Below are 57,671 nucleotides of genomic sequence, written 5' to 3'. Positions count from 1 at the left end.
GACCGAGGTGCCGCGCGCATCCGACGTCGCCGGATACGGGCCACCGTGAACCATGGCATCGCTGACTTCGACGCCGGTGGGATAGCCGTTGAACAGCACGCGTCCGACTTTCTGTTCCAGCAGCGCCAGAACCTCGTTCAAGGTGTTGAGCTCCGAGTTCTCGACGATCAGCGTCGCCGTTAACTGGCCACGCAAACCGTGCAATGCCTGGAGCAACTCGGCCTGGTCAGCGACTTCCACGACGATGGTGGTAGGGCCGAAGACTTCTTCCTGAAGTAGCTCGTCACCGCTGATCAACAGGCGGACATCGGCCTTGAACAATTGCGGCCGCGCCTGGTTGCCCTGTTGCTCGGCACCGGCCAAATGAGTCATGCCGCTGTGAGCACGAAGGTTTTCCAGGCCATGGCAATAGCTTTTCAGCGCGCCTGCGTTGAGCATCGTTTGCGAAGGTTGCTCGCCCATCAGTGCCGCGAATCGTTCGAGGAAGGCCGTGAACTCTGGCGAGCGAATGCCCAGCACCAGACCGGGATTGGTGCAGAACTGACCGGCGCCGAGCACCACGGATGCAGCCAGCTCGGTGGCGATCTTGTCGCCGCGTGCCTTCAAGGCTTCGGGCATCAACAACACCGGGTTGATGCTGCTCATCTCGGCGAACACCGGGATCGGTTGCGGCCGCGCCGCTGCCATGTCGCATAACGCCCGACCGCCGCGCAACGAGCCGGTAAACCCTACCGCCTGAATGGCGGGGTGCTTAACCAGCGCCTCACCGACGCTGCCGTAGAGCATGCTGAACACGCCGTCAGGCATGTCGGTTTTTTTCGCCGCACGCGTGATCGCATCGGCGACGTAATCGGCGGTTGCCATGTGCCCGCTGTGGGCCTTGAACACCACCGGGCAGCCGGCCGCGAGTGCCGCAGCGGTATCGCCGCCAGCGGTCGAGAAGGCCAGGGGAAAGTTGCTGGCCCCGAACACGGCGACCGGGCCCAGGCCGGTGCGGTACTGGCGCAGGTCGGGGCGGGGCAGCGGTTGGCGATCCGGCAGCGCACGGTCGATACGTGCGCCATAGAAATCGCCGCGTCGTAGCGTCGTGGCAAACAGGCGCATCTGGCCGCTGGTACGCGCCCGTTCACCTTGAATGCGCCCGGCGGGCAGGGCGGTTTCACGGCACACCAGGGCGATGAACGATTCATCCAGCGCATCGAGTTCAGTGGCGATGGCATCGAGAAATTCGGCGCGGCGCGCGGCCGAGAGATTACGGAACGTCGGGAACGCAGTGGCCGCTGCTTCCGCCGCTGCATTCACTTCATCGACGGTGGCCTGATGGAAACGATAGGGCAGAGCTTCGCCGGTGCTGGCGTCGTGGCTTTGCAGGGTGCTCGAACCGTTTGCCGAGCGAGTGCCAGCGATGTAGTTGTGGCCTGAAACTTCAAACATGGGAACTCCTGATGAGCTGTTCAAATGAGGGTCAAGTCAGCCGGTAGATACGCCGGGCGTTGTCATGAAACAGGGCCAGCCGATCGGCGCGGGAGCGGTCTCGGACGATGGTTTTGAAGCCGTCGAGAATTTCGCTCATGCCGTTCACGACGCCATCGACCGGGTAATTGGTGGCAAACGCACAGCGGCTGGCATCGAAAATCGAAATCGCGTCGTTCACCACCACGCGGTTCGATTCGACGGGCCACGCCTCGCCGGGGATGCAAATGCCGGAAATTTTCAAGGCAACATTCGGCTCGCGGGCCAACAGGGCAAGGTTCTCGCGCCATCCGGCCAGGCCCTCGTCGGAACGATCGGACGGCAGCGCGGTGTGATTGACCACGATGGTCACGTCGGGAAAATCCCTGGCCAGTTCGGCGGCCTCCGGCAGATGCCACCACGGCGCCTGCAACTCGAAGTGCAGGCCGTTTTCGGCCAGTTGTGCGTAACCTTCGCGCCAACGGCGATCGCGCATCGAGCCTGGCGCCGCATAATCTTCACGCCACGCCTCGCGGCTGGTCACCGCCGGTTTGTGCCGCACACCGCGAACCAAAGGGTGCTCGCCGTACTGACGCAACAGCGCCGAGGCATCTTCACGATCCAGCCACGCCTGACCGACCATGGCGGCCAGGGTCGGCTCGGTGTTCGCCAGTGACGCTACAAAATTGACCTCGGCGGCCGGCGTCGCAGGGTCCCATTCGCCCTCGATCACCACCGTCTGCACGATGCGATGGCGGCCCGTGAGTTGGCGATAGTCCTCGGGCAGGAAGTTGCGACAGATCGACGAGTAATCGCCATAACGAAACGGCCGCAACGGCCGATCGTTCAGCCATGGGTAGTAATGTGCCTCGATGTCGAAATAGTGTTGATGAGCATCGACGATGGGCAAGTCGGCGTCCTCGCCACTGGCGAGAAAACGCGCGCGCCAGTCGATGGCCGAGTCGTTATCCATGCTGTTCCTCCAGTCGATAAAAGCGTCGGGCATTGCCGGCGAACACCGCTTCCTGCACAGCCCGGCCCATGGGCGCGAGCATCGCGGCCATGCCATCGGCAATCGTGTCGTAGGACGCACGCAATCCGGCAACCGGGAAATTGCTGGCGAACATGCAGCGCTCGGGGCCGAAGATTTCCAGTGCGGTCAGCACCACAACGCGGTTGTCGTCGTATTTCCAGGGCGAATCTTTCAGGCCGAACTCCGAAAGCTTGATATGCACGTTGGGCTGCAAGGCCAGCGCCTCCAGGCCCTTGCGCCAACGAGCCATGCCCTCCGGGCTGCGATCCCAGGCGAAACCGGTGTGGTTCAGGGCGATCCGGATCTGCGGGAACATCGCCGCCACTTCAGCGGCCTCGGCCAGGTGCCACGGTGGTACCCGCAGGTCCCAAGAGAGTCCGTGATGAGCCAGTCGCGAAAACCCTTCCAGCCATGTCGGGTCCTGCATGGTGCCGCTGGCCCCGGCAATGCAGACATCCGGTGACGCCGAAGTCACCGGTTTGGAGCGAATGCCCCGCACCAGTGGCCGGGCAGCCTGGGCCGCGAGAATCTCGGCGCTGTCTTCGCGATCGAACCAGGCGTGGGCGACGATGGCATTCGGGAAGCCGTAGCGTGCATTCACCTGTTCCAGCCAGCGGGTCTCGGCAACCTGCTCATCGCGAGCACGCTCTGCCTCGACGTGCACCGTGCCGACCAACCGTTGCTTTTCGGTCAGGGCGAGGAAGTGTTCCGGCAAGAAATCACGGCACAGGCTGTGGTAGTCACCGAGAAAAAACTCCTCGTGATACTCATCCTGCAGCCAGGGATAGCGCCCGTTGCCGAGGTCCCACAGGTGATGGTGAGCGTCGACAATCGGTAGCGCATCCTCGGCGGCGAGGTTCGGTAAGCCGTTGCGTTCATGGAGGGTGATCATGACGTCGTCCCTTGACTCAGCGCGACGCGAATTGGGAGGGGCTGAGCACGCCGTCTTCGACTTCTCCGGCGGCGACCGCTTCGGCCTTGGCCTGGACGCGACTGCGCAGTTTGGCGACGTTCACCACTACCCGGGTATGCGCCGCCGTGGCGACCAGTTCGACGTCATCGCGCACCTCGACGTTGAACGTGACGCTGCGACCCTCGATGCGGGTGACGGTGGCGACGATGCTCACCGACATGCCCAGCAGCGTGGCGCCGACATGACGGATATCGACCGCCGCGCCGACCGTGTTCTCGCCCTCGCCGAGGAAGCCGAGCAGGTAGTCGAGACAGGTTTGTTCGATATCGTCCACCAGCCGGGGCGTGGCGTAGATGCGCAGGTCCTCGCCGAGAAACGAGATGGTGCGTTCGCTGTCGACGATCAGTCGGCGCTCGGTGGCAGTACCTGCTTGAAGCGTGGAGAAATTCATCAGCAAAACCTCGAGTTTGAGTGCCGGCAGTCGGGGCTGCGACCATCGGCGGGATGTCAAAGGGTGATCATTTGGTCGGCAGGAAACCGATAGAAATCCAAGGCACGGCGATCAACACGCCCAGAGCCACCACGAGCGCTCCGAGGTACGGCCAGACCCGGCGCATGGCGCCACTCGGATCGACCTTGGCGATGGCGCAAGCGGCATAGAAGCCCACGCCAAAAGGAGGGGCGAACAAGCCCAGGCCCATGGCGAAGATCGCGACCATCGCGTAATGCACGTCGTTGATGCCCATCGCTTTGGCAATCGGAAACAGCAGCGGCCCGAACAGCACGATGGCCGGGATGCCTTCGAGAAAACTGCCCAGAAGGATGAACGCCACGGCGGAGATGATCAGGAAGCCCATCGCACCACCCGGCACCGTCGACATCACCTGTGCCAACTGGTGCGAGAAGCCCGACTGGGTCAACGCCCAGGCCATGGCGGTCGCGCTGCCAATGATGATCAGAATCGCGCCGGACAACGAAGCGGTGCTGACCAGGATCGGGTACAGGCGGCGCCAATCGAAACAGCGGTAGCACAGCAGACCGACGATGAAGGTGTAGGCCACGCCGATGGCCGCGACTTCCGTGGCCGTGGCAACGCCTTCGACCACCGCGGTGCGGATCACGAAGGGCAGGGCCAGCGCCGGTAACGCGACTAGCAGCGAGTGGCCGATTTCCTTGCCCGAGGCACGTTTGCCGGTGGAGGCCTCGCCTTTGCGGTTCTTCCACCAGATCACCGCCGCCATGGCAATCGCACCGACCACGGCCGGCATGAAGCCGCCGGTGAACAGCGCGGAAATCGATACCCCAGTCACCGAGCCGATGGTGATCAGCACCAGGCTTGGCGGAATGGTTTCCGACATCGCCCCGGAGGCATTGAGCATCGCCACCAGTTCGTTTTCATCCTCACCGCGTTTCTTCATTTCCGGAAACAGCGCCGGCGCGATGGCGGCCATGTCGGCAGCTTTCGAGCCGGAGATGCCGGAGATCAGGTAAATGGCGCCGATCAGCACATAAGACAGGCCGCCACGTACATGGCCAATCAACGAGCAGAGAAAGCGGATCATCGCCCGCGCCATGCCCATGGCTTCGATCAGTGCACCCAAAAACACAAACAACGGGATGGCCAGCAGAATCAGGCTCGCCATGCCTTCATCCATGCGACCGACCACCAGGGTCAGCGGCGTGCTGGTCATGGTCGACAGGTACGCCACCGTTGCCAGACCGAACGCGACCATGATCGGCACGCCGATGACGATCATCGCCATCACGCCGATCATGAAGAAAATCACCAGATTCCAGTTGCCCATCAGCAGCAGGGTGCCTTCAGCCGCCCACAGCAACCCGGCCAGGGAGGCCAGCATCGCCACGGACACGGAGAAGTCGATCAGCCGCGCACTGGTCAGCAGCCGCGCGACACAGGTCATCAGCATCAAGCTCAGGCCGACCGCGATGGCAGACACGCGAAAGGCGTTGGGGATTTCCAGGGCGGCGGTGGTGATGATCCACTCGTCGCTGACGTACTCCCAGGCCGGTGTGAACAGCAGCCCAATGAAGGTGATGACGATCACCGCGCCCAAGGTGTCGACAAAGGCGCGTTTTTCCACGGGCAAGCGGCCGATGAACGAGGTGAGGCGCATGTGTTCGCCCCGACGCATCGCTACCACCGAGCCGAGCATCGCCAGCCACAGAAACAGCAGCGAGGCCAGTTCGTCGCCCCAGACGATGGGCTGGTTGAGCACGTAGCGGGAGAACACATTGCAGAACAGCAGTGTGACTTCGATCACCACCAGCAACGCCGCGCTACCCTCGGTCAGCCAGCGTAGCCCGGTGTCCAGTGCGCGACCGAGACGAAACGTGGTGGCGCGTGGGCTGAGTCCTTCAGCGGGAGAAACATCCGTCATTGGCAGTTCGTTTTTCATGACTTTGTCTCCGGCTTAGGACAGTTGACCCGCGTACTGCTCGAGCAAGCTCCAGGCCTCAGGGCCGTACTTGTCTTTCCACTGGGTGTAGAAGCCTTTCGACTGCAGATCGGTCCTGAACAGGGCACGGTCGACTTTATTGAACGTGATGCCGTGGGCGGTCAGGGACGGCTCCAGGCTGGCGTTGAGGTCGATCACCTGCTGACGCTGGACCAGCGCGGCGGCGTTGATCTGCCGGGAGACGATTTCCTGCACATCGGCGGGCAGTTTTGGGAAGGTCTTGCCCGAGGCAACGATCCAGAACCCGCCCCAGATGTGGTCGGTCATCGAGCAGTATTTCTGCACTTCGTAGAAGCGCGCGGATTCGACCACCACCAGCGGGTTTTCCTGGCCGTCGACGACTTTGGTCTGCAGTGCCGAGTAGGTTTCGTTGATGCTGATGCCGGTCGGGGAGGCGCCCAGAGCGCTGAACATCGACGTCCACAGCGGGCTGACCAGCACGCGCAGTTTGAAACCGGCGAGGTCTTGCGGCGTGTAGATCGGCCGCGTCGAGCTGGTGATCTGGCGGAAGCCGTTGTTCCAGACTTTTTCCATCGGGATCAGGCCAACCTTCTCGGTCTTGGCGCGCACGTGCTCGCCCAGCTTGCCGTCCAACGCGGCCCAGACACTGTCGTAGTCTTTGAAGGCGAACGGCATGCTTTCGATCGACATGGCCGGCACCAGCGTGGAGAGAATCGCGCCTGGTAATGGAATGAAATCGATGGCCCCGGCGCGCACCTGGGACAGCATGTCGGTGTCGCCGCCCATGGCGCCGTTGGCGTACACCTGCAGGTCCACGGCACCGTTGGTTTCGGCCTTGATGGCCTCGGAAGCCGCCTTCATCTGTTTGTTCAACGGATGGGTGTCGGGCAGGCTGCTGGTGTAGCGCAACACAATCGGTTTAGTGGCGGCGAAGACACTGGAAGGCAGCAGGTTGGCGGCAAATGCACCGCCGACGGTGATGCCGGCAGATACGAGAAATGATCGGCGGCTGACGGCCTCGGTCAAGATACGGCTCATGATGTTCACCTTATTGTTTTTGTTGTTGTTCAAAAAAACAGCGGATCGATTAAGCGACACTGCCCCTTGTGGGAGCGAGCTTGCTCGCGATGGCGGCGTATCAGTCACTATTTATGTCGCCTGACACGGCCACATCGCGAGCAAGCTCGCTCCGACAAGGGTTTTTGCGTTACGCCAGTGCCACCACTGCCTGGCTTCGAATCAGTTCATCGATTTCATTTTCCGAGTAACCGCTTTCTTTCAGCACTTCGCGGGTGTGCTCGCCGAGCAGCGGGGCATGTCGACTGGTCGGCGGTGCCGCGTTGTCCATGTCGGAAAAGTGAATCGGCAGGCCCATGCCGCGCACCCGGCCTTCGGTCGGGTGTTCGGTTTCGACGACCATGCCGCGCGCCTTGGTTTGCGGGTGGGCCAGCGCGGCGGCGATGTCGAGGACCGGACCGGCAGGCAGGCCGAGACCGTCGAACAACACCATCCACTCATCGGTGGTGCGCGCGACCAGGACTTCGTTAAGGATGTCCACCAGGGCCAGGCGGTGCTCCATGCGCAACGCATTGCTGGCGAAGCGTGGATCGGCTTTCAGTTGCGGCAGTGCCAGGGCCTCGACCAGTCGCTCGTAGTTGGCCTGGTTGGCGGCGCCGATGTTGATCCAGCCGTCGGCGGTGCGGAACACCTGATACGGCGCGCTGGTGGAGTTGGCCGAACCCATTTTTGGCAGGATGGTGCCATCGGCGAAGTACGCCGCCGCTGGCCAGTACATCTGTTGCAGGCCGGCCTCGAACAACGAGGTGTCGACCATCTGCCCGAGGCCGGTTTTCTGTTTGGCGGCATAGGCGGCGCAGATACCGAGGGCGGCAAGAATGCCGGAGTTGATGTCGGCCACCGGCGAACCGGCCTTGACCGGCTCGCGTCCGGCCTCACCAGTCATGCTCATCATGCCGCTCATGCCCTGGGCGATCAGGTCGAAGCCACCTTTTTCGCCGAACGGCCCGCTGCGCCCGTAACCGGAGATCGCGCAGTAAATCAGCCCTGGGTTAATGACTTTCAGTGCTTCATAACCCAGGCCGAATTTTTCCATGGTGCCGGCACGGTAGTTTTCCGTGACCACATCGGCGTCCATCAACAGGCGGCGCAACACGTCGCGCCCGCCCTCGGTTTTCAGGTTCAGGCCAATGCCGCGCTTGTTGCGGTTGACCACCATGAACGAGGCGGATTCGCCGCTGGCCATGATCGGCGAGAAGCGGCGGGAGTCATCACCGTCCGGGACTTTCTCGACCTTCACCACGTCGGCACCCATGTCGGCCAACATCATTCCGCACACCGGGCCGGACATGATGTGAGCCAGTTCTACCACGCGCATTCCTGTCAGCGGTCCCATGTTATTTCCCCTTGAATTGTGGTTTGGCTTTCGCGATGAAAGCGTTCAGACCGATCTGAAAATCTTCGGTGTCGTAGCAGGAATAACTCGCGTCGATCTGCTCGACAGTGGGTGCAACGCCGGCTTCCAGTTGAAGGGCGGCCTGGCGATGCCAGCGGGCGACGAGGGGCGCGCCGTTGACGATGCGTTTGGCGGTGGCGAGGGTTTCCGACTCGACCTCGGCATCAGCTACGACGCGGGTCACGAGGTTTTTCACGTAGGCGTCTTGGGCGTCGAGGATGCGACCTTCGAGAAGAATCTCCAGGGTCGTCGAGCGTCCGGCCAGCGCCACCAGACCGGCCATTTCGTCATAGGACATGACCAGGCCGAGTTTGCCGACCGGGGCGCCGAAGCGGCTGGAAGTGCCGCAGATGCGCAGGTCGCAGAGCGCGGCGATTTCCAGGCCACCGCCGACGCACACGCCGTGGATCATGGCGATGACCGGGTGCGGGCATTCCACCACCGCACGCATGGCAGCCGAAGTGACTTCGGCATACACCCGGGCCTGAGCCTGGTTGGCGCGTACGGTGGGGAATTCGCCGACATCGGCGCCGGCGGCAAAGGCTTGCTCGCCCGCACCGCGCAACACCACGCAGCGCACGCTGGCGTCGGCGGACAGTTCAGTCATGACATCCCCCAGGTCCTGCCACATGGACAGGGTCAGGGCGTTCATTTTGCCTGGGTGACTGAGGGTGACGATGGCAATGGATTCTTGCCGTTCGATAAGGACGGTGGGCTTCATGATTGTTCCGCTGGCATCGAATCACGTTCGACACTGCGGCTGCCTCCTGATTTATTGTTGTTGGATAGCGGCTGTTTACAAAGACTGTTCGAGCATCGACAGATAGTCCGCGGACGATGCTTCACGGGGGTTGGTCTTGTGGCTGTGATCGTGCAATGCGCCTTCGACGATGCCGGCAAACAGACTCTCGTCGACACCGATCTCGCTCAGGCGAGTCGGCAGGCCCAGGCGGCGGGTCATGTCCTCGATGGCGGTGCCGATGTTCGCCCCAGCCTCAAGGCCCATGGCGTGGCGCAGGCGCTCAAGCTTGCGTTCGTCTCGGACGGTGGGGGCGTTAGCGTTGAAGTCGACGACCGCCGGCAGGAAGATGGCGTTCAAAGTGCCGTGGTGCAGTTTCGGATTGATGCCGCCCAGGGCGTGGGACAAGCTGTGCACGCAGCCCAGTCCTTTCTGGAAGGCCAGCGCGCCCTGCATCGACGCGCTCATCATGTTCATCCGCGCTTCGCGATCACCGGGTTCGGCGGTGGCACGCTCGATGTGTTCCCAGGCGCGCCACAGGCCGTCGAGGGCGATGCCATCGGCCGCAGGGTTGAAGGCCGGGGCCATGAACGTTTCGATGCAGTGAGCGATCGCGTCCATGCCGGTGGCAGCGGTGAGCATCGGTGGCAGACCCAGGGTCAATTCCGGATCGCAGATAGCCACGCGAGGCACCACATAAGGTGAGATGACGCCCACCTTGCGACCATCGTCGAGAATCAGGATCGCGCCGCGGCCGACTTCGCTGCCGGTGCCTGCGGTGGTCGGAATTGCTATCAACGGTGCCGTAGCAGAGGTGATGCGATCCAGTCCGCCTTCGATCACCGCAAAGCTTTGCAGCGGGCCGTTATGGGTCGCGCAGACCGCGACGCCCTTGGCCAGATCGATTGAAGAACCACCCCCGACGGCGATGATGCCGTCGCACTCGCCGCTGCGGTATTGCGCGACGGCTTCACGGACCGCGTGTTCGTTGGGATTGGACGGGGTGGCGTCGAAAATCACCGGTGGGCGGCTACCACCGAGGGCGGCGATGACTTTGTCGACGATGCCGGCATTGCGCACGCCGATGTCGGTGACGATCAGCGGACGAGTAATGCCCGCGCGCTCGGCCTCGGCGGCCAGATGCTCAAGGCTGTCGTAGCCGAACTGGATCTTGGTGACGTAATTGATGATGGACATGATTCACCACAAGTTATACAGGATTGTTATTGTTGCAATCGGTCTGCGGCAGGAGGGCATTCGCTCTCTGGTCAAACCCGTTGCATTGCCTGGTTGTGGGGTGGACTATAGGGCCGTCGTGGCGAGCCTCGATACTGACAACTTTCGATACCTCTATAACTTTTAGTTAACCCTGATGACGCCCTCACTCAATTCGATCATGTCCCGCCTGCACATCAAGCAACTGCGATTGTTGATAGCCCTTGATGAGCACGGCTCCTTGCTGGGCGCGGCCAAACAGGTCGCGCTGACACAGCCGGGCGCCAGTAAAGCCCTGCAAGAAATTGAAACCACCTTCGGCACCTCGCTGTTCACCCGCACTAACCGCGGGCTTGAGCCAAACGATGCCGGACGCTCGGCCATCCGCTATGCCAGGCTGATCCAGACCGACCTTGCGCACCTGCGCGAAGAGATCATCGGCATCATGAGCGGAGAGGGTGGGCGCGTGTCCGTCGGCACGATCATGGGTGCGGTTCCGCTACTGACCACCGCGATCAGCCGGGTGATTGCCGACCACCCGAAGTTGTCCATCGAGATCGTCGAAGACACCAGCGCCGCGCTGCTCAGCCAGCTTGACGCCGGGCGCCTGGACCTTGCGATCTGCCGAACGACCATCAGCACCACGCCCTACTTGTATGAGAGCTCGACCTTCGTCGAAGAAACCCTGGCGGTGATCGCCAGCACTCAGCATCCGTTCGCCTATGCCCGACAGCTGTCGTTGAAGGACCTCGTGGATTACCGCTGGGTGGTCTATCGCGCCAACATGCCGATGCGTTTGCTGCTGGAGCGCGAGTTTCACGAGGCCGACCTGCGTTTCCCGGTACACCTGCTGGAAACCACGTCGGCGTTTGCCACCTTGTCGTTGCTTCAGGAAAACCCGACCCTCGTCGCGCTGGTGTCGACCGATGTGGCGAAGTTCTGCTCCGGCTACGGTTTCACCACCACGCTGCCGCTGCCCATCACCTCGCGCAGCGAACCGTATGAGCTGGTTTCGCGCAAAGGCGTGCCGGATTCGCCGGCAGCCAGGCTGTTACGGGAGGCGTTGTTGAACCCCGTTTGAGCTCGGGACCGGTTGAAACAGGCGCTTGCAGTTCTCAGAACTAAACAATTGAATTTATCTAAATAAAAATCACTAAAATTCAATGGTATTTCTTCACATTCTTGCATTTTTTCAATTTATTTGTTCGTGGCAATTCATGCCTGTACAGATCATTTTTTTATCCGCAACTAAAGATTTATGAATGATTGAATTCGGAAGTGATGCTCGAACGCATTTTAATGTCAAAAGATTCTAAACGGACAGGTAAAGATTTTTTTCGATTATGGAGTTTATCTCCGCCATGTCATCGGCGCAGATTTCGTGGTGAGCTCCACCTATGGCGATGTCTCGCGTGGTTTTACCTATACGAATCTTGGATGCGCTTTTGCTATAAAATGACACATCTTTCAATATTTTCTGGCGAGACCATCCATTGTCCACTAGAAAAAAATATAGGCTGTAGCGAAGCGATCTCATGCTGAATGCCGCTCCAATGTTTTTTATTATTTTAAGGAAGCTATCTTGCACGGTTCGAGAACTGACCGGGCCCGACAGCGCTTTTCGTGTGCTGCAGGGGAAGACATAGTTGTTGGAACTACCTGCATAAGCCAACCAGACCTCAAGTGCCGCCAAAGGGCAGAGTAAAGGAAGGCGACCTAGCTGAAAGGAGTATTTCGTTCTGCGTCTGTTCGCTTCGGTACGATCAATGATGATTTTGAGAAAACCGTCAGCCATCGTCACCTCGTTCCACCTAAGTTTACAAACCTCTGGGGTGGTCAACCCGAACCAGAAACCTATAAGCAAAATTGCTCTGTTACGGCGGGCAACCAGTCCGGAGAAACGAATTGATTTCACCACTTCGTCGCATTCGGCGTTGGGCGGCGTCTCCCGGCAGAAGCGACGTTCATGCGCATCGGCAAGGCACATTACATCAGCTATAGAGGGGGGCATTTGAAGAAGCGCTTTTGGACGCAATCTGCGTCTGATTTGGCCTGCCAGAGCGATCACTGACGGGCACGCAGTAGGGTCGGGAAAATCATTCTCCTGATGCCAGCGACCGAGCGCCGCAAGCGCGTAATTTATCCGTCCTCCTCCATCACAGGCATAGCAGTCTGCCAGATAAACGCAGACTTCGTAGGCAAGCGCCGGCAGATCCCGACTTTGCGACTGAATGTAATGTAGCAAGGTCCTGCCGTACTGAGTTTTTAGGTCGACGGCGAAACCATCGTGTGGTTCACATTTTTCCCTGTTCATAACGCCCCGCCCCTCCGAACGTAGCATTGCTTTTAGTCGAGTTTAGTGTGTGCCTATACCGGAGCACATCGACACTGAGTTTTGTTTTTTTCTAATAGCTTTCTATACCGTCGTCTATACTCATTGTTCGGTGCTGCCACCCCAATTAAAGGGAATTCACGCGAGGGAAAGGCTTGACACCCTACGACTCTAATCAGTCTTGGGGATGGCTATGCCTAATAAAACACCGGAAAATGCGTTTCTCTCACGGCTCCGTAGCAGGCGATCGACTCGAAGCTACTTGTGGTTGGTCTACAGCCATAAGATCCGTTCTGACCTTATTCTGGAAAGCAACCAGGAACTCGCTCACTGGCTTTTAAACCTTGAGTTTGATGCCCATGTTGTTGATTTTTGGATTCCCACGGCAAATGAACTGTATGGCGAACAGCGAGGGGGGCGTCGGACTCGGCCAGATGTAGTAGTGAGAAATGCCGACGGCGTGCAGGAGTGGCATGAGGTCAAGGCCGGACATGTTGATGAAGTAAATTCCAGCGAGCAGATCACGATGCAGCGGGAAATTTGCGCGAACAGCGGCGCTGTATATCGCTTGTTTGATGAGTCTACGCGCATCCCCCGCCAGTATGAACTAGTACCACGTCTTCGCCTCATGCACTTCATTGCGGTTGTGCGCAATCAACCCATCGTTGATCACGTGCAGATGACTATTCTCGATTACGTGAATCAGGTGAAGGCCGGGACGCTTGGTAGTTTGCTGCAAACCTACCCCGAGCTGGCTCCCACACACCTGATTGGCGCGATGGTACGCCTCACGATTGAAGGGGTTGTGGCGCTGGAAATCGAGGATACCACCCCCACGCGACAGACGGCCTGGTCATTGAAGGGGGCATTATGAAACGTGTCGCGATTCCGCAGGCATTCAGGAACGGCGATTGGCCGCGTGTCGAGCCAGCATCAGTGTCACAGGCAGAATGGCCGCTTTTCGCTTGCAAACGGCTCGCCGTATCGATGTATATCGACGGTACCTCATTGAAGGAAATCAAACTGCGGACCGGAATACCTTCCAATGAGGTTCTCCGGAATGCACAGCGTTTCTGCTCCATGGATGAGGAGGGGCACTACTACGGTGAGCGGGCTTTGCTGGCGCAGGCGCGGGTTGTTTCCTATACAAGACGCAAGCCCATTGGTCCGAAACGAACCGAGCAGCAAGGGGGGCTGAGCGGCGCGCTCAACATGCTGTTGTCTGAGCACGGCGAAATTGAAGCTGCCATGATCGACATTCTCTGTACCCCGGGTGCGGTATGGAGTGATGCCCGAGGGGGCATGAGCACCTTGGTAACGAAATTTTATCAAACCCTGGATAAAGCCGGTATTGCTTCCCCGTCCTGGCCGTTCAACACCAAGCACAAAGGGCGTACGTCAATACGTAAGTACTTGAAAGCACTACGGGCTCGGTTCGCCGTGCAGTACGTCCACGCTCATGGAGACGAGACTGCCGTAGCTCACTTGGCGACCGGGACAAGCCATCGTCGCTACATCCAAGCGAAACGGCCGTTCGATTGCGCCCAACTTGATGGCCATTGCATCGACGCCATCTTCGCGCTGAGAGTAGAAGAAGCTCCGGGAGTCTATCAATGGGTGGCGGTAGATCGGATCTGGTTACTTTCGATAATTGATTCATTCTCCAATGCCGTACTGGCCTACAAACTGGTACTGAGAAGTGAAGTCTCAGCGTCCGATGTGCGTGAAGTCATTGCCCAGGCTTGTCTCGGACAATGGCGTCCAAGGGTGTTGGCCAATGAAGAGTATCGGTATAAACCGGGCGCAGGACTGCCCTCCGGCGTCATCGCAGACTGCCTGGGCATCAGCTTTGGTGTGTTTTTTGCCGACAGCCATCTGTCCAACCTCGCCCAAAAAATCACTACCGTGGCCCGCTGTGATTTCGGTTTTCAGGTGTGTATTGGGCCGGTGGGGCATTTTGAAACGCGGGCGGAGATTGAGCGCTCCTTTTTGGAGGTGGCTCGAAAGGTTCACCTGTTGGTGTCCTCGACAGGAAGTCATCCTTATGCCGGCCGAGCTAAGGACGCCGAACAAAAGGCTGTGGACTACCAAATAGATCTCACACTGATGGAAGATGCGATGGACGTGATGTTGGCCAACTACAATGCCAGCCCCAGCGAAGGGCTGGGATGTTTTTCCCCGCTGGGTTATCTGGAACAGTTCTTCCGTCAGGGCATGCTCATTCCGAAGTACGGAGACGATCAAGTTGAGCGATTGCAAGCGGACATGACCACGCGCAAGGCCACTGTGCGTGGCAGCTGCGACGATGGTAGGCGTCCCTATATCCAGTTAGACCGGGTGCACTACACCAACGAGGTTCTCGCCGGTGATTTCGGCTTCGTCGGCATGGAGTTACTAATCGAAGTCGACAATTTCGATTACCGGGCAGTCAAAGCGTACCTGCCAACTGGTGGCTGTCTCGGTTTTCTTCGAGCAGAGGGGTTTTGGGGCGAGTTCAAGCATTCTCCTTCCGTGCGGCGTAAGGTGAACAGCTTAATCCGCTCGGGGGATCTGCTGATTGATGCGGATAAAAGCCCAGTTCAACAGCTCAGTGATTATTTCACCCAACGTGGGCAAGCCGGCGTTGCGTTGTCCATCACCCGGGAAGCTGCCACCCCGGAGGCGGATAACCCCCAACCCAAAAAAAGCCGGTCTGTGCGACCAGACTATTTTATCCAGGCGGATGCCGATTACGGTGACCTGCCTACGCCCGGCCGTGTGCTGAACCGAGGTGAGCGATGAGCTCCTCCGCTCATCCTCTAGCCACCAACACCGCGCAGATAATCACGCATCAGATGGTGCGCGTACTCCGGTTAAGCCTCGATCGGGTGAGCGCCAGACGATCAGCGGTGCTGTTCGCAGGCTCGCCGCGGGTCGGTAAATCCTGTTGCGCCGAATTTGTCGCCGACCAGTTGAAGGTCCAGTTACCGGGCGTGCACGTAATGCTGCACATCGCCCGTTACCGCGCAATTGGCAGGCGGCAATCCGTGCTGACTGAGCTATGTGTTTCGGCAAACACGAAGCCTGCATCGCACGGAGTGGATTACCTCCAGCACCTATTGGCTTACATCGAAGGGCATGTGACCGGTCAACCCGCACCGCAATGTGTATTGGTTGTCGATGAAATTCATCATTGGGGTCATAACGACTTCCACGTATTGTCGGATCTGCACAATTACCTCAAGTTGCAACGTATTACCCTGACGGTGATTGGTTTCGCGCAATTGGAAATCCATGAGCGGTTAACGGGGCTTCAAGCGGTAGAACACCATTCGATAGTAGGGCGCTTTTTCGCGGAAATCATCCCGTTCCAAGGGTGTCGCAACGTCGAGGAATTGACGACAATTCTGGAGGGCTGCGATGAAAACTCCGAATTCCCCGTCGGATCGGGCATCAGTTATACAGCCTACTTCGCGCCCGAAGCATTTGCCGCTGGATTCAGGCTGGTTCCACTGGCGGGCTTAATGTGGAAGGCGTTCGATGGTAACGTGAAAGGGAAGTACGTTAACAATCTTCCCATGCAACATGTGCGGGAGGCTATTGTCGACCTGTTACTGCTGATTGCGCCGCATGACAGCGCTCTGTTCGAAGCCGACGAAAAGCTGGTTAATGAGGCCGTACGCCGCTCCGGTGTCCAGGTCTTTTGCGATGCACTATAAACACGGTCTATTTTTCCCAGATTATTTTCCTTGGCCGTTCGACCATGCCGTTGCCATCGTGCACAAGGCGGCCGTGGTCAATGGCGTCAGCGGAAGGGTGGTACTGGACACCTTTCCCCTGAAGAAGGCATCGCGAACCTCGAAAAAGGGCAAGGATGCTCATATCGAAAAGGCGTTAGGCGAGATTTACCGTGACTCTCGGTATGCGGTGTCGCTGACCAATTCCGCCAAACGCGCCGCCGCTTATTTTCCAAAGCAGGCGAATGGCACCGCCAAGTACTGCGCACAATGCCTGACAGAAGCAGGATTCGTTGCGGCGGTCTTTTCACTGCGCTTTGTTGTCTGCTGTCCTTGGCATCAGCAACCGTTGAAAACTCTCTGTGAGCGTTGCCTGGACGTTCGGAAATTCGCACCTGCGCCGTTCGGAAGTCCGGTTGGTTACAGCTGCCCAGACTGCGGCTACTGGGTGCCGAACCGGGCAGCGATTTTTGCAACCTGTCGTTCTCGTGGCGCCAGTCCCTTCATTTTTGCTTGCCGCGATTTTCTTGCCAATACCGCCCGGCTGCAACGACTGGGGGTATTGGATGTGCTCCATTTTACCGAGCTAAGCGATGAAGGCTTGCATGCCCTTGCCGCCGGGGCCGTCATGCCAGAGGTACTTCCTGACCGCACTACAAATATATGGCTGAAGGAATTCGAACTGGGTAGTCCGCGTCCAGCGTGCAACGCGCCAGATGAAGACTACCGGCGCTTTGTCAGCTTTCATCAGGTGCGTCTGCTTAAGGCCCATCGCGACTGTCCATGCCGTGGAGTTCTTTCGCTACCTGATTTTGGTGATTCGCCGTGCTGCGTCTGTGTGTATAACGCGGCGTTGTCTCTGTTTCGGCAAAAATTTGAATACTTGAGGAGTGATCAAGCGGTGCCGCGCCTTTCCGAACGGGCCTCGCTGGAGTTGGCCAAGCTCAACATGGTACCTAAGGTGGCGAGATCGTTTTTTCAGAGTGTGTTCTACCAGCTTGTCGCCCGCTTATGGTTCTGGAGTCGTTCGGCGTCGCGGTTTGTCGCTCATGTTGATCTTCAGCATTTTTTTGCGGTATTGGAGGTCGGCAGAAGCCAGACCATGCTGGACCGTCTGCTTGGGGAGCGACTAGAAGGACGCTACCGGTGCATGTTTGACCTTCCCGCTGATCGTAGGTCCTTGCGCCGGCTTATGGGGCCTGTCCAGATCAGGCAAGCGCTCGTGATCCGTAATTTCGGTTCCTATGCCGAGGTCAGCACCCCGACAACTACCCCCTTGCTGTTCTACGGTTGCCTAAGGGCGACCCCGATGTTCTATTTCTAGCCTATATGGCCTGGGGTGGGCGCAACATGGCCGCAACGTTTCAGGGGGAGCGCCGACAACAGTCCGCGACCTGACAATGCCTCTCTGCGGTACCCAGAGCATCCGGGTATTAGGTAACGACAACCTTCAAGCTTTGCGCGCGAGGCGTTATGCAACGTGTTCCTTGCTATCACGCTCGGCAGGATGCACGGCGAGATCAGTCTGCTGATCGTGCGCTGGAACGCCCAACTGCGTTGCAGGCGCGAGTAACTGACTGGCGCGGCTGCCCAGCAACGATCCGGCCTGAAAGTAGCCCATGACGGTGGTGACACTGCGGTGTTCGGTCATGGCCATCACTTCGCCGAGAGGCACGCCCTGGCGTCCCGCCTCGGTGATAAACCCCGAACGTAAACTGTGCGCCGCCCAGTCTCCCTCCAGCCCGGCCAGCTGAGCACGACGCTGAACAATGCGCGCCACTTGGTCGCTCGACAGACCGTCAGTGCCGACTTTTCCGCCTTTATACATCCGGCGAAATAGTGGGCCACTGTCGGCAGGGGCAGCCGCCAACCAGTCCGACAATGCTTTTGCCGCCGGGCCGCATAGCGGCTTTTCGCGGCGCATACCCCCAATGTCGGTCTTGGTCGTGCCCAGGGTGTAGAGCCAGGTCTCGGCGTCCAGCGGCCGAACATCGCCGACTTGCAGGCCGACCACTTCCGAACGCCGGCGACCGCCACCGCTCCAAGCCAGCAGGAGCAGGGCGCGGTCACGCACGCCGCGCACACCGTCGTCGCAAGTGGCCAGCAGCGCCTGTAACGGTTCGAGCACGATCGCGGTTTTCTTGCGCACCGTCACGCCCTGACGTGACTGCGCTTTATGTGCATCGCGCAGCAAGGTCTTCACCGCTGATGCGTCGGTAGGATTGTCCCACTCATTGATCCGATGCCATTTACCCAATACCGCCAGACGGTGACTGACCGTGTTGAACGCCAGTGGCCCCGATCTGGATTTGATCCGGGCGGCCACCAGCGCGGCGTCGATCGACGGTGGCAGCAGGTGGGCCCAGGTGCCGTCGGCCAATGGGCGGGCCAGATGATCGAGGACAAACTGAATCGCCACCGCCGACGACAGCGGGGCATCGCCGAGCGCTTGCCCGAAACGCAACTGCAGCCACGCCGACCAATAGGCGAGGGCGCTGCGGTAACTGCGCACCGTATTCACCGCGGTTCCGGCAGCGATGAACGCCGCCGCGGCTTCTTGCGCGTTGAGTGCAAGGACATAAGGGTCGAGTGGTGCTTCGTCGACTACGGGCAACTGAGTTGTAATATTTAATACGTTCAACGTATATTAATTCCAGTATCAAAAAAATTACATCGGATAACATTCTATTATCAGACCTAATATAGCCGGAGGTGACCTGTGGCGGTAGGAGTTCCAGAAAACGAGGTGTTTGCCGCCGCGGATGCGGTCTTGGGCCGTGGCGAACGGCCGACGGTGGAGCGCGTGCGCCTGGAGTTAGGCCGCGGCAGTCCGGCGCGGGTTGGAGGTCTGCTCGATCAATGGTGGGCGCGTCTGGCCGAACGCTTGAGCGGTGAGACCCGCCTGCCAGCGTTGCCGGGAGAGGTATCACAAGCTTTTGTTTCGGTGTGGCAACAAGCGATCCACTTGGCGCAGTGTGTCGCCGAACAGGCGCTGGACCAACAACGAGAAGTAGTCGCCGCTGAGCGTGAGCGGGTCGCCGCAGTCGAGGAGCAGGCGCGTCAGGATGCTGCGCAATTTCGCCAGCAGGCGACGGAGGCCGTGGCGGGACGCCAAACCGTGGAGACGCGACTGGCTGACCTCGAGTTGTTACTGGCGCAGCGTCAGACGCAGATCGAGGACCTGCAGCAACAGCGTGAAGATCTGTTGCGCGAGCGGGGCGAGGCTCAGCAGCAAAATCGGATACTCCAGGAGGAATTGCAGGCGCTGCGGCTCAAGGCAGAGCAAGAGCGTATCGAGCAGGAAAGCTACGTCCGCGGCGTCGAAGATCGCGCCCACCGCGAGGTCGATCATGCTAGGGAGGACGGCAAAGCGATGATGATCCAACTCAAAGCCACCGGGCGGCAGGTCGAGCAGTTACAACGGCGGCTCGAGTCAATCCAAGGTGAGCTCAGTCAATCTCGGCAATTGGCTGCAGCGCAGCAGGCCCGCGCCGAAACTCTGGAGCAGCAACTGACTCAAGCGAATAAGTCTACCGGAGCGAAACGTAAGCCAAGCATCAGAAAGCCAAAGCCGAGGATCGATCTCTAACAGATGGTCGTCACTGCAATCAAATCGTATGTTGGAAGCGTCCTATACAGCGACCAGCGCTTCCCCCGTTCGAATTCCGAGCGTCCGCGGGGGGGGGCAAGTTTTCCAAGCTCTATGTCGGTTGTGAAGGGCTCAAATCGGCCAGAAGCAGACGTTGATCCAGGAGCCCTATTGGCCAAACGCGTCCAGCCAACGCCCCGCGGTGATCCGAGCTTAGGTGAGCTAGCTTCTCCGGATCGGAATTTTTGATTTCGTGACCCCGATATCAAACCCCGCCTCTTTTAGGACCAACTCGATCAGTTCATGAAACCACTCACTGGACGCCGGGGAAACAAGTATTGATATGATCAGTTTCTTGGGGTCTACCGCTATCTTGCGGCCCGGCTCAGCGCGCGGGGTGCGGGGGTCCATATGGATAGAGGGATGCATAACAATTCTGAGTTCCTTTTCAAAGTCATAGAACCGGCTTTTCTGAAAATAGATACTCAGCGGATCATCAGGGCCCACGTAGTCGTTTTGGTAATCCAAATAGCTGACGACACCTGCGTGCATAGCCACATTGTCGGGTAGCGTCATGGCTCCGATCACTGCCTGAAGAGTTGATTCAATACAGACGGCAGCGGTACCCGCCCCATAGATCTTCCACATAGCCATACTTTCGACGTTGCTCACGTCCGTATGCCAGCAACTGACATCCACCCAGTTTGACACAGCCGCAAAGATGGCCGAATGACTCGGATAATCCTCCGCGCGCACAGGCCCAAGGATCGTACTCACCGCGCGGTCTTCAAACTGTACTTTAGCAACCACCATAGCGGCTTGCTTTTCCAGCGCAGCCTGATCTTTATCTCTATTCGGGACAACATCCGGCCAGATGCCATTGATAACGTGGTCGAGCATTTCCGCCATCCCAGCGCCCATGAAACTGTCGAGATCGGTGGGCATACCCTCCAGGCTGTCCTCGTAAGAACTCGCTTTTGCAAAGAACAGATATTTTTGATGGATTAACGATAGGAACTTGGACAAGTCCATGTAGCGGAAGATCTTTACGTCTTGACGCACGTCTGGGTCTGGAAAATATGGCATAGCGACTCCATTAGGTGGGGTGGTGGCACGGCTATGAATCTGCGAATTTTAGAGATAACTGTCGAACACTCCGCGTTTGGGTCGAGCCCGCCCTACTAGGTGTCTGCACATGGAAGATTGGAGCATGGCAGACAATGCAATACCTAATACAGCTTGGAACTTATTGTGCATTGGTTACGATTGGTCGTCTTTTGTAGACCCGTTGAATCTAAAGTCGTAAGCGGACGTAGTTGAACATCCACTCTGGCCGAGTACAGCCCGTTGTGATCGGGAGAAGCCGGTCGACTCTGTTGACAAAGCCAGTCTGCAAAAACAGCCTGATCATTGACAGGTGAAAACGGTTTTTTCGTGCTGTACGTAAAATCCGAATCGATCATTCAGCAGTTTTCCTATCTCGAACTTTCGCGCGAACTCTATGACCACGCCCACCTTTAGCTGTGTAGAGGATAAAAAACAGATATCCGTCCCTCGCCTTCGTCACGATGTCATCAGTCTGATCGGCTAAGCCGATCCATTGATCTCCGACCTCAAAGCGATATGGGATGCGTTGGGATTGCGATGGTTGATTGATGATGAAAGTCTCGGAGGGTTTCCGCCGAATTACGTATGCCAGCCACCAAGTTTCAAAGTACATACCTCCCAAATTTGTGATGGTGGTAGGTTGGTCTCCGACATTCCATGCTGTTATGGAGATGTAGGTTTTTAAATCTGTATTTGGACCACCAATGATCTTCATTCCAGCGGACGCGGTTAAATCGATTTTCGCTCCAGAAGCCAGCCACTTGTATGCGTCCCAACCTAGAACGAAAGTGGAAACCACGGCTGCATAGGCAGCAATTCCTAGAGTTAATAGTTCGTTAGGATTGAAGGTATAAGGTGCAACGGAAGTCAAAGCCATTGCGATTTTTCCTTTATTGGTGGGAATAAGGTTCAGACGACGATCTCCCGACGCACCGCCACGCGTACACAGTACATTCACCGTCGGCTTTTGGCCGATTTCTGCCTGTCACGATGGGCAGAAATCGACCCATAGCAGCCGATCAGCAACTGGTGTGTGAGGCCTACACTTGAAACCTAGAAAAACACGGTTTTTTCGTATTTTCTCAATCAGATCAGATCGAGAGGGTGAATTACTGTGATGATCTTGACCCAGAGAAAAAGCTACAGCCCAAGAAATACTTAGGCTATAGGCAATCCCCCTACCTTGTGCATTTTCGACTCTATTTCACAGTGAATTGCTTCGAGACAGACCGAGGCTCAACCCCTTGGGAAGATTTTCGATCGCAATAAGTGCGAGATTATCAGTGATGATCCGATCATCATTCAGTAAAACAAACGACGGTGCCCATAGAAGCGCTTCTTTCTCGAATTCATAGACCATTTGCCGGCTTATCTTTCCTTGGGCCTTCAGCCTCGAAATTAACCGAGCTGCCTGAGCCGCCGCACCAGCCAATGCGTCCATGGCTTCATGAAGCTTTTTCTCATCCTTACCTCTGAACAGAAATGAGATCTGACAGCCGTCCTGATATGAATGAAAATCGAGTATAGGGTTACGTCTGTCGGCCACTCGACTAAGCAATTTCCGAAACCACGCATGTATTCCCGCATAGGAAGCCTTACCCGCCTCAGTAGCTATCGCAGTCACGAAGGGGTTCCAAACAAGGAGGACGTAGGGGAGGCCGACTCTAATCAGTTCTTGTAAAGAATCTGCGGCGTTGTGCGACAGCTCAGAACGCTCGATTCTAACGGGTGAGTCATTCGTAACCTGATCCAACCAATCTTCATCCACCTCCCTTTCATCCGTCGCGATCTCGATCCACACATCATCCAACAATCTTGGAAGCTGCTGAGGTGGCGGAACGGATGCGTCAACATCTATGCCCAAGCCAAGAAAACTCAGAACGTCTCCACCTGCGTAATACCCCAGGACTGCGGCAACAAATTTTCGACCGTCAGGACTTTCAAACGATGCACTTTCCAGCAGTTGTCCCTTTGGACGTCCGGGATCGTGATTCTCAAGAAGGGTGAAAGGATCGCTGTTTATCTTGGCAACCAATCTGTCTGGATCGACAGCAACTAATAGTTGGCCATCTGAACCACGCGCATCCGTCCAGATCACCGCGCGCACAACTTCGCCGAATTTCCCCGCTTGGTGTCGCTGCTCAGCCTCTTCTGCCCATTTGAGGGCGGCAGGCGTTTCTTGAAAAAAATCAGACATGGATTCCCTACCTTCCGATGTAGCGTGTCAAAAGAACAAGATAGACCCTACCGTCATTGATTTTGGAAACTTTTCTACCAGCGAATCCAACAACTGTTCCACAGGTCAGCTGCTAACGCACGTACCTGCAATTTCAGTACAGGATTCGTCCAATTCAAATTTTGGACTAACGTTTATGCCACCTCTTCAACGGTAGAAGGTGGAGCACCCGAAGCTCCCCAGCGCGTACTTTTCGGTCTGCCCGGCCACAGGGATGGGGATAGCATGCGTATTTTTATCGATGAGTCAGGAACATTTACCTACACGCCTAACCACAATGCTTGGAGCGCCCTGGGTGCGGTCGTTATTTTGGAAGAGGCGATGGGCGCGGCCGAAAGCGTTCTTCAACAATTCAAAGTAGAGAACGGAGTTTCACCGGACGACGAGTTGAAGCTTGGCAAGGTTGGCGATGAGATGAGCTACTTTCGCCTTTTGAACCGGCTCGCTGAGTTGAATTGCACGCTATATGCAATGGCCACGGATGCCCACCTCAACACGCCAGAAGCTGTAGGTGCTCACAAGGGAACGGCCGCCCAAAGGCTTGTAGAGCACATAGATAAGCTGGTTCACCAATCCTTACGAGACGATGTCCAGAACATCTCTAATCAGGTGCTCAGACTCTCGGACCAGCTCTACATCCAATTCACTTGTCAAATCAAGCTGATGCATTATGTGGTTAAGCAAACCATGACTTACTACGCCCAATACGCCCCAGAATCTCTTGGGTCGTTCGTATGGAGGGTGGATCAGAAAGAACCGGAAAGAAAAACTGAATTCGAAGACGTGTTCGAAAACCTTAGCCCACCCTATCTACAAAGCATGTCCATCACTGACCCGCTGCCAATTGTCGAAGGCTTCGATTACAGCCACATGGCAAGGTACGATTTTTCAGAGGCGGAGAAACCTACCTACCTCAAGGATCACTACAACATTGATGTCAATATGAGCAACGTTTTGGACATTAAGAAACTGATCAGGGAAGACCTCCAGTTCGTTGACTCAAAAACCGATTTTGGAATTCAGTTGGCTGACCTTTTGACATCGGGATTAAGGCGTTGCCTAAGACAGGAGTTCAAAGACAATCTCAGGGCCGCTGCGTTTCTCGGGCGCCTAATGGTAAATCGTGGGCGAAGCCAGTACCCTGTTTTGCTGTTATCGCTGGGCAAAGAAAAGGCACTCGACAAGGCTACGGAAAAGCTCATCAAGATGATGAAGAGACAACAACGTCCTATGATCAGAAAGTGAATTCTTCGATGGGAACTCAGGTCAACTTTCGGTCAGCGGCAACAAGATGAGAGATATACGGTTGATGGTTGGCTGAAATAACCCTCACCCTTCACAGCTGCCTGCCTTCGAGTCGCAGCGGTGGTCGATAGCAGAACGAAACGAAGGGTCCGCTTTTGGCCGATTGCTGCTGGTTGCGAAGGGGTGTAATCGACCCGAAGCTGACGGTCAGCAGGACATCTGGGCATCTTTATTGCGAAGTACCAACATTGCATCTGCTGGCTTCTACACTCACTTTCGCCACCCTGCCATGCGCTCATCGGCGAAATGCTGAATATCAAACGTTTGGTGGAATGATCTGATTTGAGAGATCGTGCAATATACCTATGATTTCGAGGCCTACACGAACGGCTTCCAACCGGCGAACGCCCATTTTGAGAGAACGATCCTCGTGGAGTCCTTTCCAGCCGAATCGCGTGAATCAAACACCACCCATTATGTTTTCGGCCCATTCCGCGTCGTGCCCGCGAAAAGGTTGCTTGAAAAAAATGGAGCGCCAGTCGAGATCGGTGGGCGAGCACTGGATTTATTGATCGCCTTGCTGGTGCGACCGGGCAGGGTGCTGACCAAGAGCGACCTGATCAAGCAGGTATGGCCCGATATCATCGTCGAAGAAGGCAGTCTGCGCTTTCACATGACGGCCCTGCGGCGGATTCTCGGTGATGGTGACGAGCACGCGCGCTACATCGCCACTCAGGTCGGTGTTGGATATGCGTTTGTGGCACCGCTGGAAAAACAACACCTCGCGGGCCAACCACCCGTACTCAATGCAGAAGCTGCCGACAGCGAGCGTGTGGAGACCCAATGCAATTTACCACCGCGTGCGAAGCTGTTCGGACGCGAAACCGATCTTCAATTAGTTGTCGATCACATGCTGCAGCCCAAACTGTTTACCATCGTCGGCCCCGGTGGCGTTGGCAAGACCAGCCTTGCCATCGAGGTGGCGCACCGCATTTGCGCACAGGGTTACCAGACTGCCCGTTTCGTCGATCTGGCTCAGGTCGAAGATCAATCGCTTGTGCTGTCGGCGCTGGCCAGGTCACTGGAAATCCCGGTTCAGGCCGAAGATTCCATGTTTGTACTGCTCGCGCACTTGCGCACGCAAAGGCTGTTGCTGGTCATCGACAACTGCGAACACCTGATCGATGCGGTTTCAGCGATCGTTGAACAAATCAGCGACGCGGCCCCGAATGTCGGGGTTCTGGCCACCAGTCGCGAACCGCTGCGGGCCCGTGGCGAATACGTTCACTGGCTCAATCCACTCGAATTCCCCCGCGATCCTAAGCACCTTTCTATCGATGAGTTGCTGGGATTTGCTGCAATCAGACTGTTTGTCGAGCGTGCATCATCGGGTAACACAGCGCTGGTGCTTGACGATGATGATGCGCAGTTGATTGCCGACATATGCCAGCGTCTGGAGGGCATGGCGCTGCCGATCGAGCTGGCGGCAATGCGCGCTGCCAGCCATGGACTGAAATCCACGCACGCATTGCTGGGCGAACGTTTTTCCCTGGGCTGGTCAGGACGCAGGACGGCCTTGCCACGGCATCAAACCCTGCGCGCGATGCTCGATTGGAGCTACGACCTGCTGTCGCCGCTGGAGCGTCTGGCGCTGGAGCGGCTTTCGGTTTTCGTCGGACCGTTTTCTCAGGAGGCGGCGTCCCAAGTCATCGCCGATGCACAGATCGACACTGCCGCTGCAGCGGCCATCCTCGATGAGTTGGTCTGCAAAGGCCTGGTCACAATTGATCACAGCGACTTGAGGTGGACCTACCGGCTGTTGGAGATGACCCGCGCCTACACCCGGGAGAAGCTGGCCGCCAGAGGCGATGTCGAGGTCAACGCTCTGGCGTTCAGGCATGCGGCTTTCTATATGGATCTGCTGGGGCGCCTGGGCACCTCGCCCAAGGAGATTTTCGAAAACTCGGCGCGCCTTGCCAGTCAGTTGGGCAACGTCAGAAGTTCGCTGGAGTGGAGCTTTGGGCCGCAGGGTGATCCAGGGCTCGCGTTACCACTGGCAGCGGCCAGCGCCCCGTTGTTTCTGCATTTTTCTTTGTTGGTCGAGTGCCGGACCTGGTGCACGCGGGCGGCGGAGTTACTGGAGCTGGGTTACTTCGGCACGCCTACCGAAATGGAATTGCAAGCCGCACTCGGGTTGGTGCTGATGTTCACCCGTGGCAATAGCGAGGCGGCGCAGAAGGCTCTGCTCAGGGCGCTCGACATCGCCATCGCGTTGTCGGATTACTGGTCGCAACTCAGGCTGCTCGGACGGCTACAAATTTTCTATGAGCGCATCGGCGACTTCGCTTCCTCACTGGCATGGGCCGAACAGGCCAGCGAGGTGGGCAACATATTGAGCAAGCCCGAAGCGATTGCGATTGCCACTTCGCTTGCCGGTATTTCCCACCATCTGCTTGGCAACCAGCCGCTTGCTCGTCAGCAACTGGAAAGTTCATTGCGTAACAGCTTGCCGTCAAAACGCAGCGGTACGATCTACTACGGTTTCGATCATCGTAACCGGACCGGATTGGCGTTGGCTCGCACCCTCTGGTTGCAGGGTTTCCCTGACCAGGCCCGACGCTGGGCAGAGCAGATAGAGGCCGAGGCATCTGCGCTGCAGCATTCGGTCACATACTGCATTGCGATGGTCTGGATCCTGTGCATTTACATCTGGACGGGAGATTTGCAGAAGGCGGCGGTGAGTCTTGAACGCTTCGCCATGATCGCCGAATCGAACGCACTCGGTCCCTACATTGCCGCTGCCCATGGCTTCCGTGCGGCGATTGCCATACGCGCCGGGCAGCCCGGCAATTCTGTCGCACTGCTTGAAGAAAGTCTGGCGCAGCTGCACGGCATGCGCTACGAACTGCTCACGACCTCATTCGAAATCTCGCTGGCCGAAGGTTTGATTCTGAATCACCAATATGAAAAGGGCATGGTATTGGTTGACAGTACGATCAGTCATTGCCGCGTCAGCGGTGATGCTTTTGCGCTGCCCGAACTGCTGCGAATCAAGGCCAGCCTTATCAACGCTATAAACGGCGATGACGAGCACGCCGCATCGGTCATGCTCGAAGAGTCGCGAACCTTGAGTAGGGAGCAGGGTGCCTGGGCCTGGGAGTTAAGGGCGTCGATGGACCTGGCCAGGTCATGGCTGGAACAGGGTAGTCGACTGCAGGCGCTGGAGTTGCTCAAGACATGCCGTGAGAGGGTATCGGAAGGCTTCGACACACTTGATGTGCGCCGACTGGAAGCACTATGGCAGAAAGCCCAGGGCCATACACAGCCGTCTTGATGAGGTTGCCTGGAGCGAATCGCTTGCTTGGCGTGCGGCAATCTCAAGTCACGGGGGTAAGCAGTGCGGCCATTTTTACCAGGTCGGCCAGCGAGCGGGCTTTCATTTTGCGCATGACTTTACCTCGATGAGCCTTGACCGTGATCTCGCTGATGTTGAGGTCGGCGGCAATGATTTTGTTCATTCGTCCGCTGACCACCGATGCCATGATTTCCTGTTCGCGGGGTGTCAAGGTTCGGTAGGCCTCCAACAATGTGCGCAGGTTTTTTTCCCCGTCGAGTGCAGCATGGCTGCTTTGAAGCGCATCGGCCATGGCCTTGAGCAACACATCGTCGTTGAATGGCTTGGTCAGAAACTCCACCGCGCCGGCTTTCAAGGCCCTGACCGTTAACGGGATATCACCATAGCCAGTAATGAATATGATGGGCATGTTGCGCCTGTCGCCGGCGATGGAGGCTTGCAGATCCAGGCCGTTGAGGTCAGGCAGATTGATGTCCAGCACCAGGCAACTGGGTACAAACGGCCGAGGCGCGTTGAGAAAATCCTGAGCCGACTCGAAAAGTATTGGCTGCCACCCCGCGAAGCGAATCAACAGCTCCAGCGATTCCCGCACAGAGATATCGTCATCTACGACGAATACGACGGGCATGTCATCACGCATCGGTAATGCTCCGTATCCAGGGGCCAAGGCGTTTTTCGGGTGCAAGATGTCAGCTCCTTGTGTATTCGTCTGCTGGTTCAATCAAGTGGCAGCGCGGCGCTCAATGCCTTGAGCAATTGCGCCTCGCTGAAAGGCTTGATCAGGCATTCCACCGCGTCACAGTGCCGAAGCTGCGCTCGTTCGCTGGCGTCTCCCAGAGCGGTGATGAAAATGACCGGAATGCGGTACCCGCGACGCAACAGTTCTTTAAGCAGGTCCGGCCCCGACATTCCCGGCATGGCCACGTCCAGAATCAGGCAGTGCGTGCGGTCGAGATAGTCGGACGCCAGGTATTCCTGCGCCGAAGCGAACGCCTGGACCGCGAAGCCGAACTCCTTGATCAGGTCAGGCAACGACTCACGAACCGACTCGTCGTCGTCGACGACTGAAACGAGTAGAGGCATGCCCATCAGTTGCCCTCCATAGCTTGATTGCAGATGTCATTGGCGTCCGGCTGGACGGTGGGTTCGCTATCTGCTGCGACGTATTCGGCCCGATGCGGGATCGAAAACTGGAAGGTTGCCCCCGGCCCGTCATTGGCACAGGCCCAAAGGTTGCCATCGTGGCGCTCGATAATGGAGCGGCTGATGGACAGGCCAACCCCCATCCCCGCACTTTTGGTGGTGTAGAAAGCGTTGAAAATACGCTCCATGTCCTGTGGATCAACACCGTTTCCGCTGTCCTTCACCGCAAGAAATACACTGTGATCCTCGTTCAGACCGGTGCTGACAATCATCTGCCGCGAGCGACCGGTGAGGGTGCTCATGGCCTCTGCTGCATTCATGATCAGGTTGAGGATTACCTGTTGAAGTTGCACCCTGTCACCCTTGACCAGCGGCAGTGCATCGGCAAATTGCGGATTGAGCACGACGCGGCTGCGTTGTAGTTCACCCAGCAGCAAGGCGATGACTTCCCGGGCCGCGTCGTTAAGGTCCACGTTTTCGATGGTGATGCTTTTTTTCGAGAACAACGCACGCAATCGGTTGATCACATCGGCGGCGCGATTGCCATCGCGAATGGTGCGCCGCGCGGTTTCCCGGGCACCATCGACGTTCGGTGGATCTGCCCCGAGCATGCGCAGGCAAGTACTGGCGTTGGTGATGATCCCGGCAAGAGGTTGGTTGACCTCGTGGGCGATCGACGCGGTGACCGCGCCGAGGCTCGCTAACCTGGCCAGATGCGTCAACTCGGAGCGGGCCTTGCTCAGTACTTCCTCGGCAAGCCGACATTGAGTGATGTCCTGCAGCGCGGCAATGTATTCCAGTCCTTCTTTCGGCTCCTTGATCGAGTGCGCAACCAGACGCACATATTTGACCGTGCCATCGGGCATCAGCAGTCGATGCTCATGCTCGAAGTCACGTCCCCTGCGGCGTTGGCGTCTGATCATTTCCCGATGGCTCGATATGTCGTCCGGATGAATTCGCCGGTAAATGGCGTCGAAGCCCGGCGTGGTTGCCGAATCCAGTTCGAGGATACGGTAGACCTCATCGGACCAGGTGATCTCGTCGGTGCTGACTCGCCAGGAAAACGTACCTGTGGCGCTCAGACGTTGGGCTTTGGCAAGAAAGGCCTCACTTTGCTTGAGTGCAGCTTCGGCGCGCACACGATCAATGGCGATACTGGCCAGATGAGTGAACTGCGCGATGAGATTCTGCTGCTCCGGCGAAAGCGCTTCAGGTTCCCGGAGCAATACCGAAAGAACGCCGGTGATCCCGCCGCTGTTAGAGGTAATCGGCATTGAACAGTGTCCCCGGAAACCGTGGGAGAGGGCCGTCGTGCACCAGCCATTCCAACGCGATTCGTGAGACAGGTTATTGGAGATGATCGGCGTGTTGAAGGTGGCCGCCATGACGATAGGGCAGCGCTCGGCGCGAAGCGGCTTGTCGTCCGCACCCGGCAGCAAGTCGGCTGGCATGTTTGTCGGCGCGCCCTGATGCAGTCGCAGCGCTGGCTCCTGTGCACCTTCGGAGCGCTTCAGATCGACCAGCATCACACTGGCTACGCATCGATCGAGAAAGACTTCTACCCGTTCGCAAAGTGTCTGCAGGATCACGGGCAAGGACGAGCCTCCGGCCATCAAGCCAAGCAGGCGTTTTTCGCCATCGAGCAACAGCTCCGCCCGTTTGCGGTCCTCGATGTCGGTGTTCTCGCCATACCAGCGCAGCACTCGGCCAGCTTCGTCCCGCTGTGGCACGGCCCGGATCAGGAACCAGCGGTAGGTACCGTCGAAGCGTCGCAGGCGAGCCTCGTGTTCACCGGCGTCACCCGATTGCAGAAGCCCTCGCCAATAGACCTCCAAGGCACCCGCATCGTCGGGATGGATTGAGGCCGTCCAGCCGCTGCCGCACGCTTCGCTGAGAGACATGCCGGTGTAATCACACCAGCGTTGATTGACGAAACCCACGCTGCCTTCAGGCGAAGCGCTCCAGACAAACCCGGGAACGGCATCGATGATATTGCGCAGGCGATCCTCTGAGGCGCTGACCTCCGCGAAGGCCCTGGCGATTAGTGCCTTGTCATGCCGGCGTTCGTCAATATCGACCTGCAACACGCACCAGCGGGTGATGTTGCCTTCAGTGTCCTTGAGCGGCAGGCCTCGCACATGGAACCAGTGATAAACACCGTCGAAACGGCGAATGCGGTGCTCGATCATGTACGGTTCACCAGTGGTGACCGAATGCATCCAGGCGGCGATGACCGATGGCAGATCATCCGGGTGCACGGTATCGCCGGCGGCCCAGTTTTTCAGGACTTCGAGGGGGGAGCCGATGTAATCCTCGATCTGGCGATTGACCCGTTCCAGCTCCCCGCACGGTTTCATGAACGCAACCATGGCCGGAATGCTGTCGATGATCGAGTTGACGTCGAACAGGTTGGCCGCATCGCGGGTGTCCGGGGCTTGGCTGGCCTCGATATCCGTGCCAAGTGCACACCACTTGCGCGGACTGTCGGGATGATCGTCCAGTGACGAAAAGCGCCAGGCAAAGCGGCGGTAGGTGCCGTCGAAGCGTAATAGACGGGCGTGAATCGGCTGAGGTGCATCGTTGCCCGCAATAGCTTGCAAGCGTTCCAGCAGGTTCGCGCGATCATCGGGGTGTATTGCCGACTGCCAGTCGGCCCCCATCGCATCACTGGCATCGCGCCCTGTATAGGCGTGCCATTGCAGATTGACGTAATCGACACAACCATCAGGCCGTGCGGTAAATACCACACCCGGCAGCGCGTCCATGACGCGCATGAGGTCATTCGCCATACCGATTCTCATTGTGCTGTCGCCGTTGAACTAAGATGCGCCTTTGTGCTGGCGCTCGCCCATCATACTTTGGTGTCGCTTTTGCCGAATATCCGCGCCATTGCACTGCGACGCAACGCACGGCCTCTCCTGCAGACGATCGGAAAGGGCTGTTGTAAGCGACTGTATCTCCGGCAGTCCCGGTTACATCAGCATGCAAACATTGCCGTTTTCGACATTCCATGGATACACGTCCCGGGCAGCATTGCCCCAGGTTTCATCGTCGCTCGACGATTGAATGAACTCGACGTGACGCACCCGTTCCCGCTTTGGTTCGAATCCATCCATCCATCCATCCTCAGACAGATCATGGTTTGCCGAGGTCGCACGGGTAGGGGACATGCTTCATTGGCGAGACAGCAAACGCCGTCTCATCTATCTGACAACGCGGGAGATATCGTCATGAACTGGTAAAGCTCAGCCATCCTCACAATCAGCTGCATGCTTTGGTGCCTCTGCAGCTACACCAGACCAAAAGGGCCGCCACTATCTGGCTACCCGCAAAAAACATGAACAGGTCTTGCGCGGTCCACCGGGCGTCAAGGAGCACCCCGGCGACGACAGGCGAGATAATCGCGCCCAGCCGCCCGGTTGCCAGCACCACGCCGACTCCAGTCGTGCGGATGGCAGTGTCAAATGCCTGGGGCGCCAGGGTGAAGAGCGCCGCGATGGCGCCATTGAGCAACAGGCCAGTGGTGACGCAAGCGGGAACGCTCAGACCCGATACACCGGCGGCAGGCACCATCAGGGTCATCAACACGGTATTGAGCAACAGGAAGCCCAGCAGCAATTGCCGGCTGCCGAAACGATTGGCTGCCAGCCCCATCAGCAGCGCCCCTGACATGCCGCCGACACAGAGCAACACGCCACTGACTGCGCCTTCTTTTTCAGAAAAGCCGTTAAGGGTCACGAGTGTCGGCGTCCAGCTCATCACAAAGTAAAAGCAGGCCATGAGCAGCAACAGTGCCAGCGCCAGCGACGTGGTGTGCTGCCACTGCCCAGCAGTGAACAATGCTCGATACTTCGATTGTGGCGTCGATGGTGCTGCGGCCGGATGGATCGACCCTGAATGATGACGCTGCTGATCGAGTGCCAGAAAGGGTGCCGACTCGCGCACGAAAAATGCGCCCGCCACGGCAGCCGCAAGCGTAATCAGACCACCAACGAGAAACACATAGCGCCAGCCCTCGCTTGTATTGAGTGCATGGGCCAGCACGCCGCCCAGGCTTGCGCCCAATGCAAAGGCCATCGATTGCAAGGCGATGGCCAAGTTGCGCCGATGCTCACTGGCACTTTCGTAAGTCAGCACATTCGCGGCCACGAGAACCGCTCCGGTGCCGATGCCTGTCAGTAAGCGCAAGACCATCAGCAGATATGGGTTCGGGCTCCAGAAGGACAGCAGCATGCTCAAGCCACTCAGCGAAAGCCCCGCCAGTAATAGCGGCCGACGTCCGTAATGATCCGCCCGGGGTCCGGCAAGCAAAGAACCGACTGCCATGCCGACCAGGCTCGCACTCAGCAGCATGCCGAGTTGTGCGCCGCTCAATCCCCACTCTGCCGATACGCTGCTTCCGGTAAATGCCATGGCCATGACATCCATGCCGTCGATCACGTTGAAGAGCATGCACAGGCCGATGACCCGCCACTGGGAAGAGGCCATTGCACTGTCATCCGCTTCCTTGAGCATTGTTTCCCCGCGCATCCGTGTTCCTCGAGCCGTGTTGTTGTTCGAAGGGGCTTCAATGCTGGCTATCCGCAGCGGTGCCGTCGAGCTTTTTTTCCGGGCAATTCGTGCCGACTGCAGAGGGCCGCGCTCATTCCGACTGCCAGGCACCTCATACCTAAGTATCGACCGACACCATCGTGTAATCGCCCGCCAGGCATCCGGATGATTTGATCCGTTTATGTCAGCTGCACAGTCGCAGGTGACATGGCTCAGACCAGTGCCCAGGACCGTGAAGGCTACCCCGTCCCCACGGGTATTGGGTACCCACCTAAAAGGAGATTCATCATGCGTATGGTTTTGTCCGCTTTTACATGGCGCCATCACGTCAGGGCCGGCGTGTTCGGTTTCGCGGCGCTGGCGGCCAGCTGTGTCGCATGGGCGGCCAGCACGGCTGCCGACGTTGTATCGGATCAGTCGCAAGCCATTCGTCCGTACCGGATTCATGTCGATGAAGCGCAATTGGTTGACCTGCGCAAACGCATCGCGGACACCCGCTGGCCCGACAAGGAAACGGTCAACGACGTATCTCAGGGTGTGCAGTTGGCTCAGGTCAAGGAGTTGGTGAAGTACTGGGGCAACGGTTATGACTGGCGCAAGGCCGAGGCGAAACTCAACGCATTGCCGGAGTTCGTGACCACCATTGATGGTGTCGACATCCAGTTTATCCATGTCCGCTCGCGCAACCCCAATGCCATGCCGCTGATCCTTACCCATGGCTGGCCAGGTTCGCAGTTCGAATTCCTCAATACCATCGGCCCGCTGACCGACCCGACGGCTTACGGTGGGCGTGCGGAGGATTCTTTCGATGTCGTGATTCCATCGATTCCCGGCCATGGTTTTTCCGGCAAGCCGACCGAACTTGGGTGGGGGCCTGATCGGGTAGCGAAGGCTTGGGATGTGCTGATGAATCGCCTAGGATACACCCATTACGTGTCGCAGGGTGGCGACCACGGTTCGGTTATCTCTGATGCATTGGGTCGCCTGGGCCCACCCGGTTTACTGGGCATTCACTTGAACATGCCGGCCACCGTGCCGCCGGAACTGGTCAAGCCGATCAACAGCGGCGATCCAGCGCCCGCCGGACTGACCGATCCGGAGCGTAACGCTTACAACTCGCTCAGCACCTTTTTCGGGCGCAATGCCGCCTATGGCGCAATGATGGTGACCCGGCCCCAGACCATCGGCTACCTGCTGGCCGACTCGCCCGCCGGCACAGCGGCCTGGATGTACGAAAAGTTTGCCGCATGGACGGACAGTGACGGTCATCCCGAACGCGTGCTCAGTCGCGATGAAATGCTTGATGACATCAGTCTTTATTGGCTGACCGACAGTGGTGCGTCGTCCTCCCGTTTCTACTGGGAGAACAACAACAATAACTTCAGCGCAGCAGCGCAGAAGACCGCCGACATCAAGGTGCCCGTCGCTATCACCGTGTTCCCGCACGAAATCTACCGCGCACCAAAAGTGTGGTCGCAGCGTGCCTACCCATCGCTGTCCTACTTCAACGAGGTCAGCAAGGGCGGCCACTTCGCGGCGTGGGAACAACCTCAATTGTTCAGCGAAGAATTGCGCGCGGCATTCCGTCCACTGCGCACGGCTGCGCAAAAAACCGCTACCCGTTAAACCGTTTGACACCCAACCCGACAACCCGGATCCGCCAACCTGCCGTTCCCAAGGGAGACTCACCATGAAGAAGCCTGCGTTGAACCACCGAGCCGTATCACCGCATCGGAGCCTGCTCGCTCGATCCATTCTGGCGATCGCATTGCTGCAAGCGGGTGTCCTGAGCGTTGCCTCATCGCCGATCTACGCCGCTGATGTGCCAGCCGGAAAAATCGACGTGATTACGCCGGGTAGCAACGTTTCCTTCGGGCCGTTGAAACACGTCAAGGCCGGATTGCTGGATGTCGCCTATGCCGAAGTCGGCCCGGCTGACGGTCCTGTGGTGATCCTGTTACACGGCTGGCCATACGATATTCACAGCTTCACCGACGTCGCGCCGGCATTGGCGCAGAAGGGTTATCGCGTACTGATTCCCTATGCGCGCGGTTATGGCGATACGCGTTTTCTTTCCGCCACGACAATCCGCAATGGTCAGCCCGCCGCGTTGGCGAGCGACCTGATCGCCTTCATGGATGCATTGCAGATCAAACAAGCCGTCCTCGGTGGCTATGACTGGGGCGCACGCACGGCTGACATTGTCGCGGCCCTCTGGCCTGAACGGGTCAAAGCACTGGTCGCGGTGAGCGGTTACCTGATCGGCAGCCAGGACGCCGGAAAGGCACCGTTGCCGCCCGCCGCCGAATTGCAGTGGTGGTATCAGTTCTACTTCGCGACAGAGCGCGGCCGTCTGGGCTACGAGAAAAACACCCACGACTTCGCCAAATTGATCTGGAAGCTGGCCTCGCCACAGTGGAATTTCGACGACGCCACTTACGACCGCAGCGCCGCCGCTTTGCAGAATCCGGATCACGTTGCTGTGTCCATCTTCAACTATCGCTGGCGCCTGGGGCTGGTCAAGGGCGAGGCCAAATACGACGCGCTGGAGAAGAAGCTCGCGGCCTCTCCATCCATCAGTGTTCCAACCATCACCATGGAGGGTGACGCCAACGGCGCACCGCATCCACCTGCCGAGGCGTACGCCAAGCGTTTCACTGGCAAGTATGAGTACCGATTGATCAACGGTGGTGTCGGCCACAACTTGCCGCAAGAAGCGCCGCAAGCCTTCGCCCAGGCCGTGATCGATGCCGATCACCTTTGAGAACCGGCTGAAAGGATGGCAACGATGAAGCTCAAATATCTGGCAGTGATGTCGGCTGCCATTGCAACCGCAGCAGTGACCGCCACCGGTGTCGCCCTGGGCGACGCCGGTAATGGCGACGCGTCACCGATCTATGGCGTGAAGCTGCCTGAGAACTATCGCTTGTGGCCGATGATTGCCCCGGCGCAGGAAGCGGCACCTTTGGACGAGCTGCGAGCCGTGTTGGGCAATGATCTGGCCATCAAGGCTTATCAGGATTCAACGCTGCCATTCCCTGACGGCACGGTGCTGGTAAAGCTTGCCTGGAAACATGTTCAGTCCCCGGAATTCGAGCCGGCGTCCATCCCGGGTGCGGCCACGACCGTGCAGGTCATGGTCAAGGACTCGAAAAAATATGCAGCAACCGGAGGGTGGGGATTCGGTCGATTTATCAACGGTAAACCGGCCGATGAAGCCCAGCACCAAACCTGCTTCGCCTGTCATCAGGCACGAGTGAGCAACCACGATTTTGTGTTCACACGATTCGCTCCATAAATCCCCTTGAACCCGGAGTTTGCAATGAAAAAAATATTGGCCGCATTGTCCGTCGCCGTCAGTCTGAGCATGGGCGCCCACGCCTGGGCGCAAACTGAAAAGCCCACGATCGTGCTCGTCCATGGCGCCTTTGCCGATGCGTCGAGTTGGAATGGGGTGGTGAAGATTCTCGAGAAAGATGGTTACCCGGTGGTTGCCGCCGCCAACCCATTGCGCGGCGTAAAGAGTGATGGCGCGGCAATCTCGGCATTGCTGACGAGCATTCATTCGCCGGTCGTCTTGGTCGGCCATTCCTATGGCGGCAACGTTATCAGTGATGCGGCCAACGATCATGCCAACGTCAAAGCGCTGGTTTACGTCAGTGCGTTTGCACCTGAGGCCGGAGAAACCGTCGCCGGGCTGGCTGGCAAATTCCCGGGCAGCACACTGGGCCCAACACTGGCTGCGCCTGTACCGCTGGCCGATGGTGGCAAGGACTTGTACATCCAGCAGGACAAATTCCACGACCAGTTCGCCGCTGACGTCCCTGCAGCAGAGGCGGCATTGATGGCCGCGACCCAGCGCCCGTTGACGGAAGCGGCACTCAACGAGCCGTCCGGCACACCCGCCTGGAAGCACATTCCGTCCTGGTACATCTATGGCGACAAGGACAAGAACATCCCGCCGCAAGCCATGGACTTCATGGCCAGGCGTGCCGCGGCCAAAGCCGTGGAGGTCGTCAAGGGTGCGTCCCATGTCGTGATGGTTTCGAACCCGGGACCGGTTGCCCGCCTGATCGAAAAAGCCGCCACGGCGAATTAATGCCCATCGGCGTGTGGACGCGCGTTTCTAATGAACCTCAGTGGAAGGTAAGAAAATGAACAGCAACTCACAACGTTTTATCGGCAGGATTGCCTTGATCACCGGTGGCTCGCGCGGCATCGGCGCTGCAATTGTGCGTCGACTGGCCCTGGATTTCGCCGCGCGCGGCATCACCGTCAACAACATTCAACCCGGTCCGACGGCGACCGACATGAACCCGGCCGATGCGCCTTATCTGGATCATTTGATCAAACTGGTGCCGCTGGGCCGGCTCGGCACCGCTGACGAGATCGCTGGAATGGCCGCGTACCTTGCCAATGACGATGCTTCGTTTGTCACTGGCGCGAGCCTGACGGTCGACGGCGGATATCTGGCCTGAACCCGGCGGTCTTTCGGTATTGCCCTGGTCAGGCGTTGGACACCTGTAGCTATTGCCGTGCAACGTGTTGAGCATTGGCGTGATGCCGGGCATCAGGAGCAATACCGCGAACAATAGCTCCCCGAGTGCCTCGATCAGGTAACCGATGAACAGTGTGAATACGGCAGTAATTCCCGTCGGTCATGCAGGAGGGTTGAGAATGTTAATTTCAGCAATTAATACCGTCGAAGTCGATGCCGCACCCGGGCGAGTGGGTGAAGTCTGCTCGATACTCCCTCACATTGTTCGCGCGCTCCTTAGCAACTCAGGGTGTATGGGATACGCGATTACCGATAATCGTCGGGCAAAAAACTCCTGGATCGTCAGCGGTTACTGGGAATCGGAAAGTCTGATGCGTGCACATTTTGATCATCCGGAACTGGCTGGGTTTATGGATATGTTGAGGGCTGGCATGGCAAGCCGGATTAAATTCAATACCTTTATTATCAATCCCGCTGAAGATCAACGTCGCGTTCCTCATGGGTGATCAGGATTGCCGGAAGCGAACATCGGCAAGCGCTGCAGCATCCAGTTCAGCAGTTCTTGAGCGGGTGCCGCCAGCGGGCGTCCGGATTTCACCAACAGTTTCGCCTCGACCCCCTGGAACAGCGGATGGTCGACGGCTACGGCCGCGAGACTGCCTTTCGCGATTTCCCGATAGGCCGCCACCTCGCCCAGCAGCGAGGCAAACTCGCCGGATGCAACAAGGCGCTTGAGGGCGGCCAATGAGTTGCTGACCAGCGCCGGACGGATTTCTATCTTCTCGGCGTACTCGAGCATTTTCAGCGCATGACCGATACCGAAAGTGGTTGGAGTCAGCACTAGTTGGCAGTGGAGCAAATCGGCGACGGTTGCCATTGCCCCTTTCAAGGCCAATGGATGGTCCGAGCGAACCAGCAGCATCACCGGTTGCCGGGACGTCGCTCGATAGTCGATGTGAGGGTGGGGAGGAGGGTTGTAGGCCAGGCCGATATGCGCGCGATTTTCCGCGATCTCGTTGAGGACGTCGTCAACGGGCAGGATGTCCAGCCTGATATCGAGCTTGGGATACTGTTTGCAGAACGGCGCGAGTACGTGGTCGACCAATGTATCGACGTAGCCCTCGCTTATGACGACCCGTACGTGTCCCAATTGTAGGCCTTTGATCGCCTGGAGCTGGTCTTCAAGCTTTTCCTGGTGCGATCGATAGCCCCGCCAGAACTCCAGCAGGTGCGCGGCAGCCTCGGTGGGCTGAACGCCACGGGCCTGGCGTTCAAACAGCCGGGTGCCCAGTTCCTCTTCCAGCAGTTTGATCTGACGCGTGATCACTGACGGGGAAGTGTTGATGCTGTCCGCCGCGCCCCGGATCGATCCGTGGGTCAGCACCTCATGAAAATACCGCAAGCGTTGCTGATTGATTTCGCGCATGAGTTGTCCTTCAGGATCCTGCGTTGCTCACAGGACAACAGTATACGAACATAGTTGCTCTTGCTGCTGTTTACGCCGTCGGCGCAACATCTTCCACACGTCAGACCAAACAAGAAAAACTGGAGACTCGCATGTCGACCATCGTGACGCCCGCAGACAGTGCCGCCCTCGCAACGTTGTACCGCAAACTCAATTGGCGCCTGTTGCCACTCCTGTTCGTTTGCTACGTCTTCGCCTATCTGGATCGCATCAACGTCGGCTTTGCCAAACTGCAGATGCAAAACGACCTGGGGCTGTCCGACGCCGCTTATGGTGTCGGCGCAGGTGTGTTTTTTCTGGGGTATGTGCTGTTCGAGCTACCCAGCAACCTGATGCTGCCTCGAGTGGGGGCGCGAAAAACCTTCAGTCGCATTCTGGTGTTATGGGGCATCACATCGGCCTGCATGCTATTCGTGCGCGACGTGCCGATGTTCTACGCCATGCGGTTTCTGCTCGGTGTTTTTGAAGCCGGTTTCGCACCGGGGATGATCTATTACCTGTCGTGCTGGTACGGCCCCAAACGAATGGCTCGGGCCATTGCGATCGTGTTCATCGCAGGTCCGGCAGGCGGAATTATTGGCGGTCCGCTTTCGGCGTGGCTGATTTCCACGTTTGAGGGTGTGGGTGGCCTCGCAGGTTGGCAATGGATGTTCCTGATTGAAGGGTTTCCCTGCGTCTTGCTCGGTGTGTTTGCTTATTTTTACCTTTGCAACCATCCCGCCGAAGCTCGCTGGCTGAGCGTCGAGGAAAAGCAAATGCTGCAGCGTGAGCTGGGGGCGTCCCTGGGAGGGGCACACTCGTTCAGAGCGGTGTTGCGCGATCGCAGGATCTATTTACTGGCGTGCGCCTATTTCTGCATCATTTTTTCGATCTACGCCATGAGTTTCTGGCTCCCGGCGATCCTTAAAGCGCAAGGCATCCACGACATGATGCAGCTGGGTTGGTACGCCGCGATTCCCTATGTGGCAGCGGCAGCCGGCATGTACTGGATCGGGCGCCGCTCCGACCGTTTCAACGAGCGCCGCTTCCACTGCGCGGTCCCGGCAGGCGTCGGGGCACTACTGATACTTTTGTATCCTGTTGCCGATGGGAACCTGATGTTATCAATGGTTCTGCTGACGCTGGCGATCGCCATGATGTTCATGGCCTACACGGTCTTGTGGGCAATGCCCTCTGAACTCATCAAGGGCGAAGCGGCAGCGGGCGGCATCGCTCTGATCAATACCATCGGTCTGTGCGGCGGCTTCTGGGGCCCGGCCGTGATCGGTTGGGCAAAGACATCAACAGCAAGCATGAACCCTGGCATCGTCGCTGTCGGCTGCGTGTTTCTGTGCGCCGCGTTCGTGATCATCGCGAGCAAACCGCTGGCGCATCGCGACCGGGTCTTGGATGCACCGCAGATTGATCGGGCGCTTTGAACTTCACACCCATCCTGTTCCGCAAGGAACTTCCAAAGAGAGAACGCAGATGCTTTTACATCTATCGACCTGGGCCGAAATCGCAAAATTTCTCGAGCGTAGCCGTACCATCGTCATCCCGATCGGTTCCAACGAGCAGCACGGGCCTACCGGGCTGCTGGGGACGGACTGGATGTGCCCCGAAATCATCGCCCATCAGGCGCAGGAGGCAGCGGATATCCTGATTGCCCCGACCTTCAATATCGGCATGGCGCAGCATCATCTTGGTTTCCCTGGAACGATCACGCTCAGGCCTTCGACGTTCATCGCCGCCATCGGTGACTGGACTCGCTCGCTGGCTGCCCACGGCTTTGAAAAAATCTTTTTCCTCAATGGCCATGGCGGCAACATCGCGTCGATCGAAGCAGCGTTTTCGGAGCTTTACGCCGAAGCGAGTTTCGCACGTCGCCCGGCGGGTTTTGCCTTGAAGCTGTGCAACTGGTGGGATCTGGAGGGTATCAATGACCTGGCGAAGGACCAGTTCCCGACAGGACATGGCATTCACGCAACGCCTTCGGAAATTGCCGTGACCCAATGGGCCTATCCACACGCCATCAAATCGGCTGACTACTCACCACAGATCGCCAATTGGGGGCCCATTCGAGAGGCTGCCGATTTCCGCGCCCGTCATCCGGATGGCCGCATGGGATCGGATCCCGCGCAAGCGTCACCGGAAAAAGGCCGTCAACTGGTGATGAAGGCAGCACAAGGCCTGGTGCAGGAGGTGCAAGCCTTCAGCCGTGAGCCGATGCTGGGTTGAAAAGGGATTATTAATGGACCTGGTCAACGCCTGGGCATACCGGGTGTTGGTGCTCATCGCTGTAAAGCGCAATCGATTAGGTACGCCACAATGTGGAAGATCAATCATAGTTACATTGATGGAGCATTCGTTCCCGTTCAGGGAAATGAAACGGTGCAATGCATCAACCCCGCGACCGAGGCAGTCATCGGTACAGTCACCTTGGCTGATCGTGAAGATGCCAGGCGCGCCATCGCGGCGGCTTCGCGTGCTCAAGTCGCGATGGGCCGCACCTCCAAGGCCGAGCGTATCGAGATGCTTGAGCAGTTGCAGGTTGCCGTGCTGGCGAGCACGGATGAAATTCGCGATACCGCCATCGAGGAGTACGGTGCGCCGTTCGCCCGAGCGCAATGGGTCAGTCGCTACGCTTCGCAGTCATTTGCCAATGCGGCGCAGGTGTTGAAAAACTACGACTTGATTCGTTCGGTCGGCGACGCGACCGTGGTGATGGAGCCGGTCGGCGTAGCGGCGCTGATTGCGCCCTGGAACAGCACCGCCGGGACGATATGCAGCAAACTGGCATCGGCCATTGCGGCCGGCTGTGCCTCGGTCATCAAACCGAGCGAGTTGAGTCCCTTGCAAACCGATGTGCTCGCCCAGGCGTTGCATCGCGCAGATTTGCCAAAAGGGGTTTTCAATATTCTATTGGGGCGAGGCGGTGATGTCGGTGACGAAATCAGCACCAGCCCACACGTCGCGAAAGTTTCATTCACGGGGTCCACCGCCACCGGGAAACTCATTGCTCGCGCCGGTATAGAAACCATGAAGCGAGTGAGCTTGTCGCTCACGGGGAAGTCGGCCTCCATCGTCCTTGATGACGCCGATCTAGACGCTGCCATTCCTCTTGCACTGAATGCTGCCTTCATGAATAACGGTCAGGCGTGTGTCGCCGGCACGCGCCTGTTGGTGCCGCGCAAGCACGCCGAGGACATCATCGACCGTGTAAAAAGTCTGGTCGGAGCGATGGTCGTCGGCAATCCGCAGGATCCTGCCACCGTTATCGGGCCGCTGGTCAGTCAGGCGCAATTCGACCGCGTACAAGGTTTCATCCGCCGCGGGCAGGCACAAGGCGCGACGCTGATTACCGGCGGGGAGGGCAGGCCGGTCGGCCTGGATAAGGGCTATTTCGTAAGGCCCACGGTCTTTGCCGACGTCAGCAGTGACATGGACATTGCTCAAGAGGAGATTTTCGGCCCGGTGCTGTCGATCATTGCATATGACTCGCAGGAACAGGCGATCGATATTGCCAACGCCAGTGTCTACGGCTTGCAGGCCTATGTATTTTCCCGACAACCGGAACGTGCCCGAAGCCTGGCGGCCCGGCTGCAGGCCGGCTCGGTGTTAATCAACAGAATCGCGCCAGAGCTGCTTGCGCCGTTCGGCGGGGTCAAACAGTCCGGTGTCGGCCGGGAGTTCGGCGTCTTTGGGCTGGAATCGTTTCTTGAGGCCAAAAGTATTGTGTCGGATTAGCCTGGGTTTGGCGGGATATTGTGTTCGCCTCTGGTGTTTCGAATAGCCAATGATTGAGAGGCAGAAGCAGGCAGTTTGCTTCTGCTTCTGCTGAAGGTGTTGAGCATAGAGCGGAAAATCAGGCGAGTGTGATGCTCACAGGGATGTTGGCGCGTGTGGCTTTTGAGTAGGGGCAGTTCTGGTTTGCTGCTTCAATAAGTTGCAAAGCGGTGTCCGACTCGATGTCAGGCAACGATACGACCAGTCGGGCCTGCAGAGTAAAACCCTGTTCGCCATGGATCAGGTCGACTTGGGCATCGACACCGGCCATCACTGGAAAGGCGATCCTGCGAGCATTGCAGGCATGGCGCAGAGAACCGAGAAAGCAGGCTGACCAGCAGACTGCGAACAATTGCTCCGGGTTGGTGCCTATTCCGGGCGCGCCGGGTGGAGAAAGCTTGAGGTCAAGTCGTCCATCATGGCTGCGGCCGGTGCCCTCTCGACCTCCTGTTGTGTAGGTATGACCGGTGTAGAGGGTTTTTTCGATATTGATCATGAGTATTTCCTGGCGTTGATAACGCGGCGTCGAAAGATCGAATCACGTGACTTGCATGGCTTGCTGGCAGTTGCGCACCGCCACACCTGCAAGATCGTCGAAAACGGCTTCTGAGCCCGAGTTGCCCAGTAGAGTTGATCGTGCGATATCGAGAACCCACGCCCGGAACGGTAGGTTCGGGTCATAACCTGGCTGTCCAAGGTAGAGCGCCTTCAAAGCTTCCTGAACCAGGCCCGCTGTGGCTCCACGCTTGATCCGCCCGGCCTGCACTTGGCCTTCATAGAAGGCGATAAGTAAGGGTGTCACTGCCGCAAAGAGTTGTTGTGACTCACGCCTGTCACGCCTGACGACACCCGCCATTAAGGTGTGCAATTCGTCGTTCCCAAGCCGCTCAGCTTTGCTAAGGCAACTCACGCGATAACCTTCGGCCATGATCGGATTCCTCTACGTCATCTGTTCAACTGATCAAGCAACCGGAGAATAGGAGGTTGCCAAAGTTTGAGTGCTGCAGCTCGAGCATGACGTCACAGGATGAGACTTACCAGTTATGCGGTGTTAGCGCTTAATAGTAGACGCGTTGGGTGGCCATAGTTGTGAGGGTGGGGGACAACAACATCGTATCTGCTATGTCCACTCATCATCCGAACGAACTCTTCACAAAAGCGTCAACGCTTTTTCCGCTTATAGATAATCGGACACGATTTAGACAATGCGACGTTAGGAGTGCGCACCTTTTTGTATGTAGACGTCATGAGGCTGAACGGCAAAAAAGTCAGATGCAGCAGCAACATATTGCCGCCTTAATTAACGATTTGTATCGGCGCCTGCGCTGTTCTTGGAAAAAACGAGGTGGAAGTATTTGATACTGAGGTTTAACGAAACTTGCGTCCGCATGGCGCATTTTTTGCTCTTTTCGAAATGCAATATTAATATAATTTTTCTATATAAGGAGCTCCTCATGATAATCGGAAGCCGCGACCTCACCGTGGCGTTCGTTTGCGCATGCCAATCCTGGTGGTAAGGACGATGGTGTCTCAACGTATTTTTATGTGGACACCATCGCCCTTGTGGCAGGGGTCGAGAAAGTGGCCTCGCCGGATGCTTACAATACTTTGGCGTCGCATGGCGCGATTACGGACGCAACAAGCAGGCTGGGGGGGCGATACCATCGTGCAATCGATAGGTTGCCAAGAGTCTGCTCTGATTCACAAACGCATCTGGCATGCGTCTTCCCATAAAATAAGGAGCTTCAATATGACATCCAAGAGAATCCTCTATACCGCTAAAGTACACACCACAGGTGCTCGCGATGGGGGCACATCACGAAGCGACGACGGCCAGTTGGATATTAGCCATTCGCTACCGGGTATCATAGGCAATGGTACAAACCCCGAACAACTCTTCGCGGCTGGATGGTCGGCATGCTTTGATGGAGCGTTGGGGCTCGCGGCGCGCAAGTTTAAAGTCGAGCTTCCGGCCGACGTCGCCATTGATGCCGAAGTCGATCTTTGCCTGGAGGGTGATGCCTATTTTCTGCGTGCTCGTCTCAACGTTAGCCTGCCGGGTGTTGAGCGTGATATAGCTCGGCGCCTGATCGATACCGCGCATCAGACTTGTCCTTATTCGAAAGCTGTTCGCGGAAATATAGACGTCGTCCTCAATCTCGTCTAAGAGCAGGCCTGACGAAATCCAAAGTATGCGCATGACTGCCTATGGTCTAGCGATTTTGATTGCTGCTGATATCTGCGGCCTTCAGGTAGTTGTGTGTTTGTCACTAAATTTTTGAGCCAAGGGGGACTGTTAGGGGTCAGTAATTCGCATGTTTTATTACATGCTGCGTAACATTTAGCCGGCGTAGCCTTCGGTCATGCACTTTGCGTATCCGTGATGCTCTGTCAGAGCGATAAAGCTAGCAATCACATAGTTCTGTGTGGATAAACTGAAATCGTAATTCAGGAATTTTTAGTTGGATTTGCAAATGAGCTATGTCGCGGTATCGAGTCGCGTAGGACGATTAGGACTCTGATTATTTACCGCAGACGAATGCAGGGATTGTAGTTCAACAACCGTTTGGTCACTCGCAGTCTCGTGTAAACAATGGCTTAGACAAATTTATACAGCTCTCTCATGCCTTGGCGACCGTTGACCATGTACGACGCGCCTTTAGGAGCAAAGTGTTTATTCGGGACGAGATCGTTCAGGCGCTAAAGGTGTGTCGAGCGTCACCGCGTCTTGCCAAAAATTTCGCTCCCAAAAGGAGCGATGTTTCAGTGTGATCGCTCTAGGCGAAATTCCTATGCCGACACACTTGTATGTCTATGTATCTGAGGCCCTCCCGATACGAACTGTTTAATGTGCGGAAGTTGGTGACACATACGGGATACCTTAGCGGCGTTAAATGGGTCACCACCGGAGCAGCACAAGCTGTCTTGCAGGACCACTCATTCAATAACTGGAGATATCGTCATGAACTGGAAGAACCTCAGCATCGCTTCACTGTTTGCCATCGTTAGCCTCGGCGCCGTCGCAGCAAATGCCCAAGAGAATGTGACTCCGCACGCCTACATGTACGGCGACCACTTGGACATTGCCAAAGTCATTTCGGTCAGCGAAACACCTTCATCCGGTTGTGGTGTCGTTAACGCGCGACTGGCTTATATAGACTCGGCTGGTAAGCCTGAGGTGCTAGATTATCTAACCGTCGGTCAAGGGTGCGGCCAGGACAACTGATGTACATGTCGCCCGCAGATATTGCTTTTAGGAGAGCCGCTGAGACATTCGGACTCTTTTCAGGCTCGTCTGCGGCCACGCCAGACCCATAGAGCAATCGCATTGCCGACCCCCCGCAGCCTGACAAGGAGACCGTCAATGAGATTTCCCAAAGTGCGCAGCTGGCACAGTATCAAGAGCGGGTTGCGTAGGCTGATGGGTTGATACTCTGTATGCGTCGGCATTAAACCGTTGCGATGTCAGGTCGCCGGCACCCGTAATCGCGTTTCGGATGCCGGCTTCAGAATCGGCGTCAGGCACAGCATAAAGAGAAGTACCGCAAACAGCATGTCATAAGCAAGGTGGTAGCCTCCGCTATAGTCACGCAGCGCGCCGAAACAGACGGGGCCCAACGCTGCAATCAGGTAGCCTATGAAAAGCATGAATACGGTCCAAGCCCCGGCTTCTGCAGGCGTTTTGGAATTGTCCAGTGGCAACGTCATCCCAACTGTGAAGGACATGCCTAGACCGGTTGCCATAAGCAATACGTAAAGAATGGGCGAAGTATCTGGAGCAAACGCCATGCCCGCCGTACCAATGAGTGCAAGTACGGTGGTGATTCCCAAAAGACCACGACGGTCATGGGCCCTTCCAGGGATCAGGCCAGCACCGACACTTGCGATTGCAAACACCGCTGTAAATAGCCCAAGCAACACTCCGGCGGGCAGGGTGGTTAGAGCGGCTTCGGTAGATGCGGGTGCTAACCAGGCGAAGAGGGCATAGACCACGAATTGACTTGAGCCGAAATACAACGCTATGAGCCACGCTTGAGGATTGCTCCACGGCATCCCGGTCACGGCCGACCGGTTATCAACGGTGTTGACCTTCGGTGCGGAAGTTGCGAACCGTCGGGCCATCCACAACCAGCTTATTACAGCTGTGACGCACAGTAAGCTCCAGATCCCGGCACCCACCCGCCAGCTTTGAGCGAACTCAGTAATGGGCGCAGTGAATAACGCAGAAAGAGTTGCTCCTACGCTAAGGCCGGCGGCATAGATACCCATGAAGAATGCTGGCCGATGTGGAAAGTGAGCTTTTATCCAACCGCCGATGAGAGCACCAGCAATTGCGATTCCGATACTGACCAGAAATGTACTGAGCAATAGAAAAACGGCATCCGGAGATATTGCCCGCACCAAGCAGGCTGCGCCAAGCAAAACCAGCGCTGCAATTACGCAACGGTCGGTACCAAAGCGCCGACTTAAATTGGGTGCGACTAAGGCGAAGATGCCCATGCATACATCGGGAATGGAAGTCAGCAACGCCGCTTGGGTAAAAGTCAAACCATATTGGTTTTGAATAAGCAGCAAGATGGGGCCAATAGAAACAATCGCCGGACGTAATGCAATGGAAAGAACCAATAAACCGATGACTGCAGGCACGCTATGTTTATCGGATGCATTTGGAGAAGTGTTGATGGGGGCCATTTTCTACGTACCCTTATTTTCGGAAATTTGATTAAGGGCGATCGTAGCAATATCAAAGAATCGGCAAGTGCCAGCTTATGTCTTCAAAGTGACAATGTCAGAGGCTTCGGCATTGCAACCCAATTGGTGAGTGTGATTGATGAAGCAAAAGGGACGGATTGTCAGCAAAGCCGAAGAATTGAACGGACGCAGTGAGGATTACCTAGACTATCAGGACGTACCGCGGCTGATGACGGCATTGGCTCGTAACCAAATGGCCGGGGAATACAATCCCCCGCATACACATCGCCATGGCCAGTTGTTGTATGCCATCAGCGGTGTCATGCGTGTTGCGACCCGCGGTGGCATGTGGTTCCTCCCGCCTAAACGGGCTCTGTGGATACCCGCCGGAGAAGAACATGACCAATTGATGCTCAGCCCGGTCAAGATGCGTTCCATCTACATAGAAGCCGACGTCGCCGCAAGTTATGGAGACAGCTGCCGAGTCGTGGACGTTTCTCTGCTATTGCGCGAACTGATACTGGTGCTGGCCAGTGAACCCATCGAATATTCACTCGAGGGTCGCAATAGTCACGTCGTAGCTCTGATTCTTAGTGAACTGGAGTCTGCACAAACATTGCCGCTTCAGATACCGTGGCCGGTAGACCGCCGGCTGTTGGTGGTGTGCACCGCTATTCTCGACACTCCAGGGCAAGCTCGAAACGTAGACTATTGGGCGGACAAAGTGGGTGCCAGTTCGCGCACGTTGATCCGCCTTTTTCTCAAAGAAACCGGCCTGACCTACCGCCATTGGGTGCAACAGGTGCGATTGGCCTGCGCCTTGAACCGGCTCGAGAGGGGGAGTCAATCGGGTTGATTGCCCGGGATTTGGGCTATGTTAGTGCAAGTGCGTTTAGCGCAATGTTTCGCCGTGCGATGGGAGAGTCCCCGCGGGCGTTTCTTTTTCGCGAATAAAATAGTTAATGCAGCCAAAGGGCTAGCGCAGCAGCAGATGATTAGCACCGCCTTATCCGACGGTGCCATTCATCCTCGAAGAGTCAGACAAGCTGTAGGGTAGGGTCAGCTGAGCGCAAAGCCCGCCACCTTCTCGGTTGTACAGTATTAAAGAACCTTGAAGTTTTAACATTAGTTGTTGCGAAATTGCCAAACCCAGCCCTGTACCACCCGTGTCACGGTTGCGCGAGCTTTCCACGCGATAGAACGGTTTAATCACTTCTGGCAATTGGTCCTCGGGAATTCCTGGACCACGATCCAGGATCTGGATCAACAAGCTCTTGTCCGTTTGGGGCTCTACGTTGATTTGGACCTCTGTGCCAAATTTCAGAGCATTGTCCACAAGATTCACCAGCACTCGCCGCAGTGCATGTGGTCGTGTATCGATAACGGTGCCGATTTCCGAGTTCAGAACCACACTTGTTCCAGTATCCAGATAGTCGAATACCAGGCTGTCGAGGAACGAATGCAGATCGAGCCGGCGGCTGGTTTCAGTTGAACCATCCATGCTGCGCGCGTATGCAACCCCTTCCTGGACCAGATGCTGCATCTCGCTCAGGTCCTTACAGAGCTTGTCCTTCTCTACGGAGTCTTCCATAAACTCGGCGCGCAGCTTCATGCGCGTGATGGGAGTCTGCAAATCGTGAGAAATGGCAGCCAGTAGTTGCATGCGCTCTTTTATATGAGTCGCGATGCGTTCCTGCAAGGTATTAAAGGCAACCGCTGCGTAGGCCACTTCTATAGGGCCTGCCTCATCAAGACGAGTTCCTCCCCCGTTCGGATCAAGAGTATCGACTGCCTTTGATAGACGAGTCAGGGGGCGTATTGCAGTTCGTACCGCAAACCAGGTACAGCCGAATAGTAGCAACAGTTGCACGATTAACAGCAACGGTAGCCATGGCGATAGCGGGGATATTTTAGGCCGAGCATCAATCGTCAGCGGGCTTCCGTCGCTCAGGCGTAGGTGCGCTTGATAATGCGGACGCAGGTCAGAAATATCAGTAAAGCTAAGGTCGTGATCTTGCCCCAGTGTCGCTTCCATGGAGCGAACAGACGCCGGGGCGGAGGCCATGTTCATCGGCGTACCAGGTTGGCCCTCGTCCAGTTGATAGCGATAGTTGGGATGCTCAAAGCGCGGTAGCCAGTCTTGACGTTCAGCAGCGGGCAGGCGCTCAAGCATTGCCACAGTGGTCGTCAAGTCTTGCTCCAGATTGCCCAGCATCAGTGTCATCGCGCTTTGGTATCGCTCATAAAACTGCAGCCCAAAAGACAGTCCATGAGCTGCTACAAGGCTGACGAGAAAGATCAACGACAGTCGCGAGGCCAACGTTCTTGGCCAACGCAGCGGCGTCATGACTGCTCTCCTAGAATTTCCACCGGATAGGTGAAAACATACCCTTCGCTGCGCACGGTCTTGACGTAGGCTGGGTCGCGGGCGTCGTCCAGTAAGCGTTGACGCAGACGGCTTACCAACAAATCGATGGAGCGATCGAAGAGATCTGCGTCGCGCCCCTGGGTCAGATTGAGCAATTGATCGCGGCTCAGGACGCGTTGGGGGTGATCGACAAATACCCTCAGCAAACGGTATTCCGCGCCGCTTAAGGTGACGATAGTCCCCTCGCCATCGAGCAAATGACGCGCCGTGGTATCTAACCGCCACTTACCAAACGCAAGCAGGCGACTAGCCTCGCTGACAATCAAATTGGGTGGCAGCATGCGCGTGCGACGCAGTACGGCGTTGATACGTGCAAGCAGCTCACGGGCTGCGAAGGGTTTAACCAAGTAATCATCAGCTCCCATTTCCAGGCCGATGATGCGGTCGGTTTCTTCGTTGCGTGCGGTCAGCATCAGGACCGGTGTGCTTTTATGTTTGCCTGAACGAAGCTCTCGACATAAGAGCAGTCCATCGTCCCCCGGCATCATGATATCCATCACGATGAGGTCCACGGTGGAAGACTCAAGAAAGGAGCGCATCTGTCGGCCGTCCGCCACGACTGTGGTTCGCAAACCGTTCTTTTTTAGGTAGTTACCTACGAGCTCTCGAATCTCGCGATCGTCGTCGACTATCAGAATGTGATCAACGTGTTCCATCTGACTCACCATAAATCCTCAGCATTTCGCCATGTCCCCTAACGAGCGACGTTTTTAGCGATTGGGTGCGCGGCCGTCTATTACATCAAGGTGTAAGTGCTGAAGCCCAGTAACGCGGTCACCTGAAAGAACTGGAACGCGTTTGAATCAGCGGGGCCATCCTACGCCACGAGGTTCTGACCTTCATGCCGCCTCGCGTGACCTGGAACGGCTTCTGATGGCTGAGCCTTTGGGAGGACTGTTTTTGAATCGCTTTGAAATCATTTTCAATGTTGGGTTAGCGGGAGGGGCAAGAGCAAATGGCGCGAGTAACCTTTTTGCTCTTGCTGATAGCGTCTCGATCAAGCTAGTTGTTCAATTGCCTGGGCGACGCCTGATCCGTATTCCGGATCAGCTTGTGTGCAGTGATTGATGTGGCGCTGCTTCGCCTGTGTACTAGCTCCGTGGATCGATCGCGCAGTGTTATCGAACAGCGCCTGTCTCTGAGTCGTGTCCATCAGCCGGAATAGGGCGCCAGGTTGGGTGAAATAATCTTCGTCTTCCCTGTGGTTCCAGTGCCAGGCACTGCCCTGCAGTGATAGAGGCGGCTCACGGAAGTCGGGTTGCTCCACCCATTGTTCATGGCTGTTGGGCTCATATCCGATGGCGCTTCCGGCATTTGCGTCGGTACGCATTTGCCCGTCCCGGTGATAGTTGTTGACTGGGCATCGAGGGGCATTTACCGGAATCTGATGATGATTTACGCCCACGCGATAGCGTTGCGCATCGCCATAGGAAAACAATCGAGCCTGAAGCATTTTGTCTGGTGAGAAGCTGATGCCCGGCACGACGTTGGCAGGGTTGAAGGCGGCTTGTTCGACGTCGACAAAGTAGTTGTCCGGGTTGCGGTTGAGCTCAAGGACACCGACTTCGATCAGGGGATGATCTTTATGCGGCCAGACCTTGGTCAAATCGAAAGGATTGATCGGATAAGACCCAGCTTCCGCTTCTGGCATTATTTGAACGTAGAGTTTCCATTGGGGAAAGCGACCTTCCTCAATGCTGGTGTACAAATCCCGTTGCGCGCTTTCGCGATCATCGCCGACCAGTTCGCAGGCTTGCTGATCAGTCAGGTTTTTGATGCCTTGTTGGGTTTTCCAGGTGAACTTCACCCAAAAACGTTCGTTCGCCGGACTAATGAAACTGAACGTATGGCTGCCGAATCCGTGCATGTGTCGATAGGAGTGCGGTAGTCCGCGGTCGCTCATAACGATCGTGACCTGATGCAAAGCCTCGGGCAGTAGTGTCCAGAAATCCCAGTTGTTTCTGGCACTACGCATATTTGTACGTGGATCACGTTTGACTGCGTGATTGAGGTCTGGAAACTTCAACGGATCCCGCAGAAAAAACACAGGTGTGTTGTTGCCCACCAGATCCCAGTTGCCTTGGCCGGTATAAAATTTGATGGCAAACCCGCGAATGTCACGCTCGGCGTCGGCGGCTCCACGTTCGCCAGCCACGGTAGAAAATCGGACGAAAACATCCGTGGTCTTACCAATGCTCGAAAATAAGTCTGCTTTTGTGTAGCGGGTGATGTCGTGAGTAACCGTGAAAGTGCCGAATGCGCCTGAGCCCTTTGCGTGCATCCGGCGTTCAGGAATAACTTCACGGTCAAAGTGCGCCAACTTCTCTAGCAGCCAAACGTCCTGCAATAACACGGGTCCTCTAGGACCAGCCGTTTGAGAGTTGTTGTTATCGCCCACCGGCGCGCCGGCTGCTGTCGTCAATTTTTTCATTATCGGACCCTTGCTTTTATGGTTGTTGAAAAAGCCTGCATAAGATGTGCTGGTCAGGGAAAACGCGCGGCACCAGACATGACGGCCGCCATGGCCCATAATTCCGCGCTTCTGACGTTCTTTGGCGTGTATCTGAAGTGGGGGAAAATGATTAGCACTGAGCTCAGAGGAGACTGAGCTGAACCTCGACATTGCCGCGGACGGCTTTGGAGTAAGGGCATGTCTGGTGGGCGGTGTAGATCAGTTTGTGCGCTACCTCGCGATCCAGTCCCGGCAAGCTGACGGTCAACCGAGCGCATAGAAAGTACGCCTCTCCACTGAGACAAAGATCGACCTCGGCATCGATAGAGACGTCAACCGGTAGTGACACCTTCTGCTTCAGTGCCGCCAGGCCCAGCGCCGCGTCGAAACAGGCAGACCAACTAGCTGCAAAAAGCTGTTCCGAGTTCGTCCCGCTGCTATCGAAACCCGGTAGCGAGTGCCTGATGTTCAAGCAGCCGTCATCACTGCGAGAGTAACCCCCGTCGCGAAAACCTTTTGTGTGAACCCTGACGGTATACAACGCTCTTCCGGCCCCCATCTCTGTCTCCTGATCTTCGAACGCATGGGCATTTTTCCAGTGTCCCTGTCACTTAGGTCTGGATCAAAGTCAGGAGTAATCAGAACAGAGCATTCAAAGCGGGACGATTACACGATGGTATCGGGCTTGGTTTCGGATACACGCTCCATGCGATACCAAGGTGCGATAGGGGTACTACTAGGGGAGGGCAACCCGTTGGAAAGCGATAGGAGTAACAGGCTCGGTACGGTAACAAGCGACGTAACGTATATCTGCTGCGGGTATGCGATGTACTGCACGCTATCATTACGTCGATTAAAGGCCGCTGTGGCCCTTTTGTGGCTGTCCCTACCTCCCTAGCAAGTCAATGCCGGGCCTTGCAACGCGCAGTTGATTAACGAGCGTCTGCGCCGGAGGTGAATCCATGGCGCGGCAATTGTTATCGTGGTGGGACTACAAGGCGCAGCTTCAATGTCCGTGTGTGTCCAACATTAAAGGGTGTCCTAGTTATGAGCGATGAGCTGGATCGAAAAATAAGAAATTTCCTCTGCATTTCCATGCATGGGTCGATATCGGCCGCTTCTGAACAGCTGGATATTTCTCAACCAAGTCTGAGCCGACAGCTCGCTAGTTTGGAAAGCTATCTCGGAAACCCACTTTTCAGGCGAACGGGTCGAGGGCTAATTTTAACCGATGCTGGAAAGCATTTGGCGTCTATGGCGAGCCCTGCGTTCATGGCAATTGATGCGGCCATCGTTCAAATCAGAGATCAATTCGGCATCACGCAAGGCAGTCTGCGCTTGGCAACGGTGCATACGCTTACCTACTATTTTCTTGGAGATCTGGTCTCTCGATTCGTGCACCAAAACCAGGACGTAAATGTCTCGTTCATGGCCCGCAGTTCGACCGAGGTCGTAAAGCTCGTGGAGTCAGGCAGAGCGGATCTGGGTTTCGTATACGACAGCGAAGTGGCGTCAAAGGAGTTGCTGTCGGGCGGTCTTTTTACCGAATCAATGGCAATCATAATCAAGGCCGAACTGGAACCAGCGCCGCTGAGCATCGACATGGGGGAGCAGCCATTAAGGCTTGTGGTGTTTCCGAGTGGATATGCGCTACGAAGAATGCTGGACACATGTGGAGTGCCTTATGTCGTGGCTGCAGAGGTTGAAACCGTTGACGCAATGCTCGAACTGGTCGCTTCAGGTGTGGGAGCCTGCGTCCTTCCCGCACACATTCCAAATAGGGTGCTGGAGCAGTACAGCCTCACTCGTGTGACCGACGTAAAACCGTTGCTAAAACGCAAGGTAGTCGCCATCTACCGCTCCGACTCACCCTCGACAGCCATTACCAGATCGATACTGGGATTTGCCATGGATGCGGCGAAGTCGCTCAAGTGAATACCTGATATAGCCCTAGCCTCATCGCCATCGATGATCGAGCTTCATAAGCTTGAGCCACCGTTGATGGTTAGATTGAGGATTGCCAAGTGAGTCAGGAACTACGCAGTAAAGAATATTTCGATCTGCGGGCCACAAGCGAGATGGCCCAACACCTTAAATCAAAAGAGATGCCTCTGAAGGAGCGCCTTGCTTACGCAGCCAGAATCCTTGCGATGACCGGACAAGAGGCTGGTCTTGCCGGGCAGCTCACCGCGCGCTCCGATAGGGAAGATACCTATTGGACATTACGTTTCGGCCTTGGATTTGAAGAAGCGACAGCGGAAGACTTTATCGAGGTCGACAAGGATCTCAATACTGTAACTGGCGAAGGGATGGCTAATCCCGCCACCCGCTTTCATTTGTGGGTTTACAGAAATCGCCCAGACGTCACTTCGATCATCCACACGCATTCTCCCTGGGCATCTGCGCTAGCCGCCGCGAGGCAGCCACTTGTGATCTCGCAGATGGATATGACTCCGCTGTTCAACGATTGCGCTTTCTTGGGTGAATGGCCAGGGGTACCGATCGCCGACCACGAGGGGACTTTGATATCCGAGGCACTGGGTGGGATGAAGTCTATCATTCTGGCCCACCACGGATATCTCACCGCCGGCGTATCGGTAGAGGAAGCCACTTACCTTTCGGTATACCTGGAGAGGGCGGCGAGGATGCAGATCCGGGCCAAGGCGTTCGGTGATCTGACACCAGTCGACCCGGTCTTAGCGCAGGAAGCTCACGACTATCTTTTGAAACCCTCCATTGTGCGAGCGACATTCGATTACTGGTGTCGTCAGACGCACCGATTGCCTGGCATGCCGCCGATGTAAAGATCTCATCCCACAAGCCCGTACTGCATCTTCGTATGGGCCCGAGTTTGCGTGCTTATAAGAAAGACTCCCACACACAATCACTGCCAGATAAAGGACTGAAAAATGTCGAAAATAACGAAGGCAGGTGCGGCTCCTTCAGCAGTGAAACGTCAGACAGTGATAGCCGGTATTGCGAGCATGATGGGTACCACGATTGAGTGGTATGACTACTTCCTCTATGGCACCGCAGCTGCGCTCATTTTCAATAAAATATTCTTTCCTGATTTTGACCCGGTTACTGGCACCCTGGCAGCGTTCGCGACATATGCCGTCGGATTCTTTGCGCGTCCGTTTGGTGGCATTGTATTCGGCCATTTCGGAGACCGATTAGGCCGAAAGTCGATGCTCATTATCACGCTGTTCATGATGGGTGTGCCGACGATCATCATAGGGTTGATCCCTTCCTACGATTCCATCGGTTATTGGGCGGCAGTGCTACTTGTTCTGATGCGAGTGCTGCAAGGCATTGCGGTCGGCGGTGAATGGGGAGGGGCGATTCTCTTGGCCGTCGAGCATGCGCCTGAGGGTAAGAAAGGCTTTTTCGGCAGTCTGCCCCAAACTGGCGTTGCCATTGGATTGATTCTTTCATCACTTGCGATGGGTGCTGTCGCCCAATTGCCTGAGGAGGACATGCTCAGCTGGGGTTGGAGAATTCCTTTCCTTGCCAGTGCTGCATTGCTTCTAGTGGGCTGGTATATACGCGAAAAAGTGGCCGAATCCCCCGACTTTATCTCTGTGAAAAGAGATGTACCTCGTGAGATGCCGTTTAAAACCGTACTACGTGCGCATCCCCGAGCGTTGCTTGCTGTTGCCGGTGCTCGTTTGGCTGAGGTGACCTGGTTCTACACGATTGCGACCTTTTCCTTGGCTTATGCAACAAAGACGCTTGCGATACCGAAGGACTTGATGCTGAATGCGGTCGTCTGGGGCGCTACCGTTGCCATGTTCACCATGCCCTTTTGCGGTTGGTTAGGTGACAAAGTCGGTCAGAGAAAGATGTTTGCTGCTGGTATTGTAGGCGTCATTTTGTTTTCCTCTGTCTTCTTCCAATTGCTTCAAACCCAGGAACAGTTCTGGATCATTTTTGCGATGGTAGTAGCCATTGGGATTATTTACTCGATGCTGTACGGGCCCGAAGGTGCGCTATTCTCCGGCCAATTTACTCCAGACGTGCGGTACACAGGAATTTCCGTTGCAGTGCAAGTATCCGGAGCTATCGGTGGCGGGCTAGCCCCTATCATTGCCACATCACTGCTTGCATATGGAGGGGGTGCCCCGTTTTACATCAATGGCTATTTGATGGGGTTGGGGGTGATCGCCTTGATTGCCCTAACCCAGATGAGATCCGTCACAGGCGATTCAGCGAAATGCGTGGCCTCCATCACAGTGCCGGCAAAGTCTTAACCTGAATGAGGGCGACTACGTTCGCCCAAATCTTTCCATGCAGGATTGCAGGAAGATCAAAGAGTGCAGCGGGGCAGGGGTTGGCACGCCAGCGCCTAAAAAGGAACGATGGTGTTTATGAAACATACTTCAGACCACCTGGTTATCCTTTAAACGATCTTGTGGGGTCCGACTCGCTCCGTTTTCGGCAACAAGTTGCCCTTGTGGTGTACGACTCGAGCCATCGGCAGCTACCAACTGTCCATGCGGCGTACGACTCGAGCCATCGGCAGCTACCAACTGTCCTTGCGGCGTACGGCTCGATCCATCGGCAGCCACCAACTGACCCTGCAGTGTACGGCTCGAGCCGTCCTGTACCAAGAAGTCACCGCCGCCCTGCGCGTTCACAGGGATCAACTGGAAGCAGGTGCTGCTGCCGCAGGAGGTTTGTTCAACAGCGGCGTTGGCATGAGCGGCGGCACCAGCCAGGGCGAAAGCAGCGGCGGTCAAAAAGCGAGTCACGTTGTTCATGGTTTTTCTCCTGTTTCAAAGGGGATTGGCAATCGGTAAGTGGAGGGCTCAGTTGTCACCAATGCAGCCGTCAG

Annotated in this window: 53 protein-coding genes (2 of these 53 only partly in view); 24 read left to right on the top strand and 29 right to left on the bottom strand. The window is 56.8% G+C overall.

Going from position 1 to position 57,671, the window contains the following annotated elements:
- The 9 genes from ACA052_RS14550 to gbd form a co-directional block, all read right to left on the bottom strand.
- A protein-coding gene (locus tag ACA052_RS14550) for an aldehyde dehydrogenase (NADP(+)) (protein WP_497645503.1) crosses the window boundary here: on the bottom strand, positions 1–1,434 show its 5' portion. Its footprint begins 144 nt before the window's first position; only the first 1,434 of its 1,578 coding nucleotides appear in the window; the start codon lies at positions 1,432–1,434; the stop codon falls past the left edge of the window.
- A gap of 31 nt (positions 1,435–1,465) precedes the next feature.
- Positions 1,466–2,425, bottom strand: a complete 960-nt coding sequence (locus ACA052_RS14545; RefSeq protein ID WP_497645502.1) for an amidohydrolase family protein — start codon at positions 2,423–2,425, stop codon at positions 1,466–1,468.
- On the bottom strand, positions 2,418–3,377 hold the full coding sequence (locus ACA052_RS14540; protein ID WP_497645501.1) for an amidohydrolase family protein: 960 nt from the start codon (positions 3,375–3,377) through the stop codon (positions 2,418–2,420). Before ACA052_RS14540 ends, ACA052_RS14545 begins: the two co-directional genes overlap by 8 nt.
- A gap of 16 nt (positions 3,378–3,393) precedes the next feature.
- Complete coding sequence (locus ACA052_RS14535) at positions 3,394–3,909, bottom strand: thioesterase family protein (protein ID WP_497645500.1); 516 nt, start codon at positions 3,907–3,909, stop codon at positions 3,394–3,396.
- Between the two features lie 7 nt (positions 3,910–3,916).
- The gene (locus ACA052_RS14530) at positions 3,917–5,815 is read right to left on the bottom strand and encodes a TRAP transporter large permease (protein WP_497645499.1); all 1,899 of its coding nucleotides are present in this window, start codon (positions 5,813–5,815) and stop codon (positions 3,917–3,919) included.
- A gap of 15 nt (positions 5,816–5,830) precedes the next feature.
- Complete coding sequence (locus ACA052_RS14525) at positions 5,831–6,874, bottom strand: TRAP transporter substrate-binding protein (protein ID WP_497645498.1); 1,044 nt, start codon at positions 6,872–6,874, stop codon at positions 5,831–5,833.
- Positions 6,875–7,043: 169 nt separating this feature from the next.
- Positions 7,044–8,249: a CaiB/BaiF CoA transferase family protein gene (locus ACA052_RS14520; RefSeq protein WP_497645497.1), complete on the bottom strand. Its 1,206-nt coding sequence runs from the start codon at positions 8,247–8,249 to the stop codon at positions 7,044–7,046.
- A 1-nt stretch (position 8,250) separates the two neighbouring features.
- Positions 8,251–9,030, bottom strand: coding sequence for an enoyl-CoA hydratase-related protein (locus ACA052_RS14515; protein WP_497645496.1), 780 nt, complete (start codon positions 9,028–9,030; stop codon positions 8,251–8,253).
- A 75-nt stretch (positions 9,031–9,105) separates the two neighbouring features.
- A complete protein-coding gene (gbd, locus tag ACA052_RS14510; RefSeq protein ID WP_497645495.1) occupies positions 9,106–10,245 on the bottom strand; it encodes a 4-hydroxybutyrate dehydrogenase in 1,140 nt (379 codons plus the stop codon).
- A 175-nt stretch (positions 10,246–10,420) separates the two neighbouring features.
- On the opposite strand from gbd, the gene ACA052_RS14505 reads away from it, so the two are divergent.
- The gene (locus tag ACA052_RS14505; RefSeq protein WP_497645494.1) at positions 10,421–11,344 is read left to right on the top strand and encodes a LysR family transcriptional regulator; all 924 of its coding nucleotides are present in this window, start codon (positions 10,421–10,423) and stop codon (positions 11,342–11,344) included.
- Between the two features lie 231 nt (positions 11,345–11,575).
- Here the strand turns inward: ACA052_RS14505 and ACA052_RS14500 are convergent, their stop codons facing one another.
- Positions 11,576–12,577, bottom strand: a complete 1,002-nt coding sequence (locus ACA052_RS14500; protein ID WP_497645493.1) for a tyrosine-type recombinase/integrase — start codon at positions 12,575–12,577, stop codon at positions 11,576–11,578.
- A gap of 280 nt (positions 12,578–12,857) precedes the next feature.
- On the opposite strand from ACA052_RS14500, the gene ACA052_RS14495 reads away from it, so the two are divergent.
- Genes ACA052_RS14495 through ACA052_RS14480 form a run of 4 tightly spaced genes read left to right on the top strand, consistent with a single transcriptional unit; the run spans position 12,858 to position 17,635 of the window.
- On the top strand, positions 12,858–13,469 hold the full coding sequence (locus ACA052_RS14495) for a hypothetical protein (protein WP_497645492.1): 612 nt from the start codon (positions 12,858–12,860) through the stop codon (positions 13,467–13,469).
- Positions 13,466–15,376: a hypothetical protein gene (locus ACA052_RS14490; RefSeq protein ID WP_497645491.1), complete on the top strand. Its 1,911-nt coding sequence runs from the start codon at positions 13,466–13,468 to the stop codon at positions 15,374–15,376. The genes ACA052_RS14495 and ACA052_RS14490 overlap by 4 nt, the downstream gene beginning before the upstream one ends.
- On the top strand, positions 15,373–16,293 hold the full coding sequence (locus ACA052_RS14485) for an AAA family ATPase (protein WP_497645490.1): 921 nt from the start codon (positions 15,373–15,375) through the stop codon (positions 16,291–16,293). The genes ACA052_RS14490 and ACA052_RS14485 overlap by 4 nt, the downstream gene beginning before the upstream one ends.
- Positions 16,283–17,635 carry a hypothetical protein gene (locus tag ACA052_RS14480; protein ID WP_497645489.1) on the top strand — a complete coding sequence of 451 codons (1,353 nt, stop codon included), beginning with the start codon at positions 16,283–16,285 and terminating at the stop codon, positions 17,633–17,635. Before ACA052_RS14485 ends, ACA052_RS14480 begins: the two co-directional genes overlap by 11 nt.
- A gap of 147 nt (positions 17,636–17,782) precedes the next feature.
- Here the strand turns inward: ACA052_RS14480 and ACA052_RS14475 are convergent, their stop codons facing one another.
- Complete coding sequence (locus ACA052_RS14475; RefSeq protein ID WP_497645488.1) at positions 17,783–18,952, bottom strand: site-specific integrase; 1,170 nt, start codon at positions 18,950–18,952, stop codon at positions 17,783–17,785.
- Positions 18,953–19,030: 78 nt separating this feature from the next.
- Here ACA052_RS14475 and ACA052_RS14470 point away from each other — a divergent pair, with 78 nt between their 5' ends.
- Positions 19,031–19,900, top strand: a complete 870-nt coding sequence (locus ACA052_RS14470; protein WP_497645487.1) for a DNA-binding protein — start codon at positions 19,031–19,033, stop codon at positions 19,898–19,900.
- A gap of 222 nt (positions 19,901–20,122) precedes the next feature.
- Here ACA052_RS14470 and ACA052_RS14465 read toward each other — a convergent pair whose 3' ends face one another.
- The 3 genes from ACA052_RS14465 to ACA052_RS14455 all read right to left on the bottom strand — a co-directional run bounded on the left by ACA052_RS14465 (position 20,123) and on the right by ACA052_RS14455 (position 23,204).
- On the bottom strand, positions 20,123–20,986 hold the full coding sequence (locus ACA052_RS14465; RefSeq protein ID WP_497645486.1) for a hypothetical protein: 864 nt from the start codon (positions 20,984–20,986) through the stop codon (positions 20,123–20,125).
- 373 nt (positions 20,987–21,359) lie between these two features.
- Positions 21,360–21,884, bottom strand: a complete 525-nt coding sequence (locus tag ACA052_RS14460) for a hypothetical protein (RefSeq protein ID WP_497645485.1) — start codon at positions 21,882–21,884, stop codon at positions 21,360–21,362.
- A gap of 327 nt (positions 21,885–22,211) precedes the next feature.
- The gene (locus ACA052_RS14455) at positions 22,212–23,204 is read right to left on the bottom strand and encodes a hypothetical protein (RefSeq protein WP_497645484.1); all 993 of its coding nucleotides are present in this window, start codon (positions 23,202–23,204) and stop codon (positions 22,212–22,214) included.
- Positions 23,205–23,468: 264 nt separating this feature from the next.
- On the opposite strand from ACA052_RS14455, the gene ACA052_RS14450 reads away from it, so the two are divergent.
- Positions 23,469–24,488: a DUF3800 domain-containing protein gene (locus ACA052_RS14450; protein WP_497645483.1), complete on the top strand. Its 1,020-nt coding sequence runs from the start codon at positions 23,469–23,471 to the stop codon at positions 24,486–24,488.
- A 430-nt stretch (positions 24,489–24,918) separates the two neighbouring features.
- Positions 24,919–27,822 (top strand): ATP-binding protein, encoded by a 2,904-nt coding sequence (locus ACA052_RS14445; protein WP_497645482.1) that lies wholly within the window; start codon positions 24,919–24,921, stop codon positions 27,820–27,822.
- A gap of 43 nt (positions 27,823–27,865) precedes the next feature.
- Here the strand turns inward: ACA052_RS14445 and ACA052_RS14440 are convergent, their stop codons facing one another.
- The 5 genes from ACA052_RS14440 to ACA052_RS14420 all read right to left on the bottom strand — a co-directional run bounded on the left by ACA052_RS14440 (position 27,866) and on the right by ACA052_RS14420 (position 33,516).
- On the bottom strand, positions 27,866–28,483 hold the full coding sequence (locus ACA052_RS14440) for a response regulator transcription factor (RefSeq protein WP_497645481.1): 618 nt from the start codon (positions 28,481–28,483) through the stop codon (positions 27,866–27,868).
- 77 nt (positions 28,484–28,560) lie between these two features.
- Complete coding sequence (locus ACA052_RS14435) at positions 28,561–28,932, bottom strand: response regulator (RefSeq protein ID WP_497645480.1); 372 nt, start codon at positions 28,930–28,932, stop codon at positions 28,561–28,563.
- Entirely contained in the window at positions 28,932–31,775 is a 2,844-nt protein-coding gene (locus ACA052_RS14430; protein WP_497645479.1) for a PAS domain-containing protein, read from the bottom strand. Before ACA052_RS14430 ends, ACA052_RS14435 begins: the two co-directional genes overlap by 1 nt.
- Positions 31,776–31,958: 183 nt before the next feature.
- Positions 31,959–32,102 carry a hypothetical protein gene (locus ACA052_RS14425; RefSeq protein ID WP_497645478.1) on the bottom strand — a complete coding sequence of 48 codons (144 nt, stop codon included), beginning with the start codon at positions 32,100–32,102 and terminating at the stop codon, positions 31,959–31,961.
- A 145-nt stretch (positions 32,103–32,247) separates the two neighbouring features.
- Entirely contained in the window at positions 32,248–33,516 is a 1,269-nt protein-coding gene (locus ACA052_RS14420) for an MFS transporter (protein ID WP_497645477.1), read from the bottom strand.
- A gap of 315 nt (positions 33,517–33,831) precedes the next feature.
- Between ACA052_RS14420 and ACA052_RS14415 the strand changes: the two genes are divergently transcribed.
- From ACA052_RS14415 to ACA052_RS14390, 6 genes are all read left to right on the top strand, one after another.
- Positions 33,832–35,163: an epoxide hydrolase family protein gene (locus tag ACA052_RS14415; RefSeq protein WP_497650326.1), complete on the top strand. Its 1,332-nt coding sequence runs from the start codon at positions 33,832–33,834 to the stop codon at positions 35,161–35,163.
- Between the two features lie 64 nt (positions 35,164–35,227).
- Positions 35,228–36,301, top strand: a complete 1,074-nt coding sequence (locus ACA052_RS14410; RefSeq protein WP_497645476.1) for an alpha/beta fold hydrolase — start codon at positions 35,228–35,230, stop codon at positions 36,299–36,301.
- 24 nt (positions 36,302–36,325) lie between these two features.
- Positions 36,326–36,835 (top strand): cytochrome P460 family protein, encoded by a 510-nt coding sequence (locus tag ACA052_RS14405; protein ID WP_497645475.1) that lies wholly within the window; start codon positions 36,326–36,328, stop codon positions 36,833–36,835.
- Positions 36,836–36,859: 24 nt separating this feature from the next.
- On the top strand, positions 36,860–37,636 hold the full coding sequence (locus ACA052_RS14400; protein ID WP_497645474.1) for an alpha/beta fold hydrolase: 777 nt from the start codon (positions 36,860–36,862) through the stop codon (positions 37,634–37,636).
- Between the two features lie 55 nt (positions 37,637–37,691).
- Complete coding sequence (locus ACA052_RS14395; protein WP_497645473.1) at positions 37,692–38,015, top strand: SDR family oxidoreductase; 324 nt, start codon at positions 37,692–37,694, stop codon at positions 38,013–38,015.
- Positions 38,016–38,214: 199 nt separating this feature from the next.
- Positions 38,215–38,541, top strand: a complete 327-nt coding sequence (locus ACA052_RS14390) for an antibiotic biosynthesis monooxygenase family protein (RefSeq protein WP_497645472.1) — start codon at positions 38,215–38,217, stop codon at positions 38,539–38,541.
- Here the strand turns inward: ACA052_RS14390 and ACA052_RS14385 are convergent.
- Complete coding sequence (locus tag ACA052_RS14385; RefSeq protein WP_497645471.1) at positions 38,532–39,461, bottom strand: LysR family transcriptional regulator; 930 nt, start codon at positions 39,459–39,461, stop codon at positions 38,532–38,534. The two genes, ACA052_RS14390 and ACA052_RS14385, sit on opposite strands and share 10 nt — an antisense overlap.
- 131 nt (positions 39,462–39,592) lie before the next feature.
- Between ACA052_RS14385 and ACA052_RS14380 the strand changes: the two genes are divergently transcribed.
- From ACA052_RS14380 to ACA052_RS14370, 3 genes are all read left to right on the top strand, one after another.
- Entirely contained in the window at positions 39,593–40,918 is a 1,326-nt protein-coding gene (locus tag ACA052_RS14380) for an MFS transporter (protein ID WP_497645470.1), read from the top strand.
- Between the two features lie 49 nt (positions 40,919–40,967).
- Complete coding sequence (locus ACA052_RS14375; protein WP_497650325.1) at positions 40,968–41,717, top strand: creatininase family protein; 750 nt, start codon at positions 40,968–40,970, stop codon at positions 41,715–41,717.
- A gap of 90 nt (positions 41,718–41,807) precedes the next feature.
- Complete coding sequence (locus ACA052_RS14370) at positions 41,808–43,226, top strand: aldehyde dehydrogenase family protein (protein ID WP_497645469.1); 1,419 nt, start codon at positions 41,808–41,810, stop codon at positions 43,224–43,226.
- Positions 43,227–43,344: 118 nt separating this feature from the next.
- Here the strand turns inward: ACA052_RS14370 and ACA052_RS14365 are convergent, their stop codons facing one another.
- On the bottom strand, positions 43,345–43,761 hold the full coding sequence (locus tag ACA052_RS14365; RefSeq protein ID WP_123419610.1) for an Ohr family peroxiredoxin: 417 nt from the start codon (positions 43,759–43,761) through the stop codon (positions 43,345–43,347).
- Between the two features lie 42 nt (positions 43,762–43,803).
- Positions 43,804–44,193: a hypothetical protein gene (locus ACA052_RS14360; RefSeq protein ID WP_497645468.1), complete on the bottom strand. Its 390-nt coding sequence runs from the start codon at positions 44,191–44,193 to the stop codon at positions 43,804–43,806.
- A gap of 822 nt (positions 44,194–45,015) precedes the next feature.
- On the opposite strand from ACA052_RS14360, the gene ACA052_RS14355 reads away from it, so the two are divergent.
- On the top strand, positions 45,016–45,432 hold the full coding sequence (locus ACA052_RS14355) for an organic hydroperoxide resistance protein (protein WP_497645467.1): 417 nt from the start codon (positions 45,016–45,018) through the stop codon (positions 45,430–45,432).
- A 795-nt stretch (positions 45,433–46,227) separates the two neighbouring features.
- Positions 46,228–46,491, top strand: a complete 264-nt coding sequence (locus tag ACA052_RS14350) for a DUF2790 domain-containing protein (RefSeq protein WP_497645466.1) — start codon at positions 46,228–46,230, stop codon at positions 46,489–46,491.
- A 239-nt stretch (positions 46,492–46,730) separates the two neighbouring features.
- Here ACA052_RS14350 and ACA052_RS14345 read toward each other — a convergent pair whose 3' ends face one another.
- Positions 46,731–47,957: an MFS transporter gene (locus ACA052_RS14345; RefSeq protein ID WP_497645465.1), complete on the bottom strand. Its 1,227-nt coding sequence runs from the start codon at positions 47,955–47,957 to the stop codon at positions 46,731–46,733.
- A gap of 139 nt (positions 47,958–48,096) precedes the next feature.
- Here ACA052_RS14345 and ACA052_RS14340 point away from each other — a divergent pair, with 139 nt between their 5' ends.
- Both ACA052_RS14340 and ACA052_RS14335 read left to right on the top strand, forming a co-directional pair.
- On the top strand, positions 48,097–48,813 hold the full coding sequence (locus ACA052_RS14340) for an AraC family ligand binding domain-containing protein (RefSeq protein ID WP_497645464.1): 717 nt from the start codon (positions 48,097–48,099) through the stop codon (positions 48,811–48,813).
- On the top strand, positions 48,747–48,911 hold the full coding sequence (locus ACA052_RS14335; RefSeq protein WP_497645463.1) for a helix-turn-helix domain-containing protein: 165 nt from the start codon (positions 48,747–48,749) through the stop codon (positions 48,909–48,911). Before ACA052_RS14340 ends, ACA052_RS14335 begins: the two co-directional genes overlap by 67 nt.
- A gap of 52 nt (positions 48,912–48,963) precedes the next feature.
- Here ACA052_RS14335 and ACA052_RS14330 read toward each other — a convergent pair whose 3' ends face one another.
- From ACA052_RS14330 to ACA052_RS14315, 4 genes are all read right to left on the bottom strand, one after another.
- On the bottom strand, positions 48,964–50,304 hold the full coding sequence (locus ACA052_RS14330) for an ATP-binding protein (protein ID WP_497645462.1): 1,341 nt from the start codon (positions 50,302–50,304) through the stop codon (positions 48,964–48,966).
- Positions 50,301–51,041 (bottom strand): response regulator, encoded by a 741-nt coding sequence (locus tag ACA052_RS14325; RefSeq protein ID WP_403025194.1) that lies wholly within the window; start codon positions 51,039–51,041, stop codon positions 50,301–50,303. The genes ACA052_RS14330 and ACA052_RS14325 overlap by 4 nt, the downstream gene beginning before the upstream one ends.
- Positions 51,042–51,382: 341 nt before the next feature.
- A complete protein-coding gene (locus ACA052_RS14320) occupies positions 51,383–52,816 on the bottom strand; it encodes a catalase (RefSeq protein WP_497645461.1) in 1,434 nt (477 codons plus the stop codon).
- Positions 52,817–52,979: 163 nt separating this feature from the next.
- The gene (locus ACA052_RS14315; RefSeq protein WP_033046113.1) at positions 52,980–53,396 is read right to left on the bottom strand and encodes an Ohr family peroxiredoxin; all 417 of its coding nucleotides are present in this window, start codon (positions 53,394–53,396) and stop codon (positions 52,980–52,982) included.
- 488 nt (positions 53,397–53,884) lie between these two features.
- Here ACA052_RS14315 and ACA052_RS14310 point away from each other — a divergent pair, with 488 nt between their 5' ends.
- From ACA052_RS14310 to ACA052_RS14300, 3 genes are all read left to right on the top strand, one after another.
- Positions 53,885–54,772, top strand: coding sequence for a LysR family transcriptional regulator (locus ACA052_RS14310; RefSeq protein ID WP_497645460.1), 888 nt, complete (start codon positions 53,885–53,887; stop codon positions 54,770–54,772).
- Positions 54,773–54,861: 89 nt separating this feature from the next.
- Entirely contained in the window at positions 54,862–55,641 is a 780-nt protein-coding gene (locus tag ACA052_RS14305) for an aldolase (RefSeq protein ID WP_159812263.1), read from the top strand.
- 105 nt (positions 55,642–55,746) lie between these two features.
- Positions 55,747–57,087 (top strand): MFS transporter, encoded by a 1,341-nt coding sequence (locus ACA052_RS14300; RefSeq protein ID WP_497645459.1) that lies wholly within the window; start codon positions 55,747–55,749, stop codon positions 57,085–57,087.
- 129 nt (positions 57,088–57,216) lie between these two features.
- Here ACA052_RS14300 and ACA052_RS14295 read toward each other — a convergent pair whose 3' ends face one another.
- Entirely contained in the window at positions 57,217–57,597 is a 381-nt protein-coding gene (locus ACA052_RS14295; RefSeq protein ID WP_497645458.1) for a hypothetical protein, read from the bottom strand.
- Positions 57,598–57,645: 48 nt separating this feature from the next.
- Positions 57,646–57,671, bottom strand: the final stretch of a protein-coding gene (locus ACA052_RS14290; RefSeq protein WP_159812261.1) for a DUF2790 domain-containing protein. 238 nt of this gene lie beyond the right edge of the window; the window shows 26 of its 264 coding nt (coding positions 239–264); the start codon falls outside the window, past its right edge — the gene reads right to left on this strand; the stop codon is at positions 57,646–57,648.

The sequence above is a fragment of the Pseudomonas sp. LBUM1644 genome, from assembly GCF_059716195.1.
The sequence above is the reverse complement of the archived record's forward strand: the minus strand, read 5'-3'. Positions and strand labels throughout refer to the sequence as shown.

What these genes read in the sequence shown, in the direction of transcription:
- ACA052_RS14545 (WP_497645502.1), bottom strand. Translation starts at nt 2,425, where the DNA reads ATGGATAACGACTCGGCCATCGACTGGCGCGCGCGTTTTCTCGCCAGT.
- ACA052_RS14540 (WP_497645501.1), bottom strand. Translation starts at nt 3,377, where the DNA reads ATGATCACCCTCCATGAACGCAACGGCTTACCGAACCTCGCCGCCGAG.
- ACA052_RS14530 (WP_497645499.1), bottom strand. Translation starts at nt 5,815, where the DNA reads ATGAAAAACGAACTGCCAATGACGGATGTTTCTCCCGCTGAAGGACTC.
- ACA052_RS14525 (WP_497645498.1), bottom strand. Translation starts at nt 6,874, where the DNA reads ATGAGCCGTATCTTGACCGAGGCCGTCAGCCGCCGATCATTTCTCGTA.
- ACA052_RS14520 (WP_497645497.1), bottom strand. Translation starts at nt 8,249, where the DNA reads ATGGGACCGCTGACAGGAATGCGCGTGGTAGAACTGGCTCACATCATG.
- ACA052_RS14515 (WP_497645496.1), bottom strand. Translation starts at nt 9,030, where the DNA reads ATGAAGCCCACCGTCCTTATCGAACGGCAAGAATCCATTGCCATCGTC.
- gbd (WP_497645495.1), bottom strand. Translation starts at nt 10,245, where the DNA reads ATGTCCATCATCAATTACGTCACCAAGATCCAGTTCGGCTACGACAGC.
- ACA052_RS14505 (WP_497645494.1), top strand. Translation starts at nt 10,421, where the DNA reads ATGACGCCCTCACTCAATTCGATCATGTCCCGCCTGCACATCAAGCAA.
- ACA052_RS14500 (WP_497645493.1), bottom strand. Translation starts at nt 12,577, where the DNA reads ATGAACAGGGAAAAATGTGAACCACACGATGGTTTCGCCGTCGACCTA.
- ACA052_RS14490 (WP_497645491.1), top strand. Translation starts at nt 13,466, where the DNA reads ATGAAACGTGTCGCGATTCCGCAGGCATTCAGGAACGGCGATTGGCCG.
- ACA052_RS14485 (WP_497645490.1), top strand. Translation starts at nt 15,373, where the DNA reads ATGAGCTCCTCCGCTCATCCTCTAGCCACCAACACCGCGCAGATAATC.
- ACA052_RS14480 (WP_497645489.1), top strand. Translation starts at nt 16,283, where the DNA reads ATGCACTATAAACACGGTCTATTTTTCCCAGATTATTTTCCTTGGCCG.
- ACA052_RS14465 (WP_497645486.1), bottom strand. Translation starts at nt 20,986, where the DNA reads ATGCCATATTTTCCAGACCCAGACGTGCGTCAAGACGTAAAGATCTTC.
- ACA052_RS14460 (WP_497645485.1), bottom strand. Translation starts at nt 21,884, where the DNA reads ATGGCTTTGACTTCCGTTGCACCTTATACCTTCAATCCTAACGAACTA.
- ACA052_RS14455 (WP_497645484.1), bottom strand. Translation starts at nt 23,204, where the DNA reads ATGTCTGATTTTTTTCAAGAAACGCCTGCCGCCCTCAAATGGGCAGAA.
- ACA052_RS14450 (WP_497645483.1), top strand. Translation starts at nt 23,469, where the DNA reads ATGCGTATTTTTATCGATGAGTCAGGAACATTTACCTACACGCCTAAC.
- ACA052_RS14440 (WP_497645481.1), bottom strand. Translation starts at nt 28,483, where the DNA reads ATGCGTGATGACATGCCCGTCGTATTCGTCGTAGATGACGATATCTCT.
- ACA052_RS14435 (WP_497645480.1), bottom strand. Translation starts at nt 28,932, where the DNA reads ATGGGCATGCCTCTACTCGTTTCAGTCGTCGACGACGACGAGTCGGTT.
- ACA052_RS14430 (WP_497645479.1), bottom strand. Translation starts at nt 31,775, where the DNA reads ATGGCGAATGACCTCATGCGCGTCATGGACGCGCTGCCGGGTGTGGTA.
- ACA052_RS14425 (WP_497645478.1), bottom strand. Translation starts at nt 32,102, where the DNA reads ATGGATGGATTCGAACCAAAGCGGGAACGGGTGCGTCACGTCGAGTTC.
- ACA052_RS14420 (WP_497645477.1), bottom strand. Translation starts at nt 33,516, where the DNA reads ATGCGCGGGGAAACAATGCTCAAGGAAGCGGATGACAGTGCAATGGCC.
- ACA052_RS14415 (WP_497650326.1), top strand. Translation starts at nt 33,832, where the DNA reads ATGGTTTTGTCCGCTTTTACATGGCGCCATCACGTCAGGGCCGGCGTG.
- ACA052_RS14410 (WP_497645476.1), top strand. Translation starts at nt 35,228, where the DNA reads ATGAAGAAGCCTGCGTTGAACCACCGAGCCGTATCACCGCATCGGAGC.
- ACA052_RS14405 (WP_497645475.1), top strand. Translation starts at nt 36,326, where the DNA reads ATGAAGCTCAAATATCTGGCAGTGATGTCGGCTGCCATTGCAACCGCA.
- ACA052_RS14400 (WP_497645474.1), top strand. Translation starts at nt 36,860, where the DNA reads ATGAAAAAAATATTGGCCGCATTGTCCGTCGCCGTCAGTCTGAGCATG.
- ACA052_RS14395 (WP_497645473.1), top strand. Translation starts at nt 37,692, where the DNA reads ATGAACAGCAACTCACAACGTTTTATCGGCAGGATTGCCTTGATCACC.
- ACA052_RS14390 (WP_497645472.1), top strand. Translation starts at nt 38,215, where the DNA reads ATGTTAATTTCAGCAATTAATACCGTCGAAGTCGATGCCGCACCCGGG.
- ACA052_RS14385 (WP_497645471.1), bottom strand. Translation starts at nt 39,461, where the DNA reads ATGCGCGAAATCAATCAGCAACGCTTGCGGTATTTTCATGAGGTGCTG.
- ACA052_RS14380 (WP_497645470.1), top strand. Translation starts at nt 39,593, where the DNA reads ATGTCGACCATCGTGACGCCCGCAGACAGTGCCGCCCTCGCAACGTTG.
- ACA052_RS14375 (WP_497650325.1), top strand. Translation starts at nt 40,968, where the DNA reads ATGCTTTTACATCTATCGACCTGGGCCGAAATCGCAAAATTTCTCGAG.
- ACA052_RS14370 (WP_497645469.1), top strand. Translation starts at nt 41,808, where the DNA reads ATGTGGAAGATCAATCATAGTTACATTGATGGAGCATTCGTTCCCGTT.
- ACA052_RS14365 (WP_123419610.1), bottom strand. Translation starts at nt 43,761, where the DNA reads ATGATCAATATCGAAAAAACCCTCTACACCGGTCATACCTACACAACA.
- ACA052_RS14360 (WP_497645468.1), bottom strand. Translation starts at nt 44,193, where the DNA reads ATGGCCGAAGGTTATCGCGTGAGTTGCCTTAGCAAAGCTGAGCGGCTT.
- ACA052_RS14355 (WP_497645467.1), top strand. Translation starts at nt 45,016, where the DNA reads ATGACATCCAAGAGAATCCTCTATACCGCTAAAGTACACACCACAGGT.
- ACA052_RS14350 (WP_497645466.1), top strand. Translation starts at nt 46,228, where the DNA reads ATGAACTGGAAGAACCTCAGCATCGCTTCACTGTTTGCCATCGTTAGC.
- ACA052_RS14345 (WP_497645465.1), bottom strand. Translation starts at nt 47,957, where the DNA reads ATGGCCCCCATCAACACTTCTCCAAATGCATCCGATAAACATAGCGTG.
- ACA052_RS14340 (WP_497645464.1), top strand. Translation starts at nt 48,097, where the DNA reads ATGAAGCAAAAGGGACGGATTGTCAGCAAAGCCGAAGAATTGAACGGA.
- ACA052_RS14330 (WP_497645462.1), bottom strand. Translation starts at nt 50,304, where the DNA reads ATGACGCCGCTGCGTTGGCCAAGAACGTTGGCCTCGCGACTGTCGTTG.
- ACA052_RS14325 (WP_403025194.1), bottom strand. Translation starts at nt 51,041, where the DNA reads ATGGAACACGTTGATCACATTCTGATAGTCGACGACGATCGCGAGATT.
- ACA052_RS14320 (WP_497645461.1), bottom strand. Translation starts at nt 52,816, where the DNA reads ATGAAAAAATTGACGACAGCAGCCGGCGCGCCGGTGGGCGATAACAAC.
- ACA052_RS14315 (WP_033046113.1), bottom strand. Translation starts at nt 53,396, where the DNA reads ATGGGGGCCGGAAGAGCGTTGTATACCGTCAGGGTTCACACAAAAGGT.
- ACA052_RS14310 (WP_497645460.1), top strand. Translation starts at nt 53,885, where the DNA reads ATGAGCGATGAGCTGGATCGAAAAATAAGAAATTTCCTCTGCATTTCC.
- ACA052_RS14300 (WP_497645459.1), top strand. Translation starts at nt 55,747, where the DNA reads ATGTCGAAAATAACGAAGGCAGGTGCGGCTCCTTCAGCAGTGAAACGT.
- ACA052_RS14295 (WP_497645458.1), bottom strand. Translation starts at nt 57,597, where the DNA reads ATGAACAACGTGACTCGCTTTTTGACCGCCGCTGCTTTCGCCCTGGCT.